This is a genomic window from Saccharibacillus sacchari DSM 19268, assembly GCF_000585395.1.
Lineage (GTDB): Bacteria > Bacillota > Bacilli > Paenibacillales > Paenibacillaceae > Saccharibacillus > Saccharibacillus sacchari.
In genome coordinates, this window is the sequence record NZ_KK073875.1 from 1 (window position 1) to 57,671 (window position 57,671).

General features: G+C 51.9%; 46 protein-coding genes and 1 rRNA gene (1 of these 47 running past the window's edge). 9 read left to right on the forward strand and 38 right to left on the reverse strand.

Annotation, left to right across the window (positions count from 1 at the left end; all coding sequences use genetic code 11):
* Positions 1-327, reverse strand: a 16S ribosomal RNA gene (locus SACSAC_RS00005); the annotation flags it as partial.
* A gap of 583 nt (positions 328-910) precedes the next feature.
* Between SACSAC_RS00005 and SACSAC_RS00010 the strand changes: the two genes are divergently transcribed.
* Positions 911-2,020, forward strand: coding sequence for an AI-2E family transporter (locus tag SACSAC_RS00010; RefSeq protein WP_037282148.1), 1,110 nt, complete (start codon positions 911-913; stop codon positions 2,018-2,020).
* A gap of 109 nt (positions 2,021-2,129) precedes the next feature.
* Here SACSAC_RS00010 and odhB read toward each other — a convergent pair whose 3' ends face one another.
* From odhB to SACSAC_RS00025, 3 genes are all read right to left on the reverse strand, one after another.
* Positions 2,130-3,437, reverse strand: coding sequence for a 2-oxoglutarate dehydrogenase complex dihydrolipoyllysine-residue succinyltransferase (gene odhB, locus SACSAC_RS00015; protein ID WP_037282150.1), 1,308 nt, complete (start codon positions 3,435-3,437; stop codon positions 2,130-2,132).
* A gap of 4 nt (positions 3,438-3,441) precedes the next feature.
* The gene (locus SACSAC_RS00020; RefSeq protein ID WP_037282152.1) at positions 3,442-6,324 is read right to left on the reverse strand and encodes a 2-oxoglutarate dehydrogenase E1 component; all 2,883 of its coding nucleotides are present in this window, start codon (positions 6,322-6,324) and stop codon (positions 3,442-3,444) included.
* A gap of 267 nt (positions 6,325-6,591) precedes the next feature.
* Positions 6,592-7,464, reverse strand: coding sequence for a PPK2 family polyphosphate kinase (locus tag SACSAC_RS00025; protein WP_051506747.1), 873 nt, complete (start codon positions 7,462-7,464; stop codon positions 6,592-6,594).
* Positions 7,465-7,673: 209 nt separating this feature from the next.
* On the opposite strand from SACSAC_RS00025, the gene SACSAC_RS27845 reads away from it, so the two are divergent.
* Together SACSAC_RS27845 and carA are read left to right on the forward strand one after the other, a co-directional pair.
* On the forward strand, positions 7,674-7,994 hold the full coding sequence (locus SACSAC_RS27845) for a hypothetical protein (protein WP_156950919.1): 321 nt from the start codon (positions 7,674-7,676) through the stop codon (positions 7,992-7,994).
* Positions 7,995-8,205: 211 nt separating this feature from the next.
* On the forward strand, positions 8,206-9,432 hold the full coding sequence (carA, locus tag SACSAC_RS00030; RefSeq protein WP_037282156.1) for a glutamine-hydrolyzing carbamoyl-phosphate synthase small subunit: 1,227 nt from the start codon (positions 8,206-8,208) through the stop codon (positions 9,430-9,432).
* 14 nt (positions 9,433-9,446) lie between these two features.
* On the opposite strand, the gene rsgA is transcribed toward carA, so the two are convergent.
* Positions 9,447-10,646 carry a ribosome small subunit-dependent GTPase A gene (rsgA, locus tag SACSAC_RS00035; RefSeq protein WP_245608562.1) on the reverse strand — a complete coding sequence of 400 codons (1,200 nt, stop codon included), beginning with the start codon at positions 10,644-10,646 and terminating at the stop codon, positions 9,447-9,449.
* 507 nt (positions 10,647-11,153) lie between these two features.
* Here rsgA and SACSAC_RS00040 point away from each other — a divergent pair.
* Together SACSAC_RS00040 and SACSAC_RS00045 are read left to right on the forward strand one after the other, a co-directional pair.
* Positions 11,154-12,161: a YpdA family putative bacillithiol disulfide reductase gene (locus SACSAC_RS00040; RefSeq protein WP_037282162.1), complete on the forward strand. Its 1,008-nt coding sequence runs from the start codon at positions 11,154-11,156 to the stop codon at positions 12,159-12,161.
* 93 nt (positions 12,162-12,254) lie between these two features.
* Positions 12,255-12,761 carry a hypothetical protein gene (locus tag SACSAC_RS00045; protein WP_037282165.1) on the forward strand — a complete coding sequence of 169 codons (507 nt, stop codon included), beginning with the start codon at positions 12,255-12,257 and terminating at the stop codon, positions 12,759-12,761.
* A gap of 67 nt (positions 12,762-12,828) precedes the next feature.
* Here the strand turns inward: SACSAC_RS00045 and SACSAC_RS00050 are convergent, their stop codons facing one another.
* Positions 12,829-13,122 (reverse strand): HesB/YadR/YfhF family protein, encoded by a 294-nt coding sequence (locus tag SACSAC_RS00050; protein ID WP_037282166.1) that lies wholly within the window; start codon positions 13,120-13,122, stop codon positions 12,829-12,831.
* Between the two features lie 278 nt (positions 13,123-13,400).
* Here SACSAC_RS00050 and SACSAC_RS28560 point away from each other — a divergent pair, with 278 nt between their 5' ends.
* The 3 genes from SACSAC_RS28560 to SACSAC_RS00060 all read left to right on the forward strand — a co-directional run bounded on the left by SACSAC_RS28560 (position 13,401) and on the right by SACSAC_RS00060 (position 17,598).
* Positions 13,401-13,523 carry a hypothetical protein gene (locus SACSAC_RS28560; protein ID WP_281175739.1) on the forward strand — a complete coding sequence of 41 codons (123 nt, stop codon included), beginning with the start codon at positions 13,401-13,403 and terminating at the stop codon, positions 13,521-13,523.
* A gap of 177 nt (positions 13,524-13,700) precedes the next feature.
* Positions 13,701-15,473 (forward strand): ABC transporter ATP-binding protein, encoded by a 1,773-nt coding sequence (locus SACSAC_RS00055; RefSeq protein ID WP_037282169.1) that lies wholly within the window; start codon positions 13,701-13,703, stop codon positions 15,471-15,473.
* A complete protein-coding gene (locus SACSAC_RS00060; RefSeq protein ID WP_037282171.1) occupies positions 15,463-17,598 on the forward strand; it encodes an ABC transporter ATP-binding protein in 2,136 nt (711 codons plus the stop codon). The genes SACSAC_RS00055 and SACSAC_RS00060 overlap by 11 nt, the downstream gene beginning before the upstream one ends.
* Before the next feature lie 168 nt (positions 17,599-17,766).
* Here SACSAC_RS00060 and SACSAC_RS00065 read toward each other — a convergent pair whose 3' ends face one another.
* The 12 genes from SACSAC_RS00065 to SACSAC_RS00120 form a co-directional block, all read right to left on the reverse strand.
* Complete coding sequence (locus SACSAC_RS00065; RefSeq protein WP_051506748.1) at positions 17,767-18,702, reverse strand: S-layer homology domain-containing protein; 936 nt, start codon at positions 18,700-18,702, stop codon at positions 17,767-17,769.
* Positions 18,703-19,021: 319 nt separating this feature from the next.
* Positions 19,022-20,725, reverse strand: coding sequence for an arginine--tRNA ligase (argS, locus tag SACSAC_RS00070; protein WP_051506749.1), 1,704 nt, complete (start codon positions 20,723-20,725; stop codon positions 19,022-19,024).
* Between the two features lie 928 nt (positions 20,726-21,653).
* Positions 21,654-21,998 carry a four-helix bundle copper-binding protein gene (locus SACSAC_RS00075; RefSeq protein ID WP_037282174.1) on the reverse strand — a complete coding sequence of 115 codons (345 nt, stop codon included), beginning with the start codon at positions 21,996-21,998 and terminating at the stop codon, positions 21,654-21,656.
* 97 nt (positions 21,999-22,095) lie between these two features.
* Complete coding sequence (locus SACSAC_RS00080) at positions 22,096-23,070, reverse strand: CobW family GTP-binding protein (RefSeq protein WP_037282176.1); 975 nt, start codon at positions 23,068-23,070, stop codon at positions 22,096-22,098.
* 224 nt (positions 23,071-23,294) lie between these two features.
* Entirely contained in the window at positions 23,295-24,296 is a 1,002-nt protein-coding gene (locus tag SACSAC_RS00085) for an acrylyl-CoA reductase family protein (protein WP_037282180.1), read from the reverse strand.
* Between the two features lie 215 nt (positions 24,297-24,511).
* A complete protein-coding gene (locus SACSAC_RS00090; RefSeq protein WP_037282182.1) occupies positions 24,512-26,818 on the reverse strand; it encodes a thiamine pyrophosphate-dependent enzyme in 2,307 nt (768 codons plus the stop codon).
* A gap of 28 nt (positions 26,819-26,846) precedes the next feature.
* Positions 26,847-27,845 carry a 2-oxoacid:acceptor oxidoreductase family protein gene (locus tag SACSAC_RS00095; RefSeq protein WP_037282184.1) on the reverse strand — a complete coding sequence of 333 codons (999 nt, stop codon included), beginning with the start codon at positions 27,843-27,845 and terminating at the stop codon, positions 26,847-26,849.
* 263 nt (positions 27,846-28,108) lie between these two features.
* Positions 28,109-29,575, reverse strand: coding sequence for a nicotinate phosphoribosyltransferase (locus SACSAC_RS00100; protein ID WP_037282187.1), 1,467 nt, complete (start codon positions 29,573-29,575; stop codon positions 28,109-28,111).
* A gap of 94 nt (positions 29,576-29,669) precedes the next feature.
* Positions 29,670-30,224, reverse strand: coding sequence for a cysteine hydrolase family protein (locus tag SACSAC_RS00105; RefSeq protein WP_037282190.1), 555 nt, complete (start codon positions 30,222-30,224; stop codon positions 29,670-29,672).
* A 59-nt stretch (positions 30,225-30,283) separates the two neighbouring features.
* Entirely contained in the window at positions 30,284-31,069 is a 786-nt protein-coding gene (locus SACSAC_RS00110) for an NUDIX hydrolase (RefSeq protein ID WP_037282192.1), read from the reverse strand.
* Between the two features lie 67 nt (positions 31,070-31,136).
* Positions 31,137-32,213: a GNAT family N-acetyltransferase gene (locus SACSAC_RS26640; protein WP_051506750.1), complete on the reverse strand. Its 1,077-nt coding sequence runs from the start codon at positions 32,211-32,213 to the stop codon at positions 31,137-31,139.
* 92 nt (positions 32,214-32,305) lie between these two features.
* Positions 32,306-32,719 (reverse strand): YlbF/YmcA family competence regulator, encoded by a 414-nt coding sequence (locus SACSAC_RS00120; RefSeq protein ID WP_425414827.1) that lies wholly within the window; start codon positions 32,717-32,719, stop codon positions 32,306-32,308.
* 263 nt (positions 32,720-32,982) lie between these two features.
* On the opposite strand from SACSAC_RS00120, the gene SACSAC_RS00125 reads away from it, so the two are divergent.
* A complete protein-coding gene (locus SACSAC_RS00125; RefSeq protein ID WP_051506751.1) occupies positions 32,983-34,053 on the forward strand; it encodes a transglutaminase domain-containing protein in 1,071 nt (356 codons plus the stop codon).
* A 124-nt stretch (positions 34,054-34,177) separates the two neighbouring features.
* Here the strand turns inward: SACSAC_RS00125 and pduL are convergent, their stop codons facing one another.
* The 20 genes from pduL to dut all read right to left on the reverse strand — a co-directional run.
* Positions 34,178-34,750, reverse strand: a complete 573-nt coding sequence (gene pduL, locus SACSAC_RS00130; RefSeq protein ID WP_037282196.1) for a phosphate propanoyltransferase — start codon at positions 34,748-34,750, stop codon at positions 34,178-34,180.
* A gap of 249 nt (positions 34,751-34,999) precedes the next feature.
* On the reverse strand, positions 35,000-35,260 hold the full coding sequence (locus tag SACSAC_RS00135) for a stage V sporulation protein S (RefSeq protein ID WP_018974962.1): 261 nt from the start codon (positions 35,258-35,260) through the stop codon (positions 35,000-35,002).
* Positions 35,261-35,447: 187 nt separating this feature from the next.
* A complete protein-coding gene (locus tag SACSAC_RS00140) occupies positions 35,448-36,245 on the reverse strand; it encodes a TIGR00282 family metallophosphoesterase (RefSeq protein WP_156950920.1) in 798 nt (265 codons plus the stop codon).
* Positions 36,246-36,371: 126 nt separating this feature from the next.
* Positions 36,372-37,916: a ribonuclease Y gene (gene rny / locus SACSAC_RS00145; RefSeq protein ID WP_037282207.1), complete on the reverse strand. Its 1,545-nt coding sequence runs from the start codon at positions 37,914-37,916 to the stop codon at positions 36,372-36,374.
* A gap of 315 nt (positions 37,917-38,231) precedes the next feature.
* Positions 38,232-39,023 (reverse strand): regulatory protein RecX, encoded by a 792-nt coding sequence (locus SACSAC_RS00150; RefSeq protein WP_037282210.1) that lies wholly within the window; start codon positions 39,021-39,023, stop codon positions 38,232-38,234.
* A gap of 108 nt (positions 39,024-39,131) precedes the next feature.
* Entirely contained in the window at positions 39,132-40,193 is a 1,062-nt protein-coding gene (recA, locus tag SACSAC_RS00155) for a recombinase RecA (protein WP_037291665.1), read from the reverse strand.
* A gap of 286 nt (positions 40,194-40,479) precedes the next feature.
* Positions 40,480-41,745: a competence/damage-inducible protein A gene (locus tag SACSAC_RS00160; RefSeq protein ID WP_037282213.1), complete on the reverse strand. Its 1,266-nt coding sequence runs from the start codon at positions 41,743-41,745 to the stop codon at positions 40,480-40,482.
* Positions 41,746-41,809: 64 nt separating this feature from the next.
* Complete coding sequence (gene pgsA / locus SACSAC_RS00165) at positions 41,810-42,385, reverse strand: CDP-diacylglycerol--glycerol-3-phosphate 3-phosphatidyltransferase (RefSeq protein ID WP_037282217.1); 576 nt, start codon at positions 42,383-42,385, stop codon at positions 41,810-41,812.
* Positions 42,386-42,579: 194 nt separating this feature from the next.
* Positions 42,580-43,071 (reverse strand): YajQ family cyclic di-GMP-binding protein, encoded by a 492-nt coding sequence (locus tag SACSAC_RS00170; protein WP_037282220.1) that lies wholly within the window; start codon positions 43,069-43,071, stop codon positions 42,580-42,582.
* A gap of 88 nt (positions 43,072-43,159) precedes the next feature.
* On the reverse strand, positions 43,160-44,242 hold the full coding sequence (locus SACSAC_RS00175) for a helix-turn-helix domain-containing protein (RefSeq protein WP_037282222.1): 1,083 nt from the start codon (positions 44,240-44,242) through the stop codon (positions 43,160-43,162).
* Positions 44,243-44,304: 62 nt separating this feature from the next.
* The gene (locus tag SACSAC_RS00180) at positions 44,305-45,072 is read right to left on the reverse strand and encodes a YmfK family protein (protein WP_037282224.1); all 768 of its coding nucleotides are present in this window, start codon (positions 45,070-45,072) and stop codon (positions 44,305-44,307) included.
* A 166-nt stretch (positions 45,073-45,238) separates the two neighbouring features.
* Positions 45,239-46,012: an elongation factor P 5-aminopentanone reductase gene (gene ymfI, locus SACSAC_RS00185; RefSeq protein WP_037282227.1), complete on the reverse strand. Its 774-nt coding sequence runs from the start codon at positions 46,010-46,012 to the stop codon at positions 45,239-45,241.
* Entirely contained in the window at positions 46,012-47,292 is a 1,281-nt protein-coding gene (gene yfmH, locus SACSAC_RS00190; protein ID WP_037282230.1) for an EF-P 5-aminopentanol modification-associated protein YfmH, read from the reverse strand. The genes ymfI and yfmH overlap by 1 nt, the downstream gene beginning before the upstream one ends.
* Positions 47,293-47,294: 2 nt before the next feature.
* Positions 47,295-48,581, reverse strand: coding sequence for an EF-P 5-aminopentanol modification-associated protein YfmF (gene yfmF / locus SACSAC_RS00195; RefSeq protein ID WP_037282233.1), 1,287 nt, complete (start codon positions 48,579-48,581; stop codon positions 47,295-47,297).
* Positions 48,582-48,807: 226 nt separating this feature from the next.
* On the reverse strand, positions 48,808-51,474 hold the full coding sequence (locus SACSAC_RS00200; RefSeq protein ID WP_051507435.1) for an FtsK/SpoIIIE family DNA translocase: 2,667 nt from the start codon (positions 51,472-51,474) through the stop codon (positions 48,808-48,810).
* A 384-nt stretch (positions 51,475-51,858) separates the two neighbouring features.
* Positions 51,859-53,541 carry a ribonuclease J gene (locus SACSAC_RS00205; RefSeq protein WP_037282241.1) on the reverse strand — a complete coding sequence of 561 codons (1,683 nt, stop codon included), beginning with the start codon at positions 53,539-53,541 and terminating at the stop codon, positions 51,859-51,861.
* 611 nt (positions 53,542-54,152) lie between these two features.
* A complete protein-coding gene (dapA, locus tag SACSAC_RS00210; RefSeq protein ID WP_037282244.1) occupies positions 54,153-55,037 on the reverse strand; it encodes a 4-hydroxy-tetrahydrodipicolinate synthase in 885 nt (294 codons plus the stop codon).
* Positions 55,038-55,090: 53 nt separating this feature from the next.
* Positions 55,091-56,311 carry an aspartate kinase gene (gene dapG / locus SACSAC_RS00215; protein ID WP_037282248.1) on the reverse strand — a complete coding sequence of 407 codons (1,221 nt, stop codon included), beginning with the start codon at positions 56,309-56,311 and terminating at the stop codon, positions 55,091-55,093.
* A gap of 15 nt (positions 56,312-56,326) precedes the next feature.
* The gene (locus tag SACSAC_RS00220) at positions 56,327-57,370 is read right to left on the reverse strand and encodes an aspartate-semialdehyde dehydrogenase (protein ID WP_037282251.1); all 1,044 of its coding nucleotides are present in this window, start codon (positions 57,368-57,370) and stop codon (positions 56,327-56,329) included.
* A 181-nt stretch (positions 57,371-57,551) separates the two neighbouring features.
* A protein-coding gene (gene dut / locus SACSAC_RS00225) for a dUTP diphosphatase (protein WP_211251325.1) crosses the window boundary here: on the reverse strand, positions 57,552-57,671 show its 3' end. It continues 327 nt past the right edge of the window; the window shows 120 of its 447 coding nt (coding positions 328-447); its start codon lies off the right edge, out of view; its stop codon occupies positions 57,552-57,554.

Genomic DNA, 57,671 nt, shown 5'->3' on the forward strand with positions numbered 1-57,671 from the left:
CCAGTGTGGCCGTTCACCCTCTCAGGTCGGCTACGCATCGTCGCCTTGGTGAGCCGTTACCCCACCAACTAGCTAATGCGCCGCAGGCCCATCTCTCAGTGACAGCTTGCGCCGTCTTTCCTCATCCTCCGATGCCAGAAGATGATGTATTCGGTATTAGCATCCGTTTCCGGAAGTTATCCCAAACTGAAAGGCAGGTTGCCTACGTGTTACTCACCCGTCCGCCGCTAACCTCGGTGAAACAAGTTTCACCTTAGTCCGCTCGACTTGCATGTATTAGGCATGCGGCCAGCGTTCGTCCTGAGCCAGGATCTAACTCTGCATTAAGGTGGCGACCGAAGTGGCCGTTTAATAGAAAGCACGATGTGCTCGTTTAAAACGTTGGCGATTCTTGATTGCTCAAGAATCTTATATTCTCACGATGATCTTCATCATCGCGACTCACTTACTGTTCAGTTTTCAAGGAGCAAACGGTGTTTCTCGTTTCTGCCGTTCAGCGTTTCGCTCGCAGCAGCAACTCTTATATATTAGCACGTTCGTATTCGTTGGGCAAGTCTTTTTTTGAAATCTATTTTTCAGCTTCGTTTGAAGCTTCCTTTTCGATCTCCTGTTGACTCGCTCACTTGTTCGAACCGCACCGGCGCTCTCTCAAGGCCGTCTACAGAATATACCACGCTCAAAGCTGTATAGCAAGCATTTTCTATTTATCAAATTCACCTCGCTAATGTATAAGAATATTTACAAGTGTAAACCTATAATCGTCGCTTCTTAATTTAGGTTATAATAAGAAAAGGATTCAATTCAACCACATAAGAGCGCCTAGTATAGTAATAATCCAATTTCGCCCAAATTGAAACGCTTTCATTTTAATTCCCCTTGTTATTTCACATTTTGTTCAAAGGAGGCTCTTATGTTTAAATCCGATCGTTTTATGAGAACCAGTCTACATATCATTTTCGTTTTGATCATTCTATTCCTGCTCACTCAGATTCCAAGTATCCTCGCACCGCTCAAAGCCGCTTTCAGCTTAATCTTCTTTCCTATTGCAATGTCGCTTTTTCTCTACTACTTATTCAGACCCACGATTCGGAAATTGCACGATTGGCATATTAAGCGTCCCTGGTCGATTTTAATGTTGTACGCCGCTGCGGTTGGGGTGTTTGCGGGTTTCGCAATTTGGGTGTGGCCGATCTTGCGCTCGCAATTTCTCAACTTTAGCGACAACCTTCCCCAACTTGCGCAAAACTTTTCCACCCAGCTACAATTGCTCATGCTTAAAGTTCAGGAGCAAGAAATTTGGGGCACGCGCATAAACGATATCGACGTGGGAATTGATATTCCGCAGCAATTATCGGGTTACCTTGAAAATGTATTGAATTCAATTAGCAACTCACTGACGAGCGCATTGTCTACAGTGGCGTGGATCTTCCTTGTGGTTTCTACGGTTCCTATGATTCTTTACTTTATGCTGAAAGACGATCGTAAAGGATACGCCTTCTTGCTTAAAGCCGCTCCAATGAAAATCCGCCCTACATTCCGCGATATGGCGAAAGACATTGATTCAGCACTAAGCGGATTTATTGTCGGTCGCGTTTTGCTGGCAGCTTGCGTAGGAGTCTTCGACTTAATCGGTTTCCTCATTGTTGGCGTTCCGTATCCTCTCCTTTTGGTGTTGTTTATCATTTTGACTGACATGATTCCGTATATCGGCGTATATCTCGGAGCGATTCCTGTTGTAATTGTAGGTTTCATTGATTCTCCGACTTCTGTGATCTGGATTATTGTCGTCATCGTTCTGGGACAAATGCTGCGCAATAACTTATTGTCACCGATGATTTACGGCTCTGCGCTGGATATTCATCCTTTGACTACGGTATTTCTTCTTTTAAGCGGCGGTGCGATTGGTGGCTTCATTGCCATTTTGATCATTATTCCTTCCTATATGGTTGTAAAAATCGTAGCAGTTCATCTGTACCGATACTATCGGAGTTCAAAGTTAACGCGTCCGGATCTTCATTAAAAGAGTACGATTCACCTTATCCGGCATGTCTGTACACAAAAAGATCCCATTCGACCGCGAGGTTCGAACGGGATCTTCTTTATTGCGCATTTGATTCGAATATCAAGTTTTAGCTCTCAATCAACAAGCTTTCCGGATCTTCCAGCAGTTCCTTCACTTTTACAAGGAATCTTACCGCTTCCGAGCCATCAATGATCCGGTGATCGTAAGAGAGGGCGATATACATCATTGGACGATTCTCCATACGCTCTTCATCTATCGCTACCGGGCGTAGTTGAATCTTGTGCATACCGAGAATCCCCACCTGAGGCGCATTTAGGATCGGCGTGGACAGCAGTGAACCGAAGACGCCGCCGTTCGTGATTGTAAAGGTTCCGCCTTGCAGATCAGACAACGCCAATTGATTATCGCGCGCTTTCGTAGCCAGTCCGGCGATCGATTTCTCGATTTCGGCGAAGCCCAGGCGATCGGCGTTACGAACGACCGGAACAACCAGACCTTCTTTGGCCGATACGGCAATGCCGATATCGTAGAATTTCTTGTAAACCACTTCGTCGCCGTCGATCTCCGCATTAACCGCCGGGAACGCTTTGAGCGCGCCGACGACTGCTTTAGTGAAGAAAGACATGAAACCGAGGTTTACATCGAATTTTTGCTTGAAGTTGTCTTTCCGGCGTTTCCGTACATCCAGAATCGCTGTCATGTCGACTTCATTAAATGTTGTCAGCATAGCTGCGTTATGCTGAGCTTCAACAAGACGAGTCGCGATCGTCTGACGGCGACGCGACATGCGTTGGCGTTCAACCGGCTTCAACGGGTCGACCGCCGCCGGTGCTTTCGGCGGTGCTTTTGGCGGAGCAGCCTGGGGCTGCGGCGCCGCTTGAGGTTGCGAAGTCGGAGCGCCTTCCGCGAACGATTTCACATCGCCGGAGTAGACGCGGCCGATAGGGTCCGCGCTCGGCACGCTGCCCAGTTCGACGCCGCGTTCGCGCGCGAGCTTGCGCGCAGCCGGCGAAGCTTTGGTTCCGGCGTCGCCGTTTTCCGCAGGAGGCGGGCTGGCCGCCTCGGCAGCTTTCGGGCTTTCCGGAAGCGAAGCCGACGGAGCCGATGCTTCGGCTGCGGCAGCAGGGCTTTCTTCGCCTTTCGGCGCGGAAGCCGTTCCTGTCGTCGAAGATGCAGCGTCCCCGGTACGGATGCGGCCGATCACTTCGCCGACCTGAACCGTATCGCCTTCTTGACGCAAACGGGTCTCGATCAAACCGCTGGATTCTGCACTGACTTCCAGATTGACTTTATCCGTTTCCAGCTCTAGCAGTACGTCGCCTTGTTGAACAGCGTCGCCTTCCGCTACCGTCCAACGCAAAATCGTGCCTTCGGTAACGGACTCTCCCATTTCCGGTACTTTAATGTCGCTCACGGCGTTACCTCCCCAAACTCATTTGATTTTTTTTCGACGTATTCTGATTCTGGCCAAGGGCCGTCTGAATGATCTTCTGCTGCTCAAAAGTATGGATGTGTTGGTAACCGCTCGCCGGGCTGGAACGCTCCGGTCTGCCCGTGTAGCTCACTTCAACGCCCTTTGGTGCCACAGACCGAATGTTCGGGTCGATGTAGCGCCAAGCGCCCATGTTATGCGGTTCCTCTTGGACCCAATAAATCTCTTCGAGATTGTTGAATCGTTCGAGGAAGTCCGACACTTCGCGCGCAGGGAACGGATAGAGCTGTTCGATTCTTAAAATATGCAGCCAGCTCCAGTCGGCTTCGGTATCTTTTTCGATCGCGTCTTCCAACTCGACCGCGATCTTGCCGCTGCACATCAGCACGCGAGTGACACGATCCGGAGCGTCGCCCAGTCCCGCTTGTTCGATGGTCGATTTGAAGCTTCCGTCCGTAAAGTCGGAAGCCGATGAAGCCACGCGCGGATTGCGGATCAAGCTCTTCGGCGACATCACCACAAGCGGCTTGGCATCCTCGCGGGTCGTCATCGCGGCTTGTCTGCGCAGCAAGTGGAAATACTGCGCCGCGCTGGTCAAGCTTACGACCGTACAGTTGTTTTCTCCGGCCAACTGAAGGTAACGCTCCAATCTTGCACTGGAGTGCTCCGGTCCCTGACCTTCGTAACCGTGCGGCAGCAACATGATCAGACTCGACTTTTGCGCCCACTTGGAACGTCCCGGCATAACGAACTGGTCAAGAAGAACCTGACCGGCATTCGCGAAATCGCCGTACTGCGCTTCCCAAATGACCATCGTTTGCGGCGAGTAGACGTTATAACCGTACTCGAAGCCGATGACCGAAGCTTCAGACAGCGGACTGTTGTGAATGGCGAACGAAGCGTTGGCTTCAGGCAACTCATGCAGAGGGCAGTAAGTCTCTCCCGTTTGCGAATCGTGCAGAACCAAGTTGCGATGCGCGAAGGTCGCGCGTTCGACGTCCTGGCCGCTGATGCGGATCGGCGTTCCGTCCGACAGGATCGTGGCGAAAGCAAGCGTCTCCGCTTGGCCCCAGTCCACTTTTTCCCCGTCGTCAAAAGCATTGGAACGACGTTGCAGGATACGCTCCAGCTTCGGATACACGTTGAACGTCTCCGGGCGTTTGAGCAGATTTTCGTTGATTGAACGAAGCTTATCCAGCTCAACCGAAGTTTTCACGGATTCCAAAGGGGTTTCATCAATGCTGGAAGCAAACGGGAACGGATGGCTCGCGCCCTGCTTGCCGTTTTTCATCTGTTCATACTCTTCCTTGAAAACAGCCACGATCTTTTCGCGAAGCTCTTCGAGGCCTCGCTCGCCAATCAAACCGCTTTTATGCAATTTTTTAGAAAAAATAGTCGCGGCGGTATCATGAGCTCTGACTTTTTTGTAAATGAGCGGTTGAGTCGTTTCCGGATCATCCGTCTCGTTATGACCGTAACGGCGATAACCGATCAGATCGATAACGAAGTCTTTTTTAAACGTCATGCGATACTCGCAGGCCAAACGGACGGCGGCAATGCAGGCTTCCGGATCGTCGGCATTAACGTGAACGATCGGAATCTCATAGCCTTTCGCCAAGTCGCTTGCGTAATGCGTGGAACGGGAATCGCCGCTTTCGGTGGTAAAACCAAGCCGGTTGTTGGCAATGATATGTACCGTTCCTCCGTTTTGATAGCCCGGAAGCTGATTGAAGTTGAGCGTCTCCGCCACAACCCCTTCACCGGGGAAAGCCGCGTCGCCGTGGACAAGAATCGATGCCGCGCTATTCGTGTTCTGCTTCGGATAGCCGGGCTGACTGCGGTCTTCCTGCGCCGCGCGCGCAAAGCCTTCGACAACCGGATCGACGTATTCCAAGTGACTCGGGTTGTTCGCAAGCGTAAGCCGCGTTTTGCCTTCCTCGCCGATCGCTCGTTTTTCGCCCAAGTGATACTTCACGTCGCCGGTCCAGCCGAAGTTGATCCCCATGGAGCCTTCGGAAGGCATCAGGTCTTTATTCGGCGCATGGTGGAACTCGGAGAAAATTCGACCGTAAGGCTTGCCGAGCACGTGTGCCAGCACGTTCAGACGTCCGCGGTGGGCCATGCCCATCAAAACGTGTTCCGCGCCCGCTTTGGAAAATCCGCGTACAAGTTCATCCATTACGGGTACAAGCATATCGATCCCTTCAATGGAGAAACGCTTTTGCCCGACGAATGTACGATGCAGGAATTCCTCGAATTGCTCGACCTGCACGAGGCGTTCCAGCAGTGCCTTACGTTCTTCAGGCGTCAGTCCGCCGTTAGCCGTTTGCAGTTCGGCACGTTGATTCAGCCAATCTCGTTCTTTTTCGTCATGCACATGCGAAAATTCATAGGCAGTCGTTCCGGTATACACTTCCCGCAACCTGCGAATCGCATCCAATCCGGTTACGACGCCTTCCGGCGCTTCTTCCCAAATCAACGATGCCGGAAGCGATGCCAGATCCTGTTCCGACAAACCGACTTCTTTCGGCTCCAGGAACGACACCTGAGGTTGTTCATCCAATCCGATCGGATCGATGTCGGCGGCCAAATGCCCGTAGGTACGAATGTTCCATACCAGCTTGCTTGCTGCAACCGCTTTCTTTAATGATTGCGAATCAAGGGCCGTTCCTTCCGATTCAAAAGAAGCCGGGACATTCGAAGCGCGATACTGCGGCGGCGCGCCGAAGCGTTCGAATAGTTCCCGATAGGAAGCTTCTACCGATGCAGGGTCCTCCTGATATCGCTCATATTGCTCCTGTACGTATCCTAGGTTCGGACCGTAATACTTTTCCCATGGCTCATGCGTGCTCGAAATTTGTTTCGTCATCGCTGCCACCCTCCGTCTTGTGTTTGCAAAAGCCGATTCCAGTTGAGTAGTTTTTTACAAATTGGTGAACAAAGCGTTTACTTCTCGATTGTACCCCTTTTTGCTAGCGAGTTCAATTTATTCGGCACGTTACTTGCTAAATTTTTAACTGACCTTACAGCCACGTGTAAGCGTTCGCTTTTTCCAGTTGGATCGACGCTTCGGTCACTCATGAAACCGCCGGGTCAATTCCTTGTTTTTACAATTCGAAAAGAAGTTCGCGCTGCTTTATTTCTTCGTCTTCGGGTTTTTGCTTTTTTTGAAGTTTCCGGCCTCGTTATCCCGCTCATCGTAAAGTTCAGGCAGAAGGTCTTGCAATTCGGGAACGGGAGGCGGAAATTCAAGATCAAGCTTTTCCAAAGTATCCACCGCAATACGAAGCACAGCCAGATCGCGCATCGCTCGATCGTCGGCAGGCACGACGTGCCACGGAAGATCGGAGCTCGCGCATTCGGTCAAAACATCTTCGTAGCAGGCCTGATATTTGTCCCAATGCTTGCGTTCCGCCAGATCGCTGGGATCGAACTTCCAATTTTTGTCCGGATTTTCGATGCGGGCAATCAACTTATCCAGTTGGAAGCTTTTCGAAATATGCAAAAAGATTTTAACGACGACGATCCCGTTCTCCCTAAGCATGTTCTCGAAATCGTTAATTTGCGCGAAACGCTTCTTGGCTTTCTTATCCTCGATGGTACCGTGAACGCGAGTAATCAGTACATCTTCATAGTAGGAACGATTGAATGCCGCAATATAGCCGCGTGCCGGGACATGCCGATGCGCACGCCAAAGATAATCATGCTCCGTTTCTTCGTCTGTCGGCGCTTTGAAGCTATGCGTAAGCACGCCTTGCGGATTCACTTCGGAGAAGACGTGGTTGATCGTTCCGTCTTTTCCGCTGCAATCCATCCCTTGAAAAACAAAAAGCACCGCATGGCTCCGGGAAGCGAACAGTTTTTCTTGCAGGTGTTCCAATTTGCGATTCAGTTTCTTCTTTTTGCGAGCAATTTCGGGCGCATCAGGTCGGTCTTCCGCAGGATAATCGGTAGCGATCTGATCCAGGCTAACCTTTTCTCCGGTGCATAGCTGCGTCTTTGTTTTCATTGGTTTACGTCACTCCTTCGCATTATCAATACCCGTTTTCAGGCATTTTGCCGCCATGTTTGCAAACAAAGACGCGAAGAAAACAAAAAGAGTATCGGATTTTCAAGGTGTCGTTTCAAAAAAAAGCCCCGTGGTAATAATTGCTCAGACCGTGATTAAAGAATATACAAAAAGTGGAAAACAAAAATTATAGAGAAGGAGGTCCGGTCATGTTTTTAAAACGAAATTGCCTCTGTGGTTCTTGCTTCCAGACTTTTGAATGTACCGGAGCCTTCAGCCCCGACAGCGATCGCTATATCAAAGGTGCTGTAGCGTGGATGAAGATCGTCGCCCGAGAGCCGGGACGCTTGCTGATGGAAGGTCATACTTTATGCACGTATTGTTCGAACCCGCATCAATTTCTGGTCGAATACGATTGCGTAAAAGATCAATATAATGAAGCTTCCGATTTGAGTCCGAGTCAGCCGTTCATCCCCCGCTCTTCTGAAAGAACTCAATCAGGGCGTCCAAGCCCTTCATTCGGATTTTGACGGATGCGCGCAACTCCAAGCCAATAAATACGGGCAAGTAAAAAAACGGACTCCTCGTTCGTTTTTTTATTGAATCGTTTGCATATTTATTCTATTCGTTGTATATTTAATTAAACAAAATTTGAAGAGCCTCATGCCTGCCTGACACTTGTCAATAACGGCGAAAGGGCCTTACGCATACAAGCAAGCGCAGCCCAGGGAGGGAACGACGATGAAAGCCAGATTACTATTGGAAGACGGGACATTATTCACAGGAATTTCATTCGGCAGCGATAAACAGATGACCGGTGAAGTGGTCTTTAATACAGGGATTACAGGTTACCAGGAGGTCTTATCCGACCCTTCTTATTGCGGGCAAATCGTGACGATGACTCAACCGCTAATCGGGAACTATGGAATTAACCGCGAGGACTTCGAAGCGATTCGCCCTTGGATTCACGGATTCGTGGTGCGTCGTCACGAGACAGCACCCAGTAACTGGCGTTCCGAATACGACCTCGGTACATTATTGAAGGAATACGATATTCCGGGCATTGCTGATATCGATACGCGGATGTTGACTCGCCGTCTGCGTAACCAAGGTACATTGCGAGGTCTGATTACAACGGGATCGGCCAGCACGGAAGAACTGTTGGAGCAATTGAATGCTGCATCAGCGCTGCGTGATCAGGTGAACCAAGTATCCACGCCGCGCGCCTATCGCGTGCCGGGCACCAAACAACGCGTCGTGGTCATCGATTACGGCAGCAAAGCGGGCATTGTGCGCGAATTGGGCGATCGGGGTTGCGATGTGATCGTTGTCCCTCATACATCGAGCGCGGCGGAAATTAACCGTTACAACCCGGACGGGGTGCTTCTGTCGAACGGCCCCGGAGATCCAAAAGACGTGCCGCAAGCCATTAATACCGTTCGCGAACTGATCGGTCAACTTCCGCTATTCGGCATTTGCTTGGGTCATCAGTTATTCGCTCTGGCTTCGGGCGCGGATACGACGAAGCTTAAATTCGGGCATCGCGGCTCTAACCACCCGGTCAAGGAAGTCGCTTCTGGACGTTGCCTGATCACCTCGCAAAACCATAGCTATTCGGTATTGGAAACGACTTTGGATAATACGGATCTTGAAATTACGCATGTCAATAACAATGACGGAAGCGTAGAAGGACTTAAACATAAGAGCGCTCCCGCCTTTTCCGTACAGTTCCATCCGGAAGCCGCACCGGGGCCTATGGACAGCAATCGCTTATTTGACGAGTTTTTACAAATGATTGACGAGTTCAAAGCAAGTCGTGCGCCATTCGTCTCCTCGACGACGAAGTCGCGAACAGCCGCTGCCGTGGCAGGTGCAAGCACGGTCGCTTCCCATCAACAGATAAAAACCAAAGAAGCGGACGTCGCGACTCCCCCTATGGAGAAAGTGCTTGCTCCGTCCGCCTTTTAAATCAAGATTCTGAATTATTCTTCATGCAGCCAATTCTTATCACGCCGTTCCTTACGCTGGTCCCGCTTGCCGTTCCCGGCATTGCGACCCGTGGCGGAACGGCTTTTTTCTTTGCGTTCCAGAAAAGCCAGCTCACGCTGCGTTTTGCGGTAGCTGCCCAGGCGACCAGAGTCCAGCTCTCCATCGTTCATAGCTTCTCTAACGGCACACCCTTCTTCACGGTTATGCGAGCAATCGCGGAAACGGCAATTGCCGGCCAAACTTTCAATATCCGAGAACGTGCCCGACATGCCGTCCTCTTCGCCCTCCCAAAGCTGAAGTTCGCGCATTCCGGGGGTATCGATCAACACGCCGCCGCCCGGAATCTCGAACATTTGGCGATGCGTCGTCGTATGCCGCCCGCGGCTGTCGTCCTCGCGAATATCGCTTGTACGTTGTACGTGTCCTCCCGCGAGGTAATTGGTCAATGTAGACTTGCCGCATCCCGACGTTCCGGCCAAGGCGCAGCTGCGTCCGCCCGCAAAGTATCCCGCTGCTTGCTCCATTCCTTCGCCGGTCTGCGCACTAACAATATGAAACGGAACGCCGGGAGCCGCCAGCGACACTTCGGACAAGGCTTGTAAACGGAATGCTTCATCGCATAGATCGGCCTTACTTAACAGGATCACGGGCTGTGCGCCCGCATTCCAGGCCATAATCAAGTATCGCTCCAGACGACGAATATTCAGATCATAGTTTAGCGAAGTGACCAAAAATAACGTATCGACATTTGTGGCAATGATTTGTTCACGAACCGGATTTCCGGCCGCTTTACGTGAAATCTTGCTGCGACGAGGCAATACGCCATGAATGCGCGCCCGACGTTCTCCGGGTAAACATTCAGCCGCCAACCAATCTCCGACAGCCGGAAGTTCCGCGCCGTGCTCCGTCGAATGTCGCATTTTCCCACTGGTTTCCGCCGTATATTCCCCTGCTGCCGTGGCAACTTTGAACTGCTGCCCGAAATCGGCCGTCATGCGGACAGGGGTCAGGCCTGCGGCTTCAAATCCGGCCGCGAGCCACGCTTCTTGCCAGGACGAGTCCCAACCGTAAGCTTCCTGGAAAATGCGCTCCTCCTCGGTCTTTTTTATAGCCGAAACGCCTGATTGTTGCATGTCTTGCGTATCGGCAGAGTTATTTACGATTTCGTTAATGCTCTTCATTGTTTTATTCATGATTCCTCCGAATTTATGGGATTTGGGTTGTATTCAAAAATGACTCAACGACTCTCTCCCCATTCCAATCGATCCGGCAAACCACGCAAAAAAGCCGGGGAGAGAACTCTCCCCGGCTGCCTGAACCCGCGCTAAAATCCGCAACAGGCAGCATCCGTCAGCACATACGCTGCGAAGCGCCCATGTTCGAACTCTTGATGAACAAGATTAAGAACGCGTGCAATCCGTCCGTATCACTGATCTTGGAGAGAGCTTGCGACCTCTAACAACAATCGAATGTAAAGTTCCCATAGCTCATCTCTCCCTTCATCAGTATTTGCCACTCATTCTAGCGGAGCCTAAAATAGATTGTCAAGACTTTTTTCTCAAGATTGTAACAAGCTTTATAGCAGGCCGGTTGGACGAAGCGACCGCTTTGCGCGATAATAAACAAGAGCGCCGTCCGCGTGACGCAGGCAGCGACAACTGCAGTTTACACATACAATCAAGGGGGAACAAGCACCTATCATGGAAAAAGAAGACGTTCTGATTATCGGAGCAGGACCGTGCGGATTATCCGCCGCAATCGAGTGCGGCCGCCGCGGGTTATCTGTTCGGATCATCGAAAAACATAATGTGGTCCACTCGATTTATCTGTATCCGACGAATATGCAGTTTTTCAGCACGGCCGAACTGCTCGAAATCGGCGATGTGCCTTTTACTTCGCCGAACGAAAAGCCTTTCCGTCACGAAGCATTGGCTTACTACCGCAAGGTGGCCGATCGCTATAATCTGCGCATTTCTTCTTACGAGGAAGCGTTGGCGATCAAACCGCAGGAAGACGGAACTTTCAAAGTGGAGACACGCGACCGCGCAGGCAACGAGCGTGAATATGCCGCCGGCAGCGTTGTCGTTTCCACCGGTTATTTCGACCATCCGAACGAGCTGGGCATCCCCGGTGAGGAAAAGGATAAGGTCACTCATTATTTCCGCGAAGCACATCCGTATGCCGGCATGAACGTAGCGATCGTCGGAGGCAGCAATTCCGCCGTCGATGCCGCGTTGGAGCTGATCCGCGTCGGAGCCAAAATCGATATGATCTATCGACGAACCGAAATTTCCCAGCATATCAAACCTTGGGTGCGTCCGCTGTTCGAGGGCATGATCGCCAAAGGCAAGATTACGCTGCATCTCGGCTCGAAGCTGACCGAGATTGGCGAAGATTACGTCGTTGTTCAAGGACCCGAGACCGAATCGCGCATTCACAACGACTTCGTGCTCGCGATGACCGGTTTCCGTCCGGATCGCAAACTTCTGACGGAAGCCGGGGCTCAAATGTCTGATGACCTGGACAAACCCGTCTTTGATGCGGAAACGATGGAAACGGGCGTGCCGGGTCTGTATGTAGCGGGCGTCATCGCTTCCGGTCGCAATGCCAATGAAGTGTTTATCGAGAGCGGACGTTTGCATGGCGGGTTCATTGCCGATCATATCGCCAAGCGGGCAAATGCAGAGGAAAACTCTGTAAAAGGCTGATTTCACTGTCCGCTTGTGCTATACTTCCCACATACAGGATTTGGCCGGGTTGATTGCAAAAGGGTTGCCAGGCCGCTAGGAGGACCGCTATTTATGTCTCAACGTTTTGTCATTGAAGCCGTCATGGTCGCCATCTACGGGCAATTGCTCTCGGCGAACCGTCCGGTCGAATATATCGTTCCGTACACGACCGTATTGGAACTTTACGAATTCGAAGAAGGTGCGGAGCCGCTGATGAACGAGCCGGGCGACGACCAACATGTCAAAGAAAAAGTAAAAGAATTAATCGCCTATTTCGAAGAGCCTTTGAACAAGAAAAAAATTCAGAAGGCACTTACGATTCCTTGGGCAAAAAGCGCACCGATCTTGCTGGGTGACCAGATTAAACTCAGCGTAATCAACGCCGTGGATAATGCGCATTACGGCGAGCTGTTCGATCCGATCGAAACGGAAGTCCTGCTTTCTTCGCTGAAGGAAGAAGCGCCTGTTCTGACCGACCAGCTTGAGATGATTCAACGGATTATCTCGGCTGCGGTACCTATTCAGGTATTCGATATCGACGACTTCGAATTTGCTTTGGAAGGAACGGCGCATTTGTAACGGATTGAAGGCTGCGCATAAAAAAGACGAACGACCGAGCATATCGGTTCGTTCGTCTTTTTTGTTCTTACTCTTGCTCGTAAGCGTACAAGATATCGTCATGCTCCGGCAAATACGTCACGTTCAGGCGGTAACCGTCGAGATACCAGAGATCTTTTTCCTCCATGTAAAACGTGATGCCTTCCGACGACTGCGTCAACCCCGGACTGCTTGGCATCTCGGTCGCAATCCCGAGCGAAAATCCCGGATGAATGTCGCTCGTGTTGCTGTATCTGGCATAAAAGCGAATATAATCACCCGATTGCAGACCCAGCTCTTTCTTGTACCAGTCTGCGGCTTGCTGCGTGACATTGAGACTCATCTTGGGTTCCCTCCTTCGCGCGATAACGGGACTGTTGAAAAGCGTCCCTTTTCCCTATTCATCATACCGCAGAAAAGCTCCTCCGACAAACCAAAATGCTTGCTTTCAATCTTTTTTCATTACGTTTTCTTGGTTGCGACTCCTGTTCGCGTTTATTCATGTTCACATTTCGTTCACAATCTAAAACTTTTTCGTTGACTTTTTCTGAGAGACGGTGCTAAAATCGGGAGCATACGAGATCATTTTGCGATCATCAAAATTAGGAAGGAGTGAATTCGATGTCTACGTTCAAGGAAAGCTTTGCCGTTCGCCCTCAAGAGGTTTATCGTCCGCTGCGCGCCCTTTCCCAACTTCATATCGATGAAGCTTCCGTCCGTTGTCTTCCGGCACGCAATTCCTGATCGTTCGCGGTCCGGGTTCTGCCCCGCAAGACAAAAAAACGCGACGATTGGTTTTGTCCTATCGTCCGCCATATGAATCGTTTTTTAAAGCATATCGCGCACCGCGATATGCTTTTTTTGCGGTTTTTCGCAAATTTGATTGGTAAATCTATCGTAACGAAGAAAGGAAGTGATGGAATGTTTTCCGTCCTTCGCAACCTCGGCTGGTTTTTCCGGCAGGAAAAAAGGCGTTATCTGATCGGCATATTTTTCCTCGTCATCGTCGGCATTATTGAATTGCTGCCTCCTCGGTTGATCGGTATCGCCGTCGACGATATCGCCGGCGGCCTGATCACGACCGAGCGGTTGTTCATGTACATCGGTGGCATCTTGGCCCTGCTTGTCATCATGTACGGAATCACGTACATATGGATGCGCCAGCTCTTCGGCGGCTCCAATCTGGTAGAACGCCTGCTCCGCAGCCGCTTCATGGCTCATTTGCTGCGCATGACGCCTCCGTTTTTTGAACGAAACCGCACAGGCGACTTGATGGCTCGCGCCACCAACGATCTGCGCGCCGTCGCCATGACGGCCGGATTCGGGATGCTGACGCTGACCGACTCTACCCTTTTCCTATTGACTGTATTGCTCGCCATGGGCTTTATCGTCAGTTGGAAACTTACGCTCGCCGCCTTGATCCCTCTTCCGTTCATTGCGATCGGCATGAGCATCTACGGCAAAATTATTCATCAGCGCTACACGGTAGCCCAAGATTCCTTCGGCGACATGAACGACCAGGTGCTGGAATCGGTAGCCGGGATTCGCGTTATTCGCGCTTATGTGCAAGAACGGCACGACGAGAAACGGTTTTCCGATATCACCAACGACGTGTACAAAAAGAACCTGGCCGTCGCGCGCGTCGATGCCGTGTTCGAACCTTATATTCGGCTATGCGTCGGTCTTAGCTACCTGATCGGTCTGGCGTACGGCATCTATCTGGTGTTCCGCAGCGAGCTGACGCTCGGCGACCTGGTCACGTTCAATATGTATCTGGGCATGATGATTTGGCCGATGTTCGCGATCGGCGAGCTGATCAATATCATGCAGCGCGGCGGGGCTTCCCTGGATCGCGTCAATGAGGTCTTATTCACCAAAGCCGACATTGAAGACCCGCAGCATCCGACCGATGTCGCGGCTCCGGACACGATCGAGTTCCGCGACGTCACGTTCCGCTATCCGACGTCGACGGTGGACAATCTGGAGCAGGTCAGCCTGAAACTCCGTGCCGGACAAACGCTGGGCGTCGTCGGGCGCACAGGCAGCGGCAAGTCGACTTTACTCAAGCAGCTCTTGCATGAGTATCCGACAGGCACAGGCGATATTCTGTTATCCGACACGTCTATCGAATCACTAAGCAAAGATCGACTGCATAGCTGGATCGGGTATGTGCCGCAAGAACAAATTCTATTTTCCAAGACCGTTCGCGAAAATATCCGTTACGGCAAATCCGATGCGGACGAAGCCGAGATTATGGAAGCGATCCGAACGGCTGCTTTCGAAGGCGATCTGGAAACGCTCTCCGACGGTCTGGAAACCAAAGTCGGGGAACGCGGCGTCTCTCTCTCGGGCGGCCAAAAACAACGCGTTTCGCTGGCACGCGCTTTTATCGCCGAGCCGCAGATTCTGATTCTCGACGATGCGCTGTCTGCCGTCGATGCACGGACGGAAGCCCGCATCATTCAAAATATCCGCGAGAAACGTGCTGGTAAAACAACGCTGATCTCGACTCACCGTTTGTCTGCCGTCGAACATGCCGATCATATCGTCGTGCTGGAAAAAGGACGCATCGTCGAAGAAGGCACGCATGCCCAGCTTGTTGCATTAGGCGGCTGGTATCGCGAACAATTCGAACGGCAGCAAGTTGAATCCAATCTCTCCTCCGAGGAGGTGCAAAACGATCATGGAGTATAATTCCGAACAACCCGAGAACATCTCTTCGACGCCTAAAAAACAAACCGCGCGAAGATTGTTCCAATATGCTCTAACCGCAAAAGGAACCTTTATCGCAGCTATTATCGCGCTTGCGATCGGGGTTGGCGCTGAACTAGCCAGCCCGTTTATCGCCAAAATGATGATTGACGATCACATGATGGGGATCGAAAATCCTCATTATCAAACAACCGAAGCCAGCGAAGACGCAGTTGCTTACCAAGGTGCCTACTATAAGCGCGGCGACCGATTCGCGGAAGGCGAGACCCGAGGCGAAGAAGTTCGCATTCTCCAAGTCGGGCGAAGTTTCGTATTTGTCGAAGAGCCTGTAACGACGCCCGAAGGCGATCGCAGCTTCGCGGACGGCACGTTGTCTATTCGGACGAACAGCGGCACGGATACGTATCCGGCGCAGCAATTATCCAAAGAAGAGCTGTTCGACTTTTATTCGCCTGAAATTCCGGGCATCATCAATCTCGTCTTGCTCTATCTGCTTTTCTTGGCGATCTCGATCGTGATGGAGTTCGGTAAAACCTATTGGCTCCAATCGTCCGCCAACCGGGTCATTCAAAAGCTTCGCCTGGATCTGTATGCGCAGATTCAGCGGCTTCCGGTCAATTTTTTCGATAATCTGCCCGCCGGTAAAGTTGTCTCTCGTGTCACCAACGATACAGAAGCGGTAAAAGACCTGTTTATCGCGGTATTGTCCAACTTTACAACCGGTATCGTGTACATCACAGGGATCTATGTAGCGCTGTTCATTCTGGACCCGCGCTTGGCGGCAGTCTCGTTGTTCATCGTGCCGCTGATTATTCTGTGGATCTACCTGTACCGCAAAGTCGCGACGAAATACAACACGATCATTCGTTCACGCCTGAGCGAACTGAATGCGATCATCAATGAATCGATCCAAGGCATGTCGATCATCCGCGTCTTCCGTCGGGAAAAACAAACGGAAGCCGAATTCGAAGAGTTGAACGGCGACTATATGAAGCACCAGAACAAAATGCTGAATCTCAACTCGTTCACGTCCCATAACTTGGTTAACGTGCTGCGCAATATCGCGTTTACCGTGGTCATCTGGTACTTCGGCTCCTCGACCATCGACGGTGCCGCATCCATTATCTCGTTGGGTGCCCTGTATGCGTTCGTTGACATTCTCGGTCGTTTATTCCAGCCGATTACCGGCATGGTAAACCAACTGGCCGCGCTCGACTCCGCCATGGTATCCGCAGGGCGGGTGTTCGAACTGCTGGACGAAAAAGGCGAGAACGTCACCGACGGCGGCATGCCGCGCTACAAAGGAAACGTCGCTTTCGACAATGTTTCTTTTGCCTATAACAAAGATTATGTTTTGAAAAACATCTCGTTCGAAGCGAAGCAAGGACAAACGGTCGCCTTGGTCGGTCATACGGGTTCCGGCAAAAGCTCGATCATTAACCTCCTGTTCCGCTTCTACGATCCGCAAAAAGGCACGATCACCATCGACGGTCAAAGCGTGCGCGATCTGCCGAAGCAGCATATCCGTCAGCATATGGGCATCGTGCTGCAAGATCCGTATCTGTTCACAGGCACGATCGCTTCCAATGTCAGTCTGGGCGATGAGCGGATCAGCCGAGAGCGCGTGGAACAAGCCCTTAAAGAAGTCGGCGCAGACAAGATTCTTTCCGACCTTCCCGGCGGATTCGACGAACCGGTTATCGAAAAAGGCAGCACCTTATCCGCGGGCCAACGCCAATTGATCTCATTCGCCCGCGCACTCGCTTTCGATCCGGCGATCTTGATCCTGGATGAAGCCACTGCAAATATCGATACGGAAACCGAAGCTTTGATCCAGTCCGCCCTGAATGTCCTGAAACAAGGCCGTACTACTTTCGTCATCGCCCACCGCTTGTCCACGATCCGCAGCGCAGACCAAATCATGGTTCTTCACCGCGGCGAAATCGTCGAACGCGGCAACCATGACGAGCTGATGGCCGTAGGCGGACGTTACTTCCAGATGTACCAGCTCCAACAAGGCGGCGGCGATTCCATCACCCCCGTCACCGGCAAACCCGAATCCGGCTTCGACGCCCGTCCTGCTTTCGGCGGCGCGAACGGGGATTGAGAAGTGAAGTCGGCAGGTCGGTTATCGACTTGATTTAATGAACGATAAGCGACTTGTCTAACTTGCTTTCAATCTTTGTGGAGCGGATTGATGTTATCTCTTCCTCCCCTCATTAGGCAAACAAAAAGAGCGCCCCGAATCGGAGCGCTCTTTGCTTTGCCTAAACTCTTATTTCAATAGTTTCGCATCCGAAGCGCCGGTTTCTCCGCCCGTTTGCTCAGCCACGACTTCCGAAGGCGTACCCGTCAGATAAGTCGAGACTTCCGCATCGGTGATCACCTGCGGATACATCATGCCCGCTTCAGGCTTCGTGATGCTGTATTGAATCGTCGCTTTGCCGCCATCGTATTTCACATCGTCGATTTTCAGACCGTAGCCCGGATTCGGCAGCGAAGCTTTCAACGTTGCTTTCACCCGTCCGTCGGCTTCTTTCGCTGTTGTCACGCTCACTTCCGTTACCTCCGTTCCTTCGCCGGCATTATCCGCATTTCCGCCGACTTTATCGATGAACTCAATAGCATTATACACCAATTCCGCGGCTTCCATTCGAGTAATCGGATCTTGCGGACGGAACTCGCCGCCAGGGGAGATAATGCGCATGTTGCCGAGCGTTTGGATCGCGCCCAGATGGTCGCCCGTGAATTCTTTTTCATCATCGAAGAAAATGTACATTTTGGTCGTCGGATATTGCCCTGTCGTGTTAATACCTTCAAGGAGCAGACTTGCGAATTGTTCACGAGTCATTTTTTCGCTGACCGAATCCGTTTTAGTCACGGTCTTGATTCCGTTGTGCAAGGCAGCTTCATAAGCTGGAGCGTACCAAGCGTCATTGTTGAAAGAAGGAACCGGAATGTAATCCACGCCCGGATCCGTTTCAAGGCCAAAAGCATTTACGATCAATTGAACGGCTTGAGCATTGGTCAGATCGACCGAAGGAGCGAAAAGATCTTGCCCGATTCCTTTCATCACACCCATCTGCTGCAAGGATTGAGCGATCTTGGCGTTATCTTCATTTGAAATGTCGCTGTACGCGGATGCCGAAGCGGCGAATGCGAACGATCCTGCCATTACCAGAGCTGCACAAGCTTTTACTGTCTTTTTCATGGGTAGGTCACCTCTTGTATGATTTTCTCTTTCTCACTCTTCCAGACGCAGCGTGTTTCGAAAAGGTTGCAGGGAAAAGAAAAAGTCCTGTTCGGAAAACCGGTAACCGAAGCTGCGGGAGAAATTCGTTCAAAACGCTGTCTCACTCATAAAGCCTTCGGCTTTACGAGTTCAAAGGCGTCAACATAGTGCTGAATGTTACCGCAGGTTTTCTTCGAAATCCTGTAATTCACCGAATTTCTCCCTCCGCTTTGGTTTCGGTTACGAACAGGGATTTTTCTGAGAGATAGGATACAGAGATAAAAGACAAACAAGACTATTAAATCTCTTCCGGCGAACGAACGCCGAGTAAATTTAGTGCCCAACGAAGTCTCTCGGCGGCTAAGCGGGTCAGTTCCAGGCGAATCTCCTTGTCTCCTGCCGCAGCGCTGAGCACCTTGTTATGGTGGTAGAAGCGGTTGAACAGTTTAGCCAAATCTAGCGCGTAGCGCGCAATGGTCGAAGGTTCGTGGCGTTGTATGCCCCGGTGAAGCTCGGTTTGATGATCGCACAGCCGCTTGAGCAATTCCCAGGAAGCTTCGTCCCATTCGTATGACGCTGCCTCTCTTTTTAACATACCGAGGTCTGCCGTTCCTTCATTCACTTCGATTCCCTCTGCTTTTGCTTTCCGCAGTACGCTCCGCGCCCGGGCATGCGTATACTGCACATAAGGTCCGGTCTCTCCTTCGAATTGCACGGCTTCTTCGATCGAGAAATTGATCTCGCCGATCCGGTTGTTTTTCAGGTCTCCGAACACGATGGCTCCGATCCCGATCGCTTCGGCAACAGCGTCGCGATTTTGCAGTTGCGGATTTTTTTCTTCAATAATCGCAGCTGCTCGCGCTACGGCCTCGTCCAATACCTCTTCCAAAAAGACGACTTTACCTTTGCGCGTCGACATCTTTTTCCCTTCGAACTTCATCAAGCCGAACGGGATATGCCGACAAGCCGATGCCCAATCCCGTCCCATCTTGTGCAACACTGCGAAGACTTGCCGGAAATGCAGCGTTTGCTCCGCACCGACCACGTAGAGCAGCTTATCCGCTTCCAGCACGTCGTGTCGATAGATAGCAGTCGCCAGATCGCGCGTCGGATAGATCGTCGTTCCGTCGGATTTCAGGATCAGGCAAGGCGGCATGTCCGCTTCGTCCAGCCGGACGACCTGCGCGCCTTCGCTTTCTTCCAGCAAGCCCTCGGCCCGCAGCTCGTCGACGACGGCTCCCATTTTATCGTTGTAAAAGCTCTCGCCCAGCACTTTATCGAACGAAACGCCCAAGCGTTCATACATCCGGTCAAACTCGCTTAAGCTCACATCCACGAAATACCGCCAAAGACCCAATGCTTCTGCGTCTCCGCTTTCCAGCCTACGGAACCAATCCCTCGCTTCGGTCTCCAGCGTCGGATCGCTTTCGGCTTCGTCGTGGAATCGAACATAAAGGGACAAGGATTCGCGGATCGGTGCAGCTTTCAGGCGCTCTTCGCTGCCCCAACGCTTATAAGCCGTGATCTGTTTGCCGAACTGCGTGCCCCAATCGCCCAAATGATTAACGCTGATTGCGTGATAACCGGCTTCCGCGTACATTCGATACAATGCCGCTCCGATCACGGTTGAACGCAAATGACCTACGCCGAACGGTTTGGCAATATTGGGCGAAGACATATCGATCACGACAGTCTCCCCCTTCGGAGCGACGGCCTGCCCTTCAGCTTGAACCAATAGCGCAGCCGAATGAAGAGAACGATCCAATCGGAAATTCAAATAAGGTCCTGCTGCCGTGGCTTCTGTACCTTCCAACTCAAAACGTTCTGCCAAATCGGATGCGATCTGCTGCGGCGCTTTGCGAAGACTTTTCGCTAATGCGAAGCAAGGAAAAGCAGCGTCCCCCAATTCCGAGTTCGGCGGCAGCTCCAACATAGACTCCGCCGTTCCTTTTTCCCATTCCAATAGGATGTCCAATACTGCTCCGATCTGTGCTAAACTCATCTTTTTCTCCTCCTTGGTTGTACTGAAAAGCGCGCAAAAAAGCCCTCGTCTCATAAAGAGACGAGAGCTTGAATTCCCGCGGTACCACTCTTGTAGTCCTCTGCCTTTTCATGCTGAAATCGACATGGACCTCTCGATCGACGATAACGGCGCCGTATCCGGTCGACTCTACACGGAAGCAGCTGCTTACGCAACCCATTCGTTCAAATCGACGTCTCCCGGGTGCGCTTCTCCGATTGCCGCAGTGCCGGCTCCCACCTCCCCGGCTCGCTGTTCCCGCTATGGCTGATTCGGATACTCTCCCGTTCAAAGACATTGTCTGAATAAGATCAACTCCGCTGAAAAAAAGGACTGATCTGTCTTTTTGCCATTATAGAGGGTTGGGTAAAGAGAAGCAAGCGATTTTAATCGCTACAGGTTGCTCTTGAAAGTTACGTAGGCGGGGGAAGCGAGAAGACTGCGAGAAAAATTCGGTCAAAACGCTGTCTCACTCGGAAAGCTGCTGTGTAGTCATTCAGGGAGAAACTTTCCGAGTTCAAAGGCGTTTTGACCTGAATTTCTTTTTCCGTCTTCTCACTTCCAGCTACGTTAGTATTTCTCGACACCTTTAAGGGATTCCGATCGCTGTATTCAGTATGATGTTCGAAAATGATTATTCGATCGAACCGATCATTCTTCCTCACATATAAAAAAACCGCTTCAGACTAAGCGATCTTTTGAAGTGAATTTCTATTCACTTCGGAGCGTTAGGCGGAGGGAGAAATTCAGTGAAATACAGGATTTTGAAGAAAACCTGCGGTAACATTCAGCATGATGTTGACGCCTTTGAACTCGAAAAGCCACTCCCTAGAAATACCGTCCAGCAGCTTTTCGAGTGAGACAGCGTACTGAACGAATTTCTCTCTCCGCCGCTCCCACGAATCGAAATTTAAGCGGTCACAAGAACGCTCCGGCAGATGCTCGCACACTCCCGGCAGATTTCTACGCATTCTTGGCAATGTTCATGCTTGTGCTTCATGCACTCGTCGGCGCAAGCATCGCAAGCTTTTGCGACCAGTTCGCAAATTTCGGCCACGAACGGGCTGTTGCGCGTCATCGCTTGAATCGCCACCGCGCACAGATCCGCGCATTCGCGGTCCAATCGCAGACACTCGCGCAATTCGAAAATATCAAGGCCTTTCAGGCTCGAAACATAGCTGACATTGCAGACGTTCATGCAGCGGATGCAGGCGTCGATGCACTCTTTATATGTAGTCACGGTCAATTGGGTCATGTTGTGATCCTCCCGGTTGTAAGTTGAGGCTTGTCAGCCTTTGATGATCCTTATTACCCGAAAGATTACAAAATTGAAACCCTCGCCGCCTACTTGCTTATGCCTGCGCTTCTTCTGCTTCTAACGCTTCCAGCTTCTCGCGCAGCTCGGCGGCCGAAAAATGTTCGCCGATAAATACCGCCATATCATCCAACTTCCCCTGAGGCGTAACTTTAATGAAATCAAGTTCCCGGAAAGCATATTGGAACAAGAAACGGCTTGCCGTATCGGAGAACGTTAATAATCCTTTTGCCCGATAAATTTCACGCGGCAGCGAAGAAATCAGCGCTTCAAACCTTTCGCTATCTACCGGATTTTTAAAACGATGCGTATACGAAGTCACGTGTTCGTGCCCGGAACCCAACATATCGAAGCGTCCGCCCGGCGTCTTTTTTAAAGGTCCATTCTCTACTCGCTCTGCCGCAAAGCCGATATTCAATAATGCTTCAAAGTCTACCTCGCAGCGAATCGCGCGGACTACGGGAGCATACGCATTCCATTCGGTGATCGCTCGCTCTAGCTCTTCGGCCTCCCGTTCACTGACCCGGTCCATTTTATTCAAAATGATCACGGATGCGCAGCGAATCTGATCCTGCATCAGAGCATACGTGCGTCCTCCGCGATTGCGGTACATCTCCAGCAGATGAGCGGCGTCGGCTACGGTGATCAATCCTTTGATATCGATCCCCGCGTACATCGCCGTCTCGGTCGCGGAGTCCAGCAGATCGATCGGATTGGCAGCGCCGGTAGCTTCGATCAATACTACATCCGGCCGATCCCGCTCCACCAGCATCGCCAGCTCTCCCGCCAAGTCTTCGCGCACGGTACAACAAATGCAGCCGCCCAGCAGCTCCGCTGTCGGAACCTCGGAGTCGACCAGCATGCCGTCCAAATTCACGTCGCCCAGTTCGTTAATGATGACGCCGGGTTTTAAGCCTTGACCCTGCCAATAGGCAACTAACTTTTGAAGTAACGTGGTCTTGCCGCTGCCGAGGAAACCTGACAGCAAATATACCGGTACATCCTTATTCATCTATGTATACCTCCTGTATGCGTGGATTGAAATGTTTAATCGCGAAGCGCGTGCCCGAGGATTGAGTCTACTACAGCAAGACGGGAAGTGCAACGAGCAAGCAGCAAAATCAGCGGGCAATCACAGATAACGCAAAAAAAAGCATACGAAAAGATCGCATGCTCAAGCTGTCGATAAGGTCATATGTGAGATGGACTTCATAGACATGTTGATGAAGAACCTTACTATTCCGCCGAAACCTTTACCAATTGCCGCCCTACCGCTTGTCCTTTTAAAATACGGTCAAACGCTTCAGGAAGTTGTTCAAGCGATACTTCATGTACCGCTTGCTCGAACAGAGATTCCGGCTTCCAATCCGTCGCCAGCTTGTCCCATACATCCAAACGTAACGGCAGCGGGCATTGAACCGAGTCGATTCCGGCCAGCGTCACGCCGCGCAGAATGAACGGATGCACGCTTGTTCCGAAATCGCCGCCGCCTGTAAGGCCGGACAAAGCGAGTACGCCGCGGTAACGAATCGCTTTCAGACGTTCTCCCGTGCCTGCTCCGCCCACCGGATCGACGATTGCCGACCAGAGTCCTTTACCCAAAGGTCCTTTGGACGGAGTCTGGGCTTCTTCGCGGGAGATCGTGTGTGAGGCTCCCAAACGCTTCAACAACTCCCACTCCTGCTCTTTGCCGCTGCTTGCCGTGACTTCAAAACCCAGTTTCGCCAGGATCGACACCGCTACGCTGCCTACCCCGCCGGATGCGCCGGTAACCAGGATCGGACCGCTTTCCGGGGTGATTCCCGCACTCAGAATCGCTTCTACGGACATGCCTGCCGTAAAGCCCGCTGTACCCAAAATCATCGCTTCGCGCAAAGTCAGCCCTTCCGGAAGTTTAACGAGCCAGTCTGCCGGTACGCGCGCCTGTTCGCTGTAACCTCCAAAATGCGATACGCCTAGACCATAGCCCGTGCACAACACTTGATCGCCGATCGCAAAACGCGAATCTTCGCTAGCGACAACCTCGCCGGCCAAATCGATTCCCGGAATAAACGGATACTCGCGTACGATCCGACCTTCCTTGATACTGGCCAACCCATCTTTATAGTTGACGTCGGAATAACGAACCCGAACGAGGACTTCACCTTGCGGCAGGTCGTCGGTTTCGATTTTCTTCACTGCTCCCGTTACGCCGGTTTCTGTTTCCTCCAGCCAAAATGCACGAAATTTCTCTGTCATCATGATCGCCTCCACACTTCGTTTCTGATTGATCTCTATAAGAACGGATCGCCTCCGCTCTCTCCTTTTCCATCCTACTCCAACACCCGGCGCGATGCCAGCAAGAAGCTCACACTCGAACTCAGATCTTCGTGACGCAGTGCCATTCTCGACGCAAAAAGGCGGTCGATACGAGATCGACCACCTTCCATGTATTCGATAGCATTGCGAAACTTTTAAAGATCCGGGTGCTCATGTCTAGCTTTCAAACGGCTCCAACGCCGCTCCACTTCGCGTTCGAACTCATGAAGTGCATCTTCATTTTCAGATTTCAACAAATGGCGTGTCTTGCCCATTCGTTTGAGCCATTCCGAGACGGGAACTTTTTTGTTTTTGTCTTCAGGGTTATAGGTGATCGCCGTAACGCCCTGCTCGACTTCGTACAACGGGAAGAAGTTCGAGCTGACGGCGGCATCCACGATATTGGCACCTTGATCGTCCGGCGACATCCAGTTGAGCGGACAGGCGATCAGAATCTTGCCGTACACCAGCCCGACATTTTGAGCGTACCATTGCGCTTTCGCCGCTTTTTTAACCAAATCCTGCGGGAAAGCTTCACTGCCTGTAAAGACATACGGAATACCGGTAGCGGCCATAATCTGAGCGGTATCTTTATGGTGGAACGACTTGCCTTGCTGCGTCTTCCCGACGCCGGAAGTCGATGTGCGGTGTCCCAGCGGCGTGGAGTACGACATTTGAGCGCCGGTATTCATGTACCCCTCATTGTCGTATTCGACGATGATCATGCGATGCCCGCGCAACGCGGCGCCGATCGCCGGGCCCATGCCGATATCCATGCCGCCGTCGCCCGTAACCATCACGAATGTGAAATCTTCCTGTAGGCCGAGTCCTTCGAACTCGCCGCGGCGCTTGCGTTCCCAGAACATTTCGACCAGACCGGACAATGTGGCCGCGCCGTTTTGGAACAGGTTATGGATATACGTCGCTTTGTGGGACGAATGGGGATAGCCCGTCGTGGTTACCATCGCGCATCCGGTATGGAATAACGTGACGATATCGCCTTCGATTCCTTTAAAGAACAATTCAAGTCCCGAGAAAATGCCGCAGCCCGGGCAAGCCCCGTGTCCGGGAGCAAGGCGTTTCGGCTTTTTCGTCAACGAACGCAGCGGCGGAATCTTGACGGCCAGTTTCCCTGTTTCTTCATTTGGCGTAACGGTGATCAGACCTGTTTTCAAATCCTCAAAGTTTAAAGGCTTGAGCAGACGCTTGGGTGCTTTCGTTGGATCGCCAGGTGTATGACCATAGAAATCAAACGGAATGTTGACGGTCTGCTTCTCTGCTGCCTCAATCGCCAATTCGAAGAAGTGACGTCCGTCTTCGGCCCCGAACTCTTTGCCTCCCAGACCATATACACGGCCAATAACCTGCGTATCGCGATTACCGTGCGTGAACAGCGCAGCTTTGATTTCGTTCAACATATTGCCGCCGTGCGCGCCGCAAGCGTCGGCACGATCGCCTACCGTGATCGCGCGGACATGTTTGAGCGCTTCGGCAATCTGGAGCTGCGGGAAAGGACGGATCATATTCGGAGCAACCGCCCCGGCTTTGATTCCCTGCAAGCGAAGCTCGTCCACGACGTCCTTAATGGTTTCCGAAGCCGAATTCATCACGAATACGGCAACTTCGGCGTCATCCATCCGGTAGAGATCAAGCATCGGGTAGTCGCGTCCGGTCAATTCTTGATATTCGGCGGCGATTCGTTCGAAGACGCCTCCCGCACGATACATCGCTTCGGACATCTGATAGCGGTTATTGATATAATCCGGTTCATTCATGTAAGGTCCGATCGTAATCGGATTTTCACGGTCGAGCGCATTGGCGAAGCCTTCGGGCGTATACTCTCCGACAAACGCCATGACGTCTGCACGATCTTCAAACGTCTGCACGCGGCGCTTTTGGTGGGAAGTGAAATAGCCGTCGTAGGCCACCATCACCGGAAGCCGAACTTCCGGATCTTCGGCAAGCTTAAGCGCAATCAGGTTCATATCATATACAGCCTGAGGATCGCGGCACATCAGAATCGGCCAACCTGTATTCAGGGCGAAATAAAGGTCGGAATGATCCCCGTGAATATTTAACGGCCCGGAGACCGAACGGCAGACCAGATTCAATACCATCGGGAAACGAGTGCCCGATTGAACCGGCATCTGCTCCATCATATACAGATAGCCTTGAGCGCTTGTCGCGTTAAACACGCGCCCCCCTCCTGTCGAAGCGCCGTAGCAGATCCCGGCAGAGCTATGCTCGCCGTCCGACGGCACGAGACGAATACCGTGTTTGCCTTCCGTTTTCATCAAATCCAGATGCTGCGCCACTTCTGTCGAAGGCGAGATCGGGAAATAACCCATAATATGATAGTCGATCTGGTGAGCGGCATAGGCAGCCATCTCGTTGCCTGATTCATAAACCATCCGCTGCTTCACGCGGCCTGGAACAATTTCTTTGGAATAATCGATTGCCATAATACCCTTCCTTTCCCGTCAGTAGGGATCAAGCTTCGACGAAGTCGAAGCGATGTTTGACCTGATTGGCATCCGCATAGCCTTCTTGTTCAAGCATCCGCGACAAGGAGTCGGTTGGACAAGCTTCTACGCATTTCAGGCAGCCTTTGCAATATTGATAATCGATACCTTGCAGCACCATCTGCATCCGGCCGCGTTTGTCCGGTTGTTCTTCCCAGACAAAGCACAGATCCGGGCAAGCCGTATCGCATTGTGCACAGTTAATGCAGGTCGCTTGGTCAAAGGCAGGCAGCATGCCCGAACGCGAAATGCTGAGGTCTTTCAACAAGCTACTCCCCGGTGTAACCACCATGCCGCCGAGCGGCTGATTTAGATAACCGAATGGGTTTTCCGGAGCTTTTTCATAAACCTCGTCGCCCGCCTTTGCAGGAACTTCAAGCATTTCAATCTCGCTGTATCCACGCTCAAACACACGAATTGCCAATTCAACCGCCTGCGGATATTTTTTACCCAGCGATTTGGCAATAACGTCCTTCATAAACTCAGGGTCCAGGAATCCGCACAAACGGAACAATCCGCCGAGCATTGCCATATTGACTTTGTTTTTCTCTTCAAGCGCAATTCGCGTCGCATCCAAGACCGCAACCGTGCAACCGTGCAACTTTGCATCATCCGCGATACGCTGCGCGGAATGTGCCGAATTCACCAAGACAATGCCGCCTGGACGAACACCGGAGGCACCTCCTGTTCGGATCAACGCTTCATGAAAAATGCCGATGACATGCGGATGCTCGATCGGCGATGTATCGCGAATCGGCGTACCCAGCTCGCAGAAACGGATATGCGCCTTGACCGGCGATCCTTTTTTCTCCGATCCGTACGACGAGAAACTGACTCCGTCCATGCCCGCTCCGACGATCCCGGCTTCCGCAAGCATTTTGCCTGCCAGATTGGCGCCGAGTCCTCCGATCGATTCCAGTCGGATTTCGAAAAAGCCAAGTTTGTTTACTTCAGGCAGTACCGCCACACCTTTTCCCCCTCCGTATTTTGTTTTAAATTTAACAATTTACATGAGGTGTCACTGTAATAAATATCACACGCCAAGTTTGAAAAAGGTCTGCGAAAGGCCTTATTTCGTCCCACTTTCGCCTTAACCGCGCGGTTTGGTTCATTAAAACTGCTAACACGTAAAAAAGCGGGATCTCCCTAAGAAGATCCCGCTTTTCCCTATATTTATCGAATCGAATTCCTGATCCGCATTTCGATATTCCCTACTATCTTGTCGACGCTTTAACTTTCCGGCGTACCTTCTGTTTCTTCCATATAACGATCGATCAGACCCTGCTTGAGCTGCCAAGCCTTCTCGCTGATGTTGACGCGGTAAATTTCCGGATTCAGCTTGCGCAAATACTGCGGCCAAAACTGCTTGAGCTGGGATGCGTGGTAGTCCCGGATATCGTTCAGCGAAGGCAGCTCGTACACGAGTTTGCCTTCCTCGAAGATCGGCACCAACATCCGCTCGGCATCGTAGTTTTTCACATAGCGGCGAATGTACGTATGCAGCGGATTGAACAGCTTCAGCTGCTTGCCTTCGCTCGGCTCGTCTTCCTCCGGGAAACAAATATAGTCGGCAATCGCTTTACCCGTCCCGCGATCGATAATGCGATACACGTCTTTTTTGCCGGGTGTCGTTACCTTTTCGGGATTGGCCGATATCTTGATCGTCGGCTGCATGATTCCGTCCACTTCCCGCTCGACCAGCTTATACACGCCGCCCAGCGAAGGTTGGTCGTGCGCCGTGATTAGCTGCGTTCCGACACCCCATATATCGATGCGCGCATCCTGCGTTTTCAGCTCGGTGATCGTATGTTCATCGAGATCATTCGACGCAACGATTTTCACATAATCAAGCCCGGCTTCGTCCAGCATTTTGCGCGCTTCGATGGACAGATAAGCCAAGTCGCCGCTGTCCAGGCGAATCGAGTTCAGACGTTTCCCGCGTTCCTCCAGCTTCTTCGCCGTACGGATCGCGTTAGGCACGCCGCTTCTGAGCGTGTCGAACGTATCGACCAGCAGCGAAGAATAATCCGGCAGCACTTCCGCATACTTGTCGAACGCCTCTTGTTCGCTCCCGAAACTCTGTACCCACGCATGCGCATGAGTGCCTTTGGTCGGAATACCGAAGCGTTTGCCCGCCATCATGTTGGATGTGGCGTCGAAACCGGACAAGTAAGCCGCGCGCGCTCCCCAGACCGCGGCGTCCGCTTCCTGCGCGCGGCGCGTTCCGAATTCCAGCAATGTATCGCCGTCCGCAGCCTGCTTGATTCGAGCGGCCTTGGTCGCAATCAACGTCTGGAAGTTCATAAAGTTCAGCAGCGCCGTCTCGACCAATTGGGCTTCGAAAATGGTGCCTTCGACTCGAATTAACGGTTCATTCGGGAACACGACGGCTCCTTCGCGCATCGAGTGTACGGTTCCGTTAAAATGAAACGTCCGAAGCTCTTCCAGAAAAAGGGGATCGTAATTCTCCTCTTGCTCCGACAGGTAGCGGATATCGTCCTCTTGAAAACGAAGGTTCGAGATATAATGCACGATTCGTTCGAGCCCCGCAAAAACGCCGTAGCCGTTCCCGAACGGAAGACTGCGGAAGTAAGCCTCGAATACCGCGCGGTGCTTGTGCGTACCGTGCATCCAGTGAGCATACATCATATTGATCTGATACTTATCCGTATGTAAAGCCATTCCAGGCGTCTCCATACTGTTCCCTCCTCCGATACCGCCTAACAGACGGCCGCGCCTCCGTTAACGGAGCGCGGCGTGCCTTGCAGCAATAAGTGTTGATCCGTCAAAGTTACCCATTTACCTGCCATCCCGAAACAACTTTCGCCCCGAGGCTGCCTGTAAAATGTCCCAGTGCCCAATCATGCCCCGCAGCATTGAAGCTGGCAACCGCATCCTCGTGCACCACGATCTCAAACCCGTGATTGTAAGCATCCATCGCCGTGTGCAGCACGCAAATATCCGTACATACGCCGATCAGATGAACCTCGGCGATTCCGCGGGCGCGAAGGCGCAGTGCAAGATCCGTACCTGCAAAAGCACTGTATCGGGTCTTGTCCATCCAGTAGATATGCTCTTCGTTCTGCTCATAAGCGGCTTTGAGTCCGCCGTACAGTTCCCGTCCTGCCGTGCCTCGAATATTATGCGGCGGGAAAAGGGTGCTTTCGGGATGGTGCGGATCGTTCTGCTCATGCAAATCGACCGCCATTACCGCATAATCTCCGTTTGAGGCGAACTGCGTCGTCAAATCGATCATTCTCTGTTCAATCTCGATAGCGGGCTGTCCGACCGGCAAACTTCCATCCACAAAATCATTCGTATAATCGATTACGATCAAGGCTCTCATCGCTTCCGTTCACGCTCCTGTCACTGGGATGCTTTAACCCGCCGGGATGCTTTAACCAATCAAGAGTAAATCGATAATCGCGGTACGTTGTCGAGAAACCGGTAAAGCTGAGCCGGCCGCTGCGAATACTGATTCGAGCTGATCGGCACTCCGTTTTCGTCGCGAACTTCCTCAAGAATTCCTTTGCGGCTTCGCGTAGACGTGATCTTTCGAATAAAATTGGGTTCTTCGAAGTCCGGCACGACAGCCTTAATGACCTGATAAAGTTCGCTGAGCGTAAATTCCTGAGGCAAAAATTTGCGAGCAATCGTGGTCTTAAGCATCTTCTCCTGAATTCTCCGGTAAGCATCGGCGATAATATCCCGATGGTCGAACCCCAAATCCAATTCATCCAACGCTTCCTCGATTGTGAACAATCCCACTTCTTCGGCATCGTCTGCGGCTTGGCGCTTCTCCAGTACCTCTTCCTCTACCAAAGCAAAGAAAGCATGCGAGATAATCCAACCCCGCGGGTCACGTCCCGGGTCGCTATACACGCTCAAATATTCCAAATGACGTCCCACGACGCCGGTTTCCTCTTTCAGCTCGCGCAGCGCCGTCTCGTACAGCGATTCGTCGTCCCGGGAAAAACCGCCCGGAAGCGCCCATTTCCCTGCAAATGGCCAGGAACGACGGCGAATCAGCATTACGCGCAGCTCGCGCAGCGGAAGGGTCTTGGTTACCGTCTTGCGCTCTTTTTTCGTCAACGTAAACATCACGATGTCGGCCGGAGCCCCGTCCGGAGTCCGATATTTCTTGGCATCGTATTTCTTTTGCTCATCTTGTTCGTTCATCGGCATCACCATCGCAGCATTTGATAAATTCAGGTTATACAAGTTCCAAATATGATATTATCATTATGACACACTCGAATCATTTGTCAACCCTTCCCTGTTTAACGGTACGCAGATCACAGCCCATCTGATACAGGTCCACAGGTTCGCCTTCAATCATCAAGGCGCCGCGCATGACGCCTTCCAAGCGGAAGCCGAGCGAACGGTATAATCGATATGCCCTTTGATTCGAAGCTTGCACGGTCAATTCTGCACGCAGCACCTGCCGCCGCGCTGCCCACTCGAACATCTCTTGGAATAGCCGGCGACCCAGCCCCTTCCCTGTGCAAACTTCCAAAATGCCCACCACGATATAGATCGTATGTTGGTTCCGCCTGACCTTGCCGCCCGTAGCCTCGAGATAACCGACGACTTCGCCATCCATTTCCGCAACTAACATCAACGAATTGGAACTGCGGAGCAGCGAACGAATTTGCTCAAGCTGATCGCCGTCGGTCAGCCGACGCTCTCCCGGTTCATAGAGCATCGAGGTTGTCTCGCGGTCCAATCGTTTTTTCATGGAAAGCAGACTGCGGCTATCCCGAAGCTCCGCCCTGCGAATCGTCGGCCTCTGCTCTACCGGTCTGTCCCCGAAGACATCGCGCAGCACCGCCTCTGACGAATTCCGCCCTTGTGCCAGTAATTCCAGCATCAACCGATCCAGGCGTCGCAGTCCGCTGCCTTCCGCTGGCGCAAGCTGAAAATCCGCATAATAATCCGGTTCCGCCGCCACAATGCGAAACCCGGCACGCTGGCAAGCGTAGAGCAAGTCCGTTTCCCATGCCCCGATATAAGCCATCAAGCGTCGAACTCCCCGCTGTGTCCACTCCGTATCCACCTCTTGAAGCAGGCGGATCAATTGTTCGAGTTCTTCGGCTGTTCGCCCTTTTAGCGCTATATTCACGATCTCCGCCTCTTCCGCTCCCATGCGAAGACAGCCGACGACGGCAAGCACTTCTTCGGTTGCCGCACGAATCGACCACCACTCGGCTTCATGCAGGTACGTCTCGATGCGCCAGTCCAGAGGGTCTCCCTGTTTTAACAGCTCGATCGGCAAAGCATTCGGTTCCGATTCACGTATAACTTGTTCCATCCGGCTGATCCGGCCACGCTCCATGCGTAACGCCCCCTCTGCGCTCCTGCGAGTCCTGCCAAAAACAAAAGACGCGGAGACGATCGTCCGCGCCTTGTCGTGGCTCCCGCCGCCCTTTAGCCGCAGGAAGCCGGCGGTGCGTCCGCCCCTTTTTCCACGACAATCTTTTCCGAAACTGTAGTATGGATCGCGGAGATGACCATTTGCAGCAGATCGTTAATCTCAACTTGTCCCTCCTGGTAATCGCTCACGATCGGAATACCGTCCAACTCATCTTGAAGCTCGCTCAGTTCCGCTTCGATCATGGCTGCCATTTTAGCATTTTTCATCGCTTCGAACGCTACAATTTCCTTTTGCTTCTTTTTAATCGTCGTAATCAGGTATTGAATCCGTTCATGTCCCTGAATTTGACGTTCCGCCTGTTGAAAGATCCGAACTTCCTCGCTCGAAGAAATCAGCCCGGCCAATTCGCGCGTTTTATTAACGATGTCGCTTCGATTCCAGACGCCTACCGGAGCGCCGACCGACATTTTTTCCGAATCTTTATTTTGCTGAATATCCATGGGGTGTGCCCCTCCTTTATTTCATGTGACTGCTATATACGTCAATCGCTTCGTGCATTCGAGAAAACGCTTTGCCTTATTAAACAGTATGCTTATACGGTAAAAAATTATATCATACTGCCACCTTTCTATCCATCGGTTTTCCCGCTCTGTCTTTTTTGCAACCTATTGCCTCTTTATGCGGTATACTGTAGAGTACTCGGGTTAACAAGACACTAGGAGGATCACTGTTGAAAAAGAAACGCATCGCCTTATACCTGGCCGCGACGCTGGTAGGCGCTTCGGCCGTCATGCCAGTTGCGCCGCGCGCCGCTATTGCCGCTTCGTCGGACACTTCGATCGTGTCTTCGATCACTGGCGCTTTCGAGCAGAAAAAAACGACGCTTACGGTCAATATGACCAGTTCCCAACTCTCCCGTATCCACAGCTTGCTGGATAGCGCTTCGGCTCAGTCCGATCCCTATGCCCGCTATACGCTGGATCGGGTCGACACGGAATACAGCGTTCGCGGTTCAAAAGCAACAGTTCGTTTCACGATCAGCTATTTGGAGAACAAGCAGCAGGCCGACTACGTCACAGCCCAAGCCAAAGCGACACTCAAGACGATCGTCAAGGCCGGCATGAGCGAAGAAGAAAAGGTGAAGGTCATCCATGATTATATCGTGAAAAAATTTGCCTATGACGAGTCGATGACGCGTTACTCCGCTTATGAAGGACTGACGAAGGGAACTACGGTCTGTCAGGGTTACGCACTGTTGGCTTATCGGATGTTCTCCTTGGCCGGAATCGAGAATCATATCGTGGAAGGCGTAGCCGGCGGACAGGCGCATGTCTGGAATAAAGTCAAAGTTGACGGAAAGTGGTACAACATTGACATGACATGGGACGACCCGACACCCGACCGTAAAAATGAAGTTTCGTATTCGTACTATCTAGTGACGGATAAGCTGTTGGCTCGCGATCATGCCTGGACGAAGAACAATCTTCCGGCCGCGACTTCCGACTACCGTACGCTGCTTGCTCAAAAAGCCAAAAACAGCGCCAAGCACCGCAATCTGTTAGCTGCGATCGGCGGAGAGATTACGGCAAGCACCGCTGCGCTGAAACAAAAGGTCCTCTCTTCCATCGCAAACGGCAAAGCCGAGCTGACGGTGCAACATGATTTCAATTCCAACTCGCCTAAAAGCGTATTGGATCAAATTATGAAAGCATGCCGGGAAACGGATGTTAAAAATGTCCGTTACGGCTACCAGATTGCAGATAACGGCATGGCGATCCTCAAGTTTGCTTTCGATTATTAAGAGTTGCTTCACAGGATGCAGCATCCAAAAAAACGGGACCGTCCATGATGGACAGTCCCGCTTTTGCTATATTCAATCCACAAGGCCAAACATTCCCGGCCGTTGATCGGGTTGAAACAAATGATTAACCGACGATTTCAGCCGTATCGCCCGTTTTCGCCAACACCGCATTGGCTTCATCGGTGTCGATGTGCATATCGAGCGCGAACGAGTCGGATACGCGCGCAATCACGTTTTCAAACACAACGCCACGGTCTCCGCCGAAGCGAACTTTCAACAGCTGTTGATCTTGAATGTCCCATTTTGCGGCATCCGAAGTATGGAAGTGAATGTGACGCGCAGCCACGATTACGCCTTCTTCGATTTGAACTTCGCCAGCAGGTCCTTTGAGCAGGATACCTGGCGTTCCGGATGTTTTACCCGATTCGCGAACCGGAGCTTTGACGCCCAGCGCGAACGAGTCTGTTTGCGAAATTTCAAGTTGCGTGGCTGGACGTGCAGGTCCCAGAATACGGACTTTCGGGAACGTACCTTTCGAACCGACAACTTCAACCGTTTCGTTGGCTGCAAATTGTCCGGGTTGCGAGAGAGCCTTCATTTCCGTCAGTTGATATCCTTGTCCAAACAATGTTTCTACGTGCTCCTGACTAAGGTGGATGTGACGTGCGGACACGCCTACAGGTACGATTTTGCTCATTGCGAGTCACTCCTATTCATTTCTCTGGTATGGGTTTCGTTCAAGTCAAGTATTCGAAAATACTCGCGCGCCCTTTATTATACACCTTCCTTTTCAAAAGAAAAAGGATTGTCACATTCCGATCACAGATTTCACGCATAAAAAAGGGACAGGTTCTCTGCCATTGCGCAGCCAACCTGTCCCTTTCGTTATAAACCCGTATACGCGCCAGTCTAAGGTCTTACTCCATTCCATGCATGAATCTGTCTACTATCTCGGTTCCACGATCAATTTGATCGCCGTTCGTTCTTCCCCGTCAATGACGACATCGGTAAAGGCCGGAATACAGATCAAATCTACCCCTCCCGGTGCAACAAATCCCCGGGCAATGGCTACTGCTTTGACCGCTTGGTTGAGTGCTCCCGCCCCGATCGCCTGAAGTTCGGCGGCTCCTTGCTCGCGCAGCACGCCTGCAAGCGCACCGGCAACGGAATTGGGATTGGATTTGGCAGAAACTTTTAATACATCCATGAGCAGGTACCTCCTCTGGGAAGAAGTGATGAACAGTAGTGCAGTGTATAGGATGGCGAAGCAGCAATTACAGCCTTGACTAACGACTTGCTGTTTGATAACTATTCGCGGCACTTCCGTAAAATCCTTCTTTTTCGAGGTCGAACGACAAAATATTACGAGTATTTATAAAAAAACCTGCAAAACGCTATTCCATTCTCCATTCGTCTTCCATAATGCGAATTTTTTCAATCTTCCGAGCACGTCCTGTATCTTCATCGATGTCCACGTACACGCCGTGGAAATGCCATTTTCCTTCTTCATCGACGTTAAATCTCGAAGGCAGTTGGGTTTTAAAACGATACAGCACTCCTTCTTGCTGCATCCCGAGAATTCCGTCACGGGGGCCAACCATGCCTGCATCCGTCAAATAAGCTGTTCCGCCCGGCAGAATTCGATCATCGTTGCTTTGTACATGGGTATGCGTACCGACCACGAGGGAAGCGCGGCCGTCCAAATGCCAACCCATCGCAATCTTTTCCGAAGTGGCTTCGGCATGGAAGTCGACCAGGATACATTTATGTTTGCGACGAAGCTCGTCCACGATCTCGTCAGCAGCTCGGAACGGGCAATCGATCGCCGGCAGGAAAGTGCGCCCTTGCAGATTAACAAGCGCAAGCTCTTTCCCCCCTGCTTTGACCACGGTATAGCCGCGTCCCGGTGTTCCAGGCGGGAAATTGGCCGGGCGAACCATACGAGGCTCATCATCGATGAATTCAAAAATGTCCTTGTTATCCCAGGTATGATTACCCATCGTAATGCCGTGCACGCCTTGTTCGAAAAGCTGTCTGGCAATCGCATGGGTAATGCCTCGACCCGCCGCCGCATTCTCGCCGTTGGCAATGACGATATGCGGATTATACTTGGACTTCAGATAAGGCAAAGTTTCTTTGACCGCGCGGCGGCCCGGGCTTCCAACGATATCGCCGATAAAAATCAATTTCATGAACATTCTCCCTCTCTATGCAAGCAAGAAGAAACGGCTGCCCCGTCCCGTGAAGGAAAAGCAGCCGTTTCTCTCGTTTTTGAACTGCGCATTGCGAATGGCTGGGTAACCGCGGGCATTGCCGTGTTACTTCGCGTATTCGACTGCTCGCGTTTCACGAATGACGGTGACTTTGATATGACCCGGATAATCCAGTTCATTCTCGATCTTCTTCGTGATATCACGTGCCAGCTTGAAGCTTTCGGCATCACCGATGCGGTCAGGCTGCACCATTACGCGCACTTCGCGCCCTGCCTGAATGGCAAAAGACTTTTCGACGCCTTCGAACGACTCGGAAATCTCTTCCAGCTTTTCGAGTCTGCGAATGTAGGTCTCCAAGGTCTCGCGACGTGCTCCCGGTCTTGCCGCAGACAATGCGTCTGCTGCTCCGACCAGCATGGCGATAATCGAAGTCGCTTCTGTATCGCCGTGGTGGGATGCGATGCTGTTGATCACCACAGGATGCTCTTTGTATTTTTTGGCAAGCTCGACGCCGATTTCGACGTGCGAACCTTCCACTTCATGGTCAAGCGCTTTGCCGATGTCATGCAGCAGGCCGGCACGTCTTGCGAGCGTAACGTCCTGACCCAGTTCTCCGGCCATCAGGCCGGCCAAGTAAGCAACCTCCATCGAGTGCTTGAGCACGTTCTGTCCGTAACTGGTACGGAAACGCAGCCGACCCAGAATCTTGATCAGATCCGGATGCAAGCCGTGCGCGCCGACTTCGAACGTTGCTTGTTCGCCATATTCGCGAATACGCTCGTCGACTTCTTTGCGCGATTTCTCGACCATTTCCTCGATCCGTGCCGGGTGAATACGTCCGTCGGCAACAAGCTTTTCGAGTGCCGTACGTGCGATTTCTCGACGAATCGGATCGAAACCGGACAAGATCACGGCTTCCGGCGTATCGTCGATGATGAGGTCAATCCCCGTCAACGTCTCCAGCGCGCGGATGTTGCGACCTTCACGGCCGATAATGCGGCCCTTCATTTCCTCATTAGGCAGAGTCACGACAGACACCGTCGTCTCGGCGACATGGTCTGCAGCACAACGCTGAATCGAGAGCGAAATGATTTCTCTGGCTTTGCGATCCGCTTCCTCTTTGGCTTGCGTCTCGATGTCTTTCATCATCTGCGCGGCTTCGTGGCGAGTTTCTTGTTCCACGCTGCTCAAAATGATGGTTCTTGCGTCGTCGGTCGTCAGGTTGGAAATACGCTCCAACTCGGCCAACTGCTGCGCAAGCGTTTTTTCGATCTGTTGCTTGGTTTCTTCAATGCGTTTCTCTTTGTTCGCCACCTGTTCTTCTTTGCGTTCCAGCGATTCCAATTTTTTATCCAGCGACTCTTCTTTCTGCAACAATCGTCTCTCTAGTCGTTGATTTTCATTCCGACGTTCACGAATGTCTTTTTCAGCTTCGGTTCTGATCCGGTGCACTTCGTCTTTCGCTTCCAGAACCGTTTCTTTTTTCAGTGCCTCCGCGTCTTTTTTCGCATTTTCTACGATTTTTTCCGCGGCTTGCTCGGCACTGGAAATCTTAGCTTCAGCAAGAGATTTGCGAATAAAATATCCGATCAGGAACCCTAAGAATAAGGCTACGACTCCAACGAGAATCGCGACCCAGAAACTTTCCATTTCTGCTCACCTCCTCGTTGATTCCTCCAAGGTATTCCTCGGGATAAAACATTCGGTTTTCATACCCTCATTCGTCCATTCAAGGTCCAGCCCAAGGCTGTTCCCATAAGGCAAGACGGCTTAACGAACACCGGCTGCCGAGCCCGACTTTTGCAAGCGGGGGAGAGTCGATTAGGCAGAAGCGACGGCTGACGAAAGCGCATTTTTGGAAGGAAAAAGGCTTTCGCTCCGAACACGTTCCTCATTTATTGTAGTCTTCGTCAAAAGTTGTTGTCAAGCTATTGCCAAATTTGCTTGGTCCGCACTTTCCCATGTTCAATCGAATTCAGTTCCCAACCCTTCGGAGTCCTCTCCTTCGCTGCTCAATACGTGGTCCAATGCTTTACGAGCGATATCGCTGGAAAAGCCTCTCCGCATGATAAAAGCAGCAGTTTTACGTTTGCGATCCCACAGTTCTCCCTTGGTTGTACGCCACTTTTTTGCAGCCAGTTCTTCGGCACTTCGAAGCTCGGCGTCGTCTCCCATCGCTTCTAACGCATCGTCAATCAGTTCGGGATCGATGCCTTTGCGCCGAAGTTCCTGTTTAACTACGACTTTGCCTTTTTTCTTCCCGTTAATACGCTGCCTTGTCCATTCCTGCGCATAAAAGGCATCGTCAATCAGTTTTTCGTCCACCAGGCGTTTAACGGTAGCAGCAACGGCTTCCGGATCCAGTTCTTTCTCAAGCAGTTTTTGTTCAATCTCGCCGGAGGTACGCGGCTTAAAGCTTAAATAATTCAATGCCTGCGAGTAAGCCACTTGCTGCTCATTGTCTTGCACGATCTCTTGCACGGCATCTTTATCAAAAAAACTGCCTTTCGTCATTCCGTAACGAATCATGGTTGATTCATGCACGGTAACATAATGCGGACCGAAATAAATGCGATAGCTATTCACCGGACGCCTCAGCAATTCAACCAGTGTAACCTCCTGCGATTCATCTTCCGGAAAATCGCCGAAATGATTCAGGCGCTCTTCACGACGCGCTTTTTTGTTTTCTTCCTCTTCCGTGGACTCGCTTTGTTTATAATTACGACGATTGCCGTAGCTTCTTTTCCCGAATGCCATGTTATCCCTCTTTTCATTCGTGTAAAATAATCAAACCAAATAAAGCGCCCCAAGCCACAAAAGGCCGGGGCGCTTAAATCTATTCGGCAATAAGCCTTCAAAAGACGACTATTCCAGTTCCAGCAGCTCTTGCTCTTCCTGTTCTTCAGCCTTTTTGTCAGCTTCTGTCGGAGGCTCAATCGCCGTTGTCAGATTACTCGCTTCGCGAATCTTGGTTTCGATCGCGAACGCAATGTCTTTATGCTCTTTGAGGAATTGCTTGGCGTTCTCGCGGCCTTGACCCAAACGTTCGCCGGAATACGAGTACCAGGCACCGCTTTTTTCAACGATGTCCATGTCTGTACCCATATCAATCAGGCTGCCTTCTTTCGAGATGCCTTCGCCGTACATGATATCCACTTCCGCTTGTTTAAACGGAGGCGCGACTTTGTTTTTTACAACTTTGATACGAGTACGGTTACCCACTACATCATTACCCATTTTGATGGATTCGATGCGGCGTACATCCAGACGTACGCTGGAATAGAATTTCAAAGCGCGGCCACCTGGCGTTGTTTCCGGGTTACCAAACATTACGCCGATTTTCTCGCGCAATTGGTTGATGAAGATCGCAATCGTGTTCGACTTGCTGATTGCGCCGGACAATTTACGCAATGCCTGCGACATCAGACGAGCTTGCAGACCTACGTGCGAATCACCCATCTCGCCTTCGATTTCCGCTTTTGGTACGAGTGCCGCTACGGAGTCGATAACGATGATGTCAACCGCGCCGCTGCGAACGAGCGCTTCAGCGATTTCCAAGCCTTGTTCGCCCGTATCAGGTTGCGAAAGCAGAAGTTCATCCACGTTAACGCCCAGCTTACGTGCGTATTTCGGATCAAGGGCGTGTTCGGCATCGATAAACGCTGCTTGTCCGCCTGCTTTTTGAACTTCCGCTACCGAGTGAAGGGCAACCGTTGTTTTACCCGAAGATTCCGGTCCGTAAATTTCGATGATACGGCCACGCGGCATGCCGCCCGTTCCCAAAGCCACGTCCAGCGAGATCGAGCCGGTAGGCACGACTTCAACGTTCATATGCGTGGATTCCCCAAGCTTCATGATGGAACCCTTACCGAATTGTTTCTCTATTTGGCGAAGCGCCATATCAAGCGCAGCACGACGATCTGACAATATATCCACACCCTTATCTTCATAGTATTTTTCGTATTCGTTACAGCTTTTCCATACATCTATCATACCGCTTTTGAACGGGTTTGCCAAGCATTTTTCGAACATATATTCGTATTTTTTCAAGAACGACGAATGTTCGCTTATTATCCTTAATCCTTTGAAACAAGAAGCAAAAAAGCCCCCCATTCCACAAAAAAACCGCGGGCAATCTGTGGTATCGCCGCGGTTCTTCCGTACCCTTATTATACCAAAGCCCGCATGCGGGGTCAAACGCCGTGCCCTTTGTTTAGCCTTGTTTCTCCGCCTGTACCAATCGTCTCCATAAGCGGTAAAGCAGCGTTTTTGTCGAACGCTTGCGTATCGTTTCCCGATTGCCTTTGATGCGGAGTTCGAACACTTCCGTTTTACCGCCCTTTTCGGCTATCCCGATATACACGAGTCCCACCGGCTTGCGTTCGGAATAACCCGGGCCGGCCACGCCGGTGACGGACAGGCCGAAATCCGCATCCGCGATCATCCGTACCTGTTCCGCCAAAACGACTGCCACTTCTTCGCTGACCGCTCCCGGCGCATCCGTGCCTTCCAAGTAATCATGAGGCACGTTCAGCAACTTTTCCTTCATTTCATTGGAATAGCAAACAATTCCGCCGCGAAGCATTGCTGCGCTGCCCGGAATCGTCGTCAGGCTCTGCATCACCATACCGCCCGTGCAGCTCTCCGCGGCGCTGACGGTCAGTCCCATGTCCGCCATCATCTTGACGATCGTCTCTTCGATGGGAACATCTTCGCTCGCATACATATGCTCGGATAACCGGCTTTGAATCTGAACCTCCAATGCAGTGAGCCTTACGTTGGCTTCCTGGATGTTTTCCGCCTTGGTGGATAGGCGAATAGCGACCTCGCCTTCTTTGGCGTAGGGAGCGATTGTAGGGTCGGTCTGCGCATCGATTAGATCAAGCAGCTTGTCTTCCAATGCCGATTCGCCGATTCCCGCGAATTTCAGGATACGCGAGTAGATCGGCATCTCGCCGGTCAATACCTGATGCAGCAACCAAGACTTGGCTTGATCCGCGAACATCGGTTTCAATTCGCTCGGAGGACCTGGAAGAACGATATAATGGTGCGAATCGGAACTGATCGCGACTCCCACCGCAAGCCCCGTAGCATTCGGCAGCGGCGTGCAGCCGTCGATCACAAGCGCCTGGCGTTTATTGTTCTCCGTCATGGGAACGCCCCGGTCGGCAAAAAATTCCGTAAGCTTATCCATGGCCGGACGGTCCGTGCGCAATTCGCGTCCAAGCACCTCAGCGATCGCGTCTTTGGTCAAATCATCTTGAGTCGGCCCGATTCCGCCAGAGAAAACAAGCACGTCCGCGCGCCCTTGAGCCTGTCGAATCGCTTCTTTCAGGCGCTCTTTGTTGTCGCCGACAACCGTTTGAAAATAAACATCAATACCGATCGCCGCCAATTCCTGAGAGAGATACTGCGCATTCGTATTTACGATTTGCCCAAGCAAAAGTTCAGTTCCTACTGCGATGATTTCTGCTTTCATAATAGGTCACACTCCAGTGTAAAAGATTGGCTTCTACCAAATATAGGGACTTTTGCGTCGGATCCTATTTCAACAATCGACGGTTACGAACAAAATAATCAACGCCCGTGTAAGCAGTAACGATCACGGCTGCCCAAGCAAAAATGTCCGCAGCCGGAATTCCCCACATTTCAAACGGAAGATTATTCAGCAGCAACAAAGAAATCGCAACGATTTGCAATACTGTTTTGATCTTTCCTCCTGCACCGGCTGCCATGACCGAACCGTCCAGCAAGGCAATTTGGCGAAGGCCGGTTACGGCAAACTCGCGGCTGATGATGACAATCGCCATCCATGCGGCAAGCTTATCCATTTGAACCAGTGAAATAAACGCCGCGGAGACAAGAAGTTTGTCTGCGAGCGGGTCCATCAACTTGCCCAGATTCGTGACCAGGTTACGGCTGCGTGCAATGTAACCGTCGATCCCGTCGGTACACGATGCAATGATGAAGATGATGCAGGCAATCAACTGCCCCCAGCCCAGTTCGACTCCCCCCCATACAAGCGGTTCCGGCAGAAACGGTAAATCTACCAGAAGAAATACCATCATGATCGGGATCATAAAAATTCGACTTAGCGTGATACGATTGGGAAGATTCATTGGTTATCCATTCCTTCCGATCGGGTCTGTGCCCGACATTCTAATTATATGTACCCCCGTAAACGCTCTAAAAGCACGAAGACATGCCGTTACAAGTATAATATCCGAAACTTTTGGTGTCAAAACGCTTGCTGGCTAAAACAAAACACCCTCCGCATTCCGAAAGGAAAACGAAGGGTGCCGATACTTTGTATTTACTTGAAGTTGGTGAATTGCAATTCGATCGACAGGTCGGCTTCGCGCAGCAGCTTCATGACGGCCTGCAGATCATCTCTGCTTTTCGAAGTTACGCGGATTTGGTCGCCTTGGATTTGACTTTTGACTTTCAACTTCGAGTCGCGAATCAATGTATTGATCTTTTTGGAGTTATCGGACTCGATGCCGGATTTTAATCCCATTTTTTGACGAACCGTATTCAAAGACGCCGATTCGACTTTACCGAAATCGAGGTTTTTGAAAGGTACGCCGCGTTTGATCATTTTGGATTGGAGAATATCGATAACCGCTCCCAATTTATATTCGTCATCCGAAATGATCGTCAACGAATCTTTTTCCAATTCAAAACTGGTCTTGGTATTTTTGAAGTCAAAGCGGCTCGTAATTTCGCGCTCTGCCTGATCGATTGCGTTTTTGAGTTCTTGCATATCCATTTTGGATACGATGTCCATTGAGCTTTCCGAAGCCATGGGTCCTCTTCCTTCCCGAAGTCGCATTATTTTGAAACAACCTGCGGAGGGCTCGCGCTAGCACGAACCCTCCGGTGCATACCTTAATTTAATTAACCAAATTAACTTTGAAGCGCGAAGTGGTTTTTCCATCCGTGATCGGTTGACCGTCGATCCGAATATCCGTTACCGGCGAGTACCCGGACTTGATGTACAGCCCTTGCGCGTCCATATCGAACGTCAAAGCTTCGCCTTCCTGCGTATTCTGATAATACAGTTTCTCCCCGCTTGTGCTGCCGCGGTAAACTTCCAACCAACTCATGCCGCTCGCGTTGATCGTAACTTTGACCGTTCCGCCTTGCGCAGGCTGCGCATTAAAGACCGTCGTTTTGCCTTCTTGTCCGGCAGGCGTCACGACCGTGGATCCGCTGGTGTTCGGTGCGGTACCCGTATCTTCCGTGCCTTCTTCTCCCGTTTGCCCGGCTTCGTCGGTTCCCGGCGCGGCAGGATCCGTTCCTTCGGCCGTTCCCGTTTCGGTTCCTTCGGTTGGCGGCGTCGTGTTGTCCGCAGGAGGCGTCGCCGTTTCCGTGCCGTCAGCCGGAGGGGTTGTGGCATCGGTACCTTCCGGCGTATCCGTGCCCGGAGTCTGAACGCCGCCGCCGGTCGTGCCCGGATCAGCCGCTTCTTCTCCAGCTGGCTCGGTCGTCGAATTGTCGGCCGGCTGCTGCGCTGTCGTTTCTTCACCCGTACCTGCGGTTTCCGGAGCGTCTTTCGTGTTATTGAAATAGACAATGCCCACGATCAGCAAAATCAAAATCGGGAATGTCCACATCAGCGCGGTCGAAAGGCCTTTGCTGCCTTCGCCCCGGCTTCCGCCGCTGCGTGCCGGTCCTCCGCCAGCCGAAGTCCGGGCGGAGCGTTTAGTCAACACAGGCTCCATCACGTTTTCAGGCTCGGCTGCCGGTACGTCCTTAGGATGATTTTGCAGCAGCAGCTCCGGATCAAGATCTACGGCTTCCGCATAGGTTTTGATAAAGGCTCGTACATAGAAGCTCCCGGGCAGAACTTTGAAGTCCCCCTGCTCGATCGCCTCCAAATAGCGTTTACGGATTTTGGTCATTTCCTGTACGTCTTCAAGCGACAGCCCTTTTTGCATACGGGCGTCTTTTAACTGTTGTCCCAGATCGGACATTCCGTTCATCCCCCCTCGTTGTATTCAAAACCGTCCGGATAGCCGGATACGGTTCAGATTCCCTAGATGTCGTCGGTATAACTCGTAGCGAACGTATCATAAACGATCTCTTCGTCCGGCGTGCTGCGCAGTTCGATAATCATGTCAAACTGGGCATAGTCGTAATCCGACTCGCGCATGAAAATATCCGGGTGCTCGATCACTTTCGTGCAAGGCATCGCCATGATTTCATTCAGTAATTGGTAATGCTTCTCGTTCGAACGAATAGTGCTTACAATGCCGTCGATGATAAATACATTGTTGGGATTCATCTCGTCTTCGGACATCTGGCTGCGCACCGTTTGACGCAGCAGCGTCGAGGATACGAACGTCCAATGCTTCATCGCGCATACGCTGCCGGCAATGATCGATTCGGTTTTTCCGACCCGGGGCATCCCGCGCAGACCGATCACCTGATTGCCTTCCCGCTTGAACAACTCGCCCAGAAAATCAACCAGCAGGCCGAGTTCGTCGCGCGTAAAACGGAATGTCTTGCGATCATCCGAGTCGCGATCGATGTATCGGCCGTGGCGCACCGCCAAAATGTCGACAAGTTTCGGCGGACGGAGCGCCGTCACCGTCACGCTGTCGACCTTCTTCAACATATCGCCGAGCAGTTGAATCTTCTCGTCGTCCGTCGTCTCCAGCAGCATCCCGCGGGTACGGCCTTCAACGCCGTTGATGGTGATGATATTGACTTCCAGCATCCCCAGAATCGACGCAATGTCCCCGAGAAGACCCGGACGATTCTTATGTATGCGATATTCCATATACCATTGTTTGGTTTCCATGATCCATCTCTCTTCCGTGTCACGCGCAATTTTGAACCCTGAATCCAGGTTAAGGCTAACCCTTCAACCTTCGTCTAATGATATTAAAAATGCCGTTTAAACGCAAGAAACAGATTCTTAATCTTTATGAGCGTCCATAAATCCAGCAATAGACGAAGATTTTCGCTCAGGTGATCCAACCGCCGTTCGGGCTTAAAATCTGTCCCGTCATGTACCCGCATTCCGGCAAAGCAAGGAAATGTACCGTTTCCGCAATATCGCGCGGTTCTGCCAAACGACCTACCGGAATTTCTTCTGCCAACGCGTTCAATTCCTCGGCCGATAAAGTATCCAGCATTGCTGTTCGTACGGCTCCCGGAGCCACCGCATTTACCGAAACGCCCGACAGGGCGAGTTCTTTGGCAAGCGCCTTGGTAAAGGCGTTGATTCCCCCTTTTGCTGTAGAATAGATGACTTCGCAAGACGCGCCGCTGAGGCCCCATACGGATGACATATTGATGATTCGCCCGTATTTGCCCGATACCATCGCATCCATAAAAGCCTGACAGCATAAAAAGGTTCCTTTGAGATTCACGTTCATCACATGATCCCATTCTTCGTCCGTTACGTCCTGGAGCATCCCGTAATGCGCGACGCCAGCGTTGTTGACCAGCACATTCGGCACAAAGCCCTCTGCTTTCAATTCATCACGCATCCGCAGCACTTCAGCACGCTTGCTTATGTCTGCCCGTGCAGTCCATACTTGAGCGGCTCCAAGCGAGATACACCGATCAGCAACTGAACGAACGGCTTCTTCAGACGTTGAATAATGCAGCGCGATCCGGCAACCGTCCAGCGCAAATCGCTCCGCGATCGCCGAACCGATACCGCCGGAAGCTCCGGTAACGAGCACGCAGGAATCGGACGGCTTTCGCCGTCCTTTTTTCTCCGCGTCCTCCATCATGCGCCGCGCACGATGGATACCGCGTGGCGATCCCAACGAATATGTTCGCGAAGGCGGGCATTAACCTCGTCCAGCGTCATGTTTTCATAGAGTTCCAGCACCGTAAACAGATCGCCGCCCGCAAACTTGTAACGGGTGAACTCGTGCGCAATGTTTTCGGGCGAATTGAGCATGCGCAGGTAACCGCCGATTTTCTTTTTGCGCGCGCGTTCGAAAGCTTTCTCGTCAAAGCCGGTCTCCGCCAGCTTAGCCGCTTCTTCGCGAATGCGTTCGATCAACAGATCCGGATCGCGCGTATCGCCGCCGATCACGGAGAACGCATACTCCGGCGTTGCGCGGAAATCACCGCCGAAACCGTCCGTGATCAAAGCCTCTTCGTACAGCTTTTGATACAGCGGCGTACTGTTTCCGAGCAGCAGATCAAGCATCACTTCCGTCGTCAGATCCAGCTTGACCAGCTCCGTTCCGCTTACCTTCGGCGCCGGGTCTTTGAACCCGAACAAGCACTTGGGCAGCGATACCGGAAGATTCAACTCTTTGCGCTCTTGGGACACTTGTTCCGGTTCCGGGTCGAAGAAACGTTCGATTTCGGCTTGCGAACCGTAATTTTTTGCATCCTGATTGCGTTTGACCTGCTCGATTACCTTCTGGGGATCAACGCCGCCTACGACAAACAGCAGCATGTTGCTCGGATGGTAAAACGTATTGTAGCAGGCATACAGCGTTTCCTTGGAGATTTCACTGATCGATTCGACCGTGCCCGCAATGTCGATATGGACGGGATGCACGCTGTACAGCGCTTCGATCAACCCGTAATACACGCGCCAATCCGGATTATCCTGATACATCTGGATTTCCTGGCCGATGATGCCTTTTTCCTTTTCCACATTTTCGTCGGTGAAATACGGGTTTTGCACGAAATTGATCAGCGTTTCCAGGTTTTCTTCGATCTTTTCGGTCGCCGAGAATAGGTAAACCGTCTGATCGAAACTCGTAAAAGCGTTAGACGAAGCCCCTTGCGTCGAAAATTTCAGGAAAACGTCGCCGTCCGGTTCTTCAAAGACTTTATGCTCCAAAAAGTGGGCGATACCGTCCGGTACACGATGCTCTTCCTGCCCGGCCACCCGGAATCGGTTATCGACCGATCCGTAGTTCGTCGAAAACGTCGCGTACGTCTTCTGGAAACCTTCCTTCGGCAGCACGTAGACGCCGAGCCCGTTATCCAGTTTTTCATAATACAAAGTTTCTTGCAGATGCTCGTAGACAATGCGCTCCATCGTTATTCCCCCTCTTTTCCGGTCAAAAAGTAAATGGTGTCGAGTCGGAAATTCTGTGCCGCTTCGGCTACCTGCTGCGTCGTCATGCTCTCCACTTGCTCGATCAACTCGGACACCGCGCGTTCCCGTCCCGACAGACGTCCTCCGAAGTCATGATGAATCATCTGGAAAGCGGAATCGCGAATTTCGCGCAGATCGTTACCCAACATCGCTTGAGTTTGGCTCAGTTCCGTTTCCGTGATTTCGCCGGCTTTCATCGCGTCGAGCTGCACGCGGATGATGTCGAGCGCGCGGTCGTAGTTGCCGATTTCGATACCCGATTGAATCGTGCCGAACGCCTTATGCGGCTCGTATTGCGACGACGCATAGTAGGCCAGGCTCGCTTTTTCGCGCACGTTTTGGAACAGCTTGGAGTGCGGGTATCCGCCCAGTACACCGTTATATACCAGTGCTGCCGCGTAACGGTCGTCCGCATAATCGATCGAGGTCTTGAACCCGATGTTCAATTTGCCTTGCGAGACGTCCATCACTTCTTTGACGATATGCGGATTGCCGACCCCTTCGTTTTTCTCGCTTCCGGCGTAGGTGTATGGGGAATGTCCCGGTCCGGCTACGTCGAAATGCTTATGCACGATGCTCCGTACTTCATCCAATGTCGTGTCGCCTACCACATAAAGATCCAGCGAAGCTTCCGACAACCATTTGCGGTAAGAGTCATGCAGTACTGCCGCGTCGAGATTTTCCAGCGCTTCGCGTTTGCCGAGAGCGTTCAAGCGATAGGATTCGCCCGCGAACATCTCCTCCACGCAGCGCACGCCTGCATAACGGGCTTTGTTGTTGATGATCGCGTCGAGCTTTTTGCGTACGTTATCGCGTTCGGCATCAACGAATTTAGGCTTGAACACGCCATTTTCCAAAGCAGGTCGGGTAAGCGTCTCGCCGAGGAATGCCAGCGAACTCTCCAAAAGCGGCTCATCCGTGCTTACGAAAGCGTCATTAATCGTATCCATACGGAACTGCACGATCTGACTGCCGTCTCTTTTGTATACATCAAAGCCGAATCCGGCTCCGTACAGCTCTTCCAAACGCTCGCGGAACAAGATCGTCTCCGGGTAAGAAGCGTTGCCCCGGCGCAGCACAAAAGGTGTCAGCGCAATCGGCGTTACGGTTTCTTCCTGAAGCGGGGCTCCGGCATATAAGGAAACGGCGAACGTTTTGAAGCTCTTGGTCGGCAATACATGGATACGAATCCGACCTTCTGCTGCCCGTTCAAATCCTGGGGTACTCATCATTATCACTCCTTAGACTTTTGGCGAATTCCGCTCGAATATTTGATGCCCATTGACTCTTTAACCATTCTTGACTATTTTATACTACCGCGAAGAGCGGAATCAACTTATGAGGGGCGCGAAGCAACGAACATCGGTGAAAAGGAATCATTGAACGGATAAAAAAAGACTTCGACGCTGCGAAGGAAATCGGGTTCCTTTTGCAGACATCGAAATCTTTTCTTTGTTACGAATTTGCCGCTGCGCGACTCGCCTGGAGCTGTTCGATCGAAATCAGCACCTCACGCGGCTTGCTGCCCTCGTACGGGCCGACGATACCGCGGGCTTCCATCGAGTCGACCAAACGCGCGGCGCGCGTGTAGCCGACTCTCATGCGCCGCTGAAGCAATGAGACGGAGGCTTGCTTGGCTTCCACCACGATTTGTACCGCCTGATCATACAAATCGTCTAACACTTCTTCCGGTTCAGCGGCGTTGTCGTCGATTTCCGGAACCAGATCCGTATCGTACTCCGCTTCCGCTTGTCCGCTGCAATAAGCCACGATCTCTTCCACTTCGTTATCGCTTAAGAAAGCGCCTTGCACCCGGACCGGCTTCGACGCGCCCATCGGCATAAACAGCATATCGCCGCGGCCGAGCAGTTTTTCCGCGCCGCCCATATCGAGGATCGTGCGCGAGTCGACCTGCGAGGATACGCCGAAAGCGATCCGGGACGGGATATTCGCTTTGATGACTCCCGTGATGACATCGACCGACGGTCGCTGCGTCGCGATGATCAAGTGAATCCCTGCTGCACGCGCCATTTGAGCAAGACGGGCGATCGCGTCTTCCACATCGCCGGCTGCAACCATCATCAAGTCCGCCAACTCGTCGACGATGACTACGATATACGGGAGAACGGCGGATGGATTGTCTTTCATCAGCGTGTTATAGCCTTCGATATTGCGCGTTGACGATTTGGAGAAAAGTTCGTACCTTTTTTCCATCTCGACCACGATTTTTTTCAAAGCAAGCGATGCCCGTTTAGGATCAGTGACGACCGGTGCAAGCAGATGCGGAATCCCGTTATAAATATTCAACTCGACCATTTTGGGATCGACCATCAGGAACTTGACTTCGTCCGGCTTCGCTTTGTACAAGATGCTGGCGATAATGCCGTTGATGCAAACCGACTTACCCGAACCGGTTGCCCCGGCCACCAGCAAATGGGGCATCCGGGCAAGGTTGCCGACAATCGTCTGACCGGAAATGTCTCGGCCGAACGCTACGGTGAGCTTCGAAGGCGCATCGGCGAACACGGAGGTGTCCATGACTTCGCGCATGGTGACCATCGAAACTTCGTTGTTCGGCACTTCAATCCCGATCGCCGACTTGCCCGGAATCGGAGCTTCCATCCGAATGTCTTTGGCCGCGAGCGCCAACGCGATATCATCGGTCAGACCGACGACTCGGCTGACTTTCACGCCGACGTCGGGCTGGATCTCGTAGCGGGTAACGGCCGGACCGCGCACTACTTCCAGCACGCGCGCCCGGACGCCGAAGCTTTCGAGCGTCGTTTCCAGCTTATGCGCCGTCTGCATATAATCCGCTTGATTGGCTGATGCGTTCTCGTCTTCTTTCGGCAAGGCAAGCAATTTCAGCGGCGGCAGCTTATACGGCTTGGGCGGCGGCTTGATCGGGGCTTCCGCAAGCTCGCCGGCTGTCGCCGGAATCGACGGGTCTCCTTCGGGAAGCACGGCTTCTGCACCGACTGAGGAAGCTGCTTCTATAGGATTGATAACGCCATCGGCAACCATTGGATTTGCGGCCGAACTCGACAGCGCTATCGATTCTACAAAATCATCGGCGTCATCGTCTACCGTTAATGTCGAACCCTGATCAGACTCGGCTGTACGAGACTTCTCGGATCGGATATGTTCGAAGAAATCACGAATAATCGGGCCTTGTCGATCTCGATCGGGCAAAGCCTCGCTTGGAGCAGCAGTTGAATCAGGCTGAATTTCACTCGGTTCAACTGAAGTTTTTAAAGCTTCATTCGTTTGTCGTTCTTTCAGCTCGCTAGGTACCCGGTAAACGCCCGTAATTTTAAAACCTTCGCGCTGCGGCAAATCTTCCTGTTCTTCCGATTCTGCTGCAAGCTTTTTCTTTCGACCTCTCAAAACTCCAGTAAGGTTACGGTTTGCTTCTTCCGCTTCCTCTCCCTCGGACTTCGAAAAGGCAGCGAGGCGTTTCTCTTCAGCTTCCGCTTTTTCTTTTGCCCGAATTTCAGCTTTCTTTTCCGCTTCGATCTTGCGCTGCTGCGCAACTTGCCGTTCTTCCTTCAGACGCTCTCCGGCGGAACGCGCGGCTTCACCTGCTTTGCGACGAATCATATTCATCAAGTCGACGTACGACATCTGCGTGATCAGCATAACACCGATAATCAGCAGCACTCCTGAAGCCAACTTCGCTCCCGTCATGCCGACCATCAGATACAAAAGAGACAGGAGCAATGCTCCGAAGTACCCTCCGCCAATCGGTCTTAAAAAGGGAGTGATCTGGCTCATTTCCGCGTTCGGCGCAATTAGGGAGCGGTGCAGATCTCCTTGTGCAGCAGACAAAATCCCGCCCGCGCTCATCTGTCCTTCCAGTTCGATATGACTCTGCGCTTCGCCGATCGAAAGCATGAGCACGCCGGCCAGGGAAACCAACAACAGGCCCGACTTGCGCGCACTCCATCCGTAAGGCAATCCTCGTCGAATCATGAGATATAATCCGGTATAAATACCGAGCACAGGAATCACCGCATAAGCTTTTCCCAACACTAATCCAAAACCTGCGGACAGCAGTTGACCGATAAAAGCTTGTCCCGACAACCCGATCACCGATAACGTAATCAGCACAATGCCGTAAATTTCGTATTTAAGGGCGCTTGCAAGCGAACCCGGTTTCTTTTTTTTGTTTTTTGTTGATGTTGTGCGGCTGCCGCTAGAACGGGCTTTGCTGCTGCCAGTCCTGGTCCCCGTACTTTTTTTCTGAGCCACTTCGATCCCCCCCGGCTTTGACACACTCTTCCCATAATAGCACATAAGTTCGCCAAAAGGCAGAGAAAAACCTTCTTCTATAATCGACTTCCATAAGCTTGTTGGATCTCATGTATGATGCGACAAATCGTTGGTTTAGATTCGAACGCCTGCTTCTTATCCAGTCGATCCTATGTAAGATTTTTCGCGCATAAAAAAACGGCGACGTTGCAAAATATTTCGCAACGTCGCCTAAGTTAAGCTTTGAAATTTTGATTAAACTTCCATAATGATCGGCAGGATCATCGGACGACGACGCGTTTGGTCGAACAGGAAGCGTCCCAGCGAATCTTTGACGCCCGATTTGAGCGAAGCCCATTCGTTGACGTTTTCGCTCATCAGACGTTGCAGCGTGCTGGTCACGACGCGATTTGCTTCATCCAGCAGTCCTTCCGATTCGCGCACGTACACGAAACCGCGCGAGATGATGTCCGGACCGGAAACGATGCGTCCGTCCTGCTTGCTGAGCGTAACCACGACAACGAGAATGCCGTCTTGCGACAACAGTTTGCGGTCGCGCAGCACGATATTGCCCACATCGCCGACACCCAATCCGTCGATCAAAACGTTGCCGGAAGGTACTTTGCCTGCTTTGCGCGCTTCGCCGTTCTGGATTTCAACGACATCCCCGATATCCACCAGGAAGATATTATCCGGTTCGACGCCGACGGATTCACCCAGTTGCGCGTGCTTGCGCAGCATGCGGTATTCGCCGTGGATCGGGATAAAGAATTTCGGACGCATCAGGTTCAGCATCAGCTTCAGTTCTTCTTGGGAACCGTGACCGGATACGTGAACGCCTTTGTTCGATCCGCTGTAGATGACTTCCGCACCCAAACGGAATAGAGCATCGATTGTGCGGCCGACGTATTTTTCGTTGCCCGGTACCGGCGTTGCCGCGATGATAACGGTATCGCCTGGCAAAATGTCCACTTTACGGTGCGTGGAACGCGCCATGCGGCTGAGTGCCGACATCGGTTCGCCTTGGCTGCCCGTGCAAAGAATCGCCACGCGGTCCGCGCCGATGCGGTTGATTTCTTCCGGCTCGATGATCATGCCTTCCGGAATCTCCAGATAGCCGAGTTCCGAAGCAATCGCCACCACGTTAACCATGCTGCGGCCGATGACGACGATTTTACGATCTGTCGCGATTGCGGCATTTACGACCTGCTGAATCCGGTGCACGTTGGAAGCGAACGTCGCCACAACGACGCGTTGGCGAGCTTTACGGAAGATATCTTCCAGTACGACGCCTACGCTGCGCTCCGAAGGCGTGAATCCAGGCTTCTCGGCATTCGTGCTGTCCGACAGCAGGGCGAGTACGCCTTTTTGGCCGATTTCCGCCATGCGTTGCAGATCAGCGAACTGATCATTAACCGGCGTATGGTCGAACTTAAAGTCGCCTGTATGAACCACGTTGCCTTCCGGCGTTTCGATGCATACCCCGACGGAGTCCGGAATGCTATGGTTGGTTTTGAAGAACGTGGCGGTCAGCGAGCTGCCCAGCTTCAGTTCCGAATCTGCGTTGATCAAAATGCGCTTAGTTTCGCCAAGCAGGTTTGCTTCGCGGAGTTTGTTTTCGATCAGGCCAAGCGTGAGTTTTGTTGCATACAAAGGCACGTTCAAATGTTTCATTACGTAAGGCAGACCGCCGATATGGTCTTCGTGTCCGTGCGTAATGATGATCGCTTTTACTTTATCGCGATTTTCCGTCAGATAGCTGATATCCGGAATAACAAGGTCAATGCCGAGCATATCCTCTTCCGGGAATTTCAAGCCTGCATCGATGACAACGATATCATCTTCATATTGCACGACATACATATTTTTACCAATTTCGCCGACGCCGCCAAGAGCGAAGATACTTAACTTCTCCGCATTATTATTTTTCTTTGCCAAGATAGGTAAACCTCCTAATAAAGTCATAGTCTATTTGTTTTATAAAAGTTGGACGTTTGCTATTTTTCCGGTTTTTGGCATAGCTCGAACAAGGACTTTCATCGTTGATGATTCGAGAGGGCTTTTTGTACGCAAAAGCCGCTCGATATCATCCGATCAAGCCGATGCACGAACCTCCGTCAAATATGGTTCGTGTTGTTTTTCTATAACCCGCACCCAGTCACTTGCGTCCATTATACATGAATGAAAACCCAAAATACAAGTCGAAAGCCCTGTCATTCCCTCTTCGGGGGCGGGAAGCGAGAAGACTGCGAGAGAAATTCGTTTCGGTCGCGTGTTGAAATCGAGAAAATGGATTGAAACTTTGATTGGTTTTTCTCGATTTCAAAGGCGATCGCTATCGCTCCTACACTGAATTTCTCTCTCCGTCTTCTCGCTTCTAGTTACTTTTGATATTATCGACACTTTAAGGCTTAAGGCTTTCTTCGAAAAGCATTCAATTCTACTGAATTACCCCCTCTTCCATCCGCTCTACTCGGAGACCTATCTTCCTCAATAAAAAAAGCGCCGTTTCCGTGAGGAAACAGCGCTTTGCTTACACCATAAGCCTTTTAAGCAAAATCGGCCATAAAGTGTTGAATATAACTCTTTTCGTCCTCTGTTGCGTCGACGAGCGGCAAGCGGACTCCGCCGACTTGCAGGCCGCGAAGCGTTAAAGCGTACTTGATCGCGACCGGATTGGGTACCGGGTGCGGGCAAGCGAACAGTCCTTTGAATACGGGCAGCAGCGAGTGGTAGATGCGTGTTGCTTCGCCGGCGTTGCCGCCCGCGTGCGCGGTGAGCATCTCGCTCATTTTCGCGCCGACTACGTGACTGGCTACGCTGACGATGCCGTAGGCGCCGACAGATAATGCGGGCAGCGAAGCAGCGTCGTCTCCCGAATAAATCCGGAAGCCTTCGGGTGCGTTTGCAGCGATGTACGCAACCTGATCCATCGAAGCGCATTCTTTGACCGCTACGACGTTAGGCAGCTGCGCAAGACGCAATGTCGTCGCTCCTTCGAGGTTCGAAGCTGTACGGCTTGGCACATTGTATAACATGACCGGAAGCGAAGTCGCCTGTGCGATCGCGGAAAAGTGCGCGTACAATCCAGCCTGATTAGGTCGGTTGTAATACGGCACGACCAGAAGCAAGCCATCTGCTCCGGCGCGTTCCGCCGCTTGCGACAGCTCGATACTGTGATGCGTATCGTTGCTGCCCGTTCCGGCGATGATCTTACAGCGTCCCGCCGCATGGCGGACCGAGACTTCAAGAAGCTGGATCTTTTCTTCATCCGTCAACGTAGGCGATTCGCCCGTCGTGCCGAACACGACGATCGACTCCGTACGCTGCTGTTCAATCAACATATCGATCAGCGCGGGAACTTGGTCCCACGCGACTTCCCCTTGCTTGTCGAAAGGAGTGACCATGGCAGTTATCAAACGTCCGAACTCCATTTTCCATTCGCCCCTTTTTCCTGCGTCAAGATCTCTCTATCTGCTTTTAAAAATTAACGGTGCAGTTCAAAACGGGTATGCAGCGCTTTGAGCGCTTTAACCATATCGTCTTTTTTCACCAACACCCAAATGGTCGTATTCGAGTCTGCCGACTGCAAAATTTGTACGTTTTGCAGCGTCAGTGCTTCTACGATATGCGACATGATGCCCGGCACGCCGTTAATCCCTCCGCCGATCACGGACACTTTCGCACAACCGTTCAACGCGCGCGGCTCATAACCGATTCCCCGCAGCGCGGTTAATGCACGCTCCGCCTCCGAATCGAATACCGTGTAGACGGCACCGACCGGCGTAACGTTGATAAAGTCGACGCTGATTGCATTTTCGGCCATCGCTTTGAATACGTTCAACGACAGCTGGCCGCTAGGGTCCGGCTGTTCGACCGTAATTTGCGTCACCCCGTTTACATATGCGATCCCGGTTACAAAGCGATCAATCACGCCGGCCGACACATCGGCAAAATTCTCCGGATGCGTGACGAGCGTGCCTTCCTCTTCCGAAAACGTCGAGCGAACCCGAACCGGAATTTGCGCTTGCATGGCAATTTCCACGGCGCGAGGATGAATAACCTTCGCCCCCTGGTAAGCCATATTGCAGATCTCGGTATAACTCACCACTTCGAGCGGCTTGGCATCTTCGACCAAGCGCGGATCGGCGGTCAGAATGCCGTTTACATCCGTATAGATATCGACGATCTCCGCATGAAGGGCAGCGCCGAGCGCCGTTGCCGACGTATCGCTGCCGCCCCGTCCCAGCGTCGTCAGATCGCCGTATTCGTTTTGTCCTTGGAACCCGGTCACGATGACCACGCTATGATCCTGCAATTCGCGCAGGATTCGCTCCGGACGCATCTCCAAAATCCGCGCGTTGCCGAAGTGGCTGTCCGTCATGAATCCGGCTTGCGCTCCCGTCAAGACGGTTGCGTCAATGCCTTCCTGGTGCAAAATACCGCAAAGCGTAGCTGCAGAGATAATCTCCCCGCAGCCCATGAGCAGATCTTTTTCCTTGGCAGGCAGCGACTTCCCGCTTGTGGAAGCCGCCCATCCCAACAAGGTGTCGGTCGCATAAGGATCGCCGCTGCGTCCCATAGCGGATACGACGACTACCAGCTGATAGCCGGCAGCCAACTCGCGCTGAACATGACGGACGACGTGCGCTCTCGCTTCTTCCGAAGAGAGCGACGTTCCGCCGAATTTCTGAACCCGAATAGCCATGTTCTCTTCCTTTCGTTAAGCCTGCTGTGAACGTGCCGCGATAATTTCTGCGATCTGCACCGCATTCCATGCCGCGCCTTTAAGCAGATTGTCCGAGACGATCCACAAGTTCAGGCCGGTCGGCGAATCGAGATCGCGACGCAAACGACCGACAAACACATCGTTTTTGCCCGCAGCATCGGTTGCAAGCGGATAAGCCTGATTGGCCGGATCGTCGACAACCGTGATGCCTGGTGCGTTTTCAAGCAGCGAACGCACTTCCTGCAAGTCGTATTCCGAACCCAGCTCCACATAAACCGATTCCGAGTGTCCGTATACGACCGGGATGCGCACGCAAGTCGCCGTGACTTGAATCGATTCGTCGCCCATGATTTTTTTCGTTTCGTTGATCATTTTCATTTCTTCGTAAGTAAAGCCGTTTTCCGTAAACTTATCGATCTGCGGAACCGCGTTGAAAGCGATCTGGTGCTTAACCGGAAGCGAAGCAACCGGCAGCACGTCAGGGTTTACAGGTTCTCCGTTCACAATGGCCTTGGTTTGACGGTTCAGCTCGGCAATCGCCTTCGCACCCGAACCGGACACCGCCTGATACGTCGAAACGATGATGCGTTTAAGGCCGTAGCGATCCTGGAGCGGCTTCAGCGCAGCAACCATCTGAATCGTCGAGCAGTTCGGGTTAGCGATGACGCCGTTATGCTCGAAGATTTTCTCCTCGTTTACTTCAGGGACAACGAGCGGTGCTGTCGGGTCCATACGGAATGCGCTCGTATTGTCGATGCATACCGTGCCGTGCTTGATTGCTTCCGGTATAAGAACTTTGCTGACGTCGCCGCCTGCGCTGAACAGCGCGATTTGCACGCCTTCAAAGCTCTCCGGCTTCGCTTCTTCAACCGTCACCTCTTCTCCCTTGAACTTGAGCTTGCTGCCTGCGCTTCTCGCGGAAGACAGCAGTTTCAGGGTCTTGATCGGGAAGTTGCGCTCTTCGAGCAATCTGAGGATTTGTTCACCGACGGCGCCGGTCGCACCGACTACGGCTACGTTAAACGTTTCATTCGACATCTGGCTTGTCTCTCCTTTATATGGGGCAAAATCGCTAAACATCAAGGTTTGCATTGTGAATATCATAGTTTGTATCCAAATAAAATGCAAGACGTTCACGTTTGATGTCAGCGCTGCAAAAGCGAAAAAAGCCCGCGGCTTCTTTACTGGAAAGAAGCCGCGGCTTCCCGCAAAAAAAGTTCTATTTGCCTGTATGACCAAAGCCGCCGGTTCCCCGAACCGTCTCCGACAACTCTTCGACTTCTGTCAATGCTGTCTCCGGAATTTCCTGGAACACCATCTGCGCAATCCGCTCGCCGCG

Bases quoted from the DNA above. Each gene is read 5' to 3' on its own strand.
- SACSAC_RS00105 (WP_037282190.1), bottom strand. From the start codon at position 30,224: ATGAGAGCCTTGATCGTAATCGATTATACGAATGATTTTGTGGATGGA.
- SACSAC_RS00120 (WP_425414827.1), bottom strand. From the start codon at position 32,719: ATGTCGGTCGGCGCTCCGGTAGGCGTCTGGAATCGAAGCGACATCGTT.
- dapA (WP_037282244.1), bottom strand. From the start codon at position 55,037: ATGGAGTTCGGACGTTTGATAACTGCCATGGTCACTCCTTTCGACAAG.
- SACSAC_RS00010 (WP_037282148.1), top strand. From the start codon at position 911: ATGTTTAAATCCGATCGTTTTATGAGAACCAGTCTACATATCATTTTC.
- SACSAC_RS00090 (WP_037282182.1), bottom strand. From the start codon at position 26,818: ATGGCAATCGATTATTCCAAAGAAATTGTTCCAGGCCGCGTGAAGCAG.
- SACSAC_RS26640 (WP_051506750.1), bottom strand. From the start codon at position 32,213: ATGGAGCGTGGCCGGATCAGCCGGATGGAACAAGTTATACGTGAATCG.
- SACSAC_RS28560 (WP_281175739.1), top strand. From the start codon at position 13,401: ATGTCTACGTTCAAGGAAAGCTTTGCCGTTCGCCCTCAAGAGGTTTAT.
- pgsA (WP_037282217.1), bottom strand. From the start codon at position 42,385: ATGAATCTTCCCAATCGTATCACGCTAAGTCGAATTTTTATGATCCCG.
- carA (WP_037282156.1), top strand. From the start codon at position 8,206: ATGAAAGCCAGATTACTATTGGAAGACGGGACATTATTCACAGGAATT.
- rny (WP_037282207.1), bottom strand. From the start codon at position 37,916: ATGGAAAGTTTCTGGGTCGCGATTCTCGTTGGAGTCGTAGCCTTATTC.
- yfmH (WP_037282230.1), bottom strand. From the start codon at position 47,292: ATGGAGCGCATTGTCTACGAGCATCTGCAAGAAACTTTGTATTATGAA.
- SACSAC_RS00045 (WP_037282165.1), top strand. From the start codon at position 12,255: ATGTCTCAACGTTTTGTCATTGAAGCCGTCATGGTCGCCATCTACGGG.
- SACSAC_RS27845 (WP_156950919.1), top strand. From the start codon at position 7,674: ATGTTTTTAAAACGAAATTGCCTCTGTGGTTCTTGCTTCCAGACTTTT.
- SACSAC_RS00150 (WP_037282210.1), bottom strand. From the start codon at position 39,023: ATGGCATTCGGGAAAAGAAGCTACGGCAATCGTCGTAATTATAAACAA.
- SACSAC_RS00055 (WP_037282169.1), top strand. From the start codon at position 13,701: ATGTTTTCCGTCCTTCGCAACCTCGGCTGGTTTTTCCGGCAGGAAAAA.
- SACSAC_RS00135 (WP_018974962.1), bottom strand. From the start codon at position 35,260: ATGGATGTATTAAAAGTTTCTGCCAAATCCAATCCCAATTCCGTTGCC.
- SACSAC_RS00175 (WP_037282222.1), bottom strand. From the start codon at position 44,242: ATGTCCGATCTGGGACAACAGTTAAAAGACGCCCGTATGCAAAAAGGG.
- SACSAC_RS00020 (WP_037282152.1), bottom strand. From the start codon at position 6,324: ATGACGAAACAAATTTCGAGCACGCATGAGCCATGGGAAAAGTATTAC.
- SACSAC_RS00080 (WP_037282176.1), bottom strand. From the start codon at position 23,070: ATGAATAAGGATGTACCGGTATATTTGCTGTCAGGTTTCCTCGGCAGC.
- SACSAC_RS00065 (WP_051506748.1), bottom strand. From the start codon at position 18,702: ATGAAAAAGACAGTAAAAGCTTGTGCAGCTCTGGTAATGGCAGGATCG.
- SACSAC_RS00050 (WP_037282166.1), bottom strand. From the start codon at position 13,122: ATGAGTCTCAATGTCACGCAGCAAGCCGCAGACTGGTACAAGAAAGAG.
- SACSAC_RS00075 (WP_037282174.1), bottom strand. From the start codon at position 21,998: ATGACCCAATTGACCGTGACTACATATAAAGAGTGCATCGACGCCTGC.
- SACSAC_RS00040 (WP_037282162.1), top strand. From the start codon at position 11,154: ATGGAAAAAGAAGACGTTCTGATTATCGGAGCAGGACCGTGCGGATTA.
- SACSAC_RS00085 (WP_037282180.1), bottom strand. From the start codon at position 24,296: ATGACAGAGAAATTTCGTGCATTTTGGCTGGAGGAAACAGAAACCGGC.
- SACSAC_RS00170 (WP_037282220.1), bottom strand. From the start codon at position 43,071: ATGGCTTCGGAAAGCTCAATGGACATCGTATCCAAAATGGATATGCAA.
- argS (WP_051506749.1), bottom strand. From the start codon at position 20,725: ATGAGTTTAGCACAGATCGGAGCAGTATTGGACATCCTATTGGAATGG.
- ymfI (WP_037282227.1), bottom strand. From the start codon at position 46,012: ATGGAGGACGCGGAGAAAAAAGGACGGCGAAAGCCGTCCGATTCCTGC.
- dapG (WP_037282248.1), bottom strand. From the start codon at position 56,311: ATGGCTATTCGGGTTCAGAAATTCGGCGGAACGTCGCTCTCTTCGGAA.
- SACSAC_RS00140 (WP_156950920.1), bottom strand. From the start codon at position 36,245: ATGAAATTGATTTTTATCGGCGATATCGTTGGAAGCCCGGGCCGCCGC.
- SACSAC_RS00180 (WP_037282224.1), bottom strand. From the start codon at position 45,072: ATGGAAACCAAACAATGGTATATGGAATATCGCATACATAAGAATCGT.
- SACSAC_RS00110 (WP_037282192.1), bottom strand. From the start codon at position 31,069: ATGGTGATGCCGATGAACGAACAAGATGAGCAAAAGAAATACGATGCC.
- yfmF (WP_037282233.1), bottom strand. From the start codon at position 48,581: ATGAGTACCCCAGGATTTGAACGGGCAGCAGAAGGTCGGATTCGTATC.
- pduL (WP_037282196.1), bottom strand. From the start codon at position 34,750: ATGAGCAAAATCGTACCTGTAGGCGTGTCCGCACGTCACATCCACCTT.
- rsgA (WP_245608562.1), bottom strand. From the start codon at position 10,646: ATGAATAAAACAATGAAGAGCATTAACGAAATCGTAAATAACTCTGCC.
- SACSAC_RS00100 (WP_037282187.1), bottom strand. From the start codon at position 29,575: ATGGAGACGCCTGGAATGGCTTTACATACGGATAAGTATCAGATCAAT.
- SACSAC_RS00220 (WP_037282251.1), bottom strand. From the start codon at position 57,370: ATGTCGAATGAAACGTTTAACGTAGCCGTAGTCGGTGCGACCGGCGCC.
- SACSAC_RS00060 (WP_037282171.1), top strand. From the start codon at position 15,463: ATGGAGTATAATTCCGAACAACCCGAGAACATCTCTTCGACGCCTAAA.
- SACSAC_RS00160 (WP_037282213.1), bottom strand. From the start codon at position 41,745: ATGAAAGCAGAAATCATCGCAGTAGGAACTGAACTTTTGCTTGGGCAA.
- SACSAC_RS00025 (WP_051506747.1), bottom strand. From the start codon at position 7,464: ATGAAAACAAAGACGCAGCTATGCACCGGAGAAAAGGTTAGCCTGGAT.